We start from the raw sequence: 57671 nt of genomic DNA, 5'->3' as shown, positions 1-57671 counted from the left end.
CTGTGCGATCGGATGGACACGGAACTGCTCGACGTCCGCGGCCACGGCAAAACTATTCTCGAACGAGCAGATCGGTAGACAGACCCGATCCTCGAGCAACCGTGTGATCGCAGCCTCATAACGGCGTCGTCGTTGCTCACGCTTTCGCGTGTGGCGCGCCGACGCGAGTCGCTCCATGACTGCGTCTTCGCGATAAAAGGTCCCGTTCGTCAGGCCGGCCATGTTTTCGTGGAACGTCGGATAGAGGTGCGAATCCGGATCGGGCGTGCCGCTGACCTCGCCGACGAACACCGAGTAATCGCGTTCGGAGCCGGAGACGTACGTCTCGAGGAAGGCGGATTCGGGCTTCGAGATGACGAGCGCGCCGCGACCGGCGTCCCGCAGGCCGCCGGCCAGCGCCTCGCCGAGCTCTTTGTGTTTCGGGTCCATCGACGTCAAGATGCGAAGCTGCTCTGGTACCACGGCTGTCTCGCTGAACAGCTGGGTGGCCCGGTCGGTGTCTTTCGGATTCGCGAGTGCTTTCCACTCGTCGGTCGGCATGTTCCAGTCGCGAGCGACCTGCGGCGGCAGCGGGCCGTACTGGCGCTGTCCCATCGGCTCGACGAACTCGGCGACGGCTTGCTCGAGGTCGATGCAGTAGCTGATCGCCTCTCGCACCCGCCGGTCGGTCGTGGGCCCCTGGTTCAGATTGAACCCGAAGTAAAACCAGGTGTAGCCCTGCCGGCGTTTCACCGACGCGTTCGTCACCTCCTCGACGTGGTCGACGGTCAGCGGCGACACCGGTTCGATCGCCTGGTTGTGATTCGTCCGGAGGCTCGTCAGTTGTGTTATCGGGAACTCGACGTACGCCAGCGTGAGCCGATCGATCGCGGGTGTCGGCTCGCCCCAGTAGTCGTCCCAGCGGCGCAGCGTCGTCTTCTTTTCCTCGCTGAACGACGCCACCTCGAACGGGCCAGCGCCGACCGGGTCGGTGGCGAACGCTTCTCGGTCGGCTTCTCGCTCCTGCCAGGGGACGATCGGGAGGGTGAGCGCGTCCTCGAGCGCCGGATACGGGGCTGCGAGCGAGAAGCGAACCGTGCGCTCGTCGACGGCCGTGACCGACTCGAACGGGCTGACCCGCCACGCCGTCGGCGCATCCTCTTCGAGCGGCGCGGTAAACGAGTAGACCACGTCGTCGGCGACCACCGCGCGGCCGTTCTGGAATCGCGCGTTCTCCTCGAGTTCGACGACGACCGTCCGGCCGTCACCGTCGGATTCGACCTGTGGGTCGCCAGCGGCGATCGCGGGCACGATGTCGGTTCCCTCGCTGTACTCGTAGAGGCCGTCGAACACGCGTCCAATCGCCTGTTCAGAGCCGATCGAGTGCGCGGTGATCGGATCGAGCGTGATCGGCGGGCGGAGCGTTCCGATGCGGAGCGTCGACTGCGATTCCGTTTCGAACGCTGCCGAACAGCCCGCTATTGCTGCCGGGCTTGCCGCGCCGAGCGTGGCGAGCAGATCACGCCGCGTCGGCCCGGCAGCCCCGTCGCTCGTTCCATCGTCCATCCGTCTCAACACCCCGTTGTCGACTGCTGTCGTCCCATGGTCGATCCCGTCTGAAAACGCCTCGGCGAGAGCTATCGTCGCGGGCGATGTTGGGCGATCGGCCTGCACCTGATGGGCCGGGAGCGCCGACTCGTCTCTGGGATCATCACGAGTGCTGTCACAACCCGCCGGTCGAACTGCCAGACAGTCACTGTCGACTGACGAGACGGCACAGCCGACCGTCGTGTCGATCTGACTGTGCCGGGCGTACCATTAACTGCGTGTGTGTATACGTATCGTTCTCGACCAGATCGCGTCGTTCGCGATCGCACGTGTCACGAGACGGACTATGTCACGCCACAACGAGATCACGACCGACGAGGGGCTCGAAGTCACCCTCGGTATCGACCAACTCGAGACGTTTCTGACGGCGGACGATCCGGACGTTCGGGAGTACGCAGCCGGTACGCTGGCCGAGGAGGCGTCCGATCGGCCGGCGGACGTGCGATCGGCAGTGGCGTCGCTGACCGACTGTCTCGAGGACGAACCGTCGATCAGAGCCCACGCAGCCGCGGCGCTGTCGGCCGTTGCGTCAGATTATCCGGCAGCGATGCGGGACTCCGTGCCGGCGCTGCTCGAGTGGCTCGACGGTTCGCCCGCGGTTCGAACGGACATCGCCGACGCGCTCGCTTCGATCGCGGTCGACGACCCGGCGGCCATCGTCGACGCGGCGACCGAACTCGCAGTTGCCGTCACCGATGACGAGCGACGCGTCCGGGTCCATGTGACGGACGCGCTCGCCGCGCTCGCCGCGGCCGATCCCGAAGCCGTCATCCCGATCACCGACGACATCGAGGCGGCGATCGACGACGACGCCAGCCCGGTCCGGGAAAACGTAACGGCGATCCTCGCGGCCGTCGCCGAGCACGAGTCCGACGCCGTCCTCGAGGGTCGTGATAGCCTCATCGCCCGCCTCGAGGACGAGCCACCCGTCCGGGAGCACGCGACACGGGCGCTGCGTGCGATCGCGACCGAGCGGCCGACGGCGGTTGCATCGTCTGTCGACGGTCTCACAGCCGGGTTAACCGACGAGCGCGAGTCCGTCCGCGCCGATTCCGCGGCGGCGATCGCGTCTATTGCGACGGCCCGTCCCGAACCGGTCAGCGAGATCGTTGACGCACTGGCTGCGAGCCTCAACGACGAGGCCGCCGTCAGCACGGAAACCGTCGGCGCGCTTCGAGATGTCGCCGCGTACGACCCCGACGCGGTCGTGCCGGCCGTCGACGCGCTCGTCGATCGGCTCGACGATGACCTCGAGGCCGTCCGGGTCGACGCGGTCGCGACGCTGTCGACGGTCGCCACAGCCCAGCCCGACGCGGTCGCCCCTGCCGTCGAGCCCCTCGCCCGCCGCGTGACTCGCGACGACCCGCCGATTCGGGACCACGCCGTGACGACCATCGCTGCCGTGGCCGACGTGGCTCCCGCGGCCGTTGCGCCCGTCGTCGCCGACCTCGCCAGCGCCCTCGAAATCGAAGCCGACGATATCCGACTCGAGGCCGTCCGTGCGATCGCCGCCGTCGCGACGACCGACGCGGCCGCCGTCCGCCCGATCGCGCCGGCACTCGCCGAGCGCCTCGTCGATTCACACGAGCCGGTCCGCGACCGCGCGGCCGCGGCGCTGGGTGCGATCGCTCGCGAAGATGCCGGCGACGACGGCGACGTCTCGCAGCTGCTCGAGGGACTCGAGGACGACGACGAATGGATCCGCGGCTATGCTGCCAGCAGGCTGGCCGCGATCGCCACGTCGTGGACCGGCGATCTCCATCCGGCGGTTCGCTCGCTGTGTCGACGGCTCGACCACGAACGCGCGTCGGTCCGGCTCGGGGCGGCCCGCGATCTAGTCACGGTCGCCGCCGAAACACCCCAGGAGGCTCGCGTGGCCGTCGATGCGCTCGGCGAGCGATTATCGGACGACGACGCTGACGTCCGCCACACCGCGGCACTGGCACTCGAGCGGATCGCGACGATGTCTCCCGACGCGGCCCGACCGGCGCTGTCGGGGCTGTTCGACGCGCTCGACGACGACGACCAGAGCGTCCGCGAGACGGCCCGCCGGACGCTCGCGGCGGTCGCCGACGATTCGGACGAAGACTGCCGGCCGACGGTCGCACTCGCCGTCGCGGAAACCGACGCCGACGCGCAGCGGCGTCGCGTCACCGCCTGCGAGGCGCTGTCCGTCGTCGGCCTCGAGAGCGGTGTCGAGACCGAGGCCGCCATCGGTGCGGTCTGTGACCTGCTCGTCGAGCCGACGCCGGCGGTCCGTGCTGCGGCGCTGGACACGCTCGAGACACTGCTCGAAGCCGACGTCGAAACCGAACCGACGCCGCTCGAGGCGCTTACGGCGGTCCTGTCGACCGGCGACGAACGCGCGGCGGCCGTCGCGTCGGCGCTTGCAGATGTCGCCCGGATGAACCCCGAGTTGATCGCCGCGGCGACGCCGCTTTCCGAGCGGCTGCGAGCGGCGGACGGTCGCGAACGACGCGGGCTCGAGCGCGCGCTGGCGACGGCTATCGCGGAGACCGACGGACAGTCGGTCACTGCATTGCTGTGTGATGAACTCGAGGCAGCCGAGACGGACCGGCGAGCGATCGCCGGCGAAATCGCCCGGCTGGCGGCCGCCGTCCCCGACGACGCGGCAGCCGCGCGCGATCGGCTCGTCGCGTTGCTCGCGACCGACGACGACGCCGTCCGCGGATACGCAGCGCTCGCGCTCGGAATCCTCGCAGCAACGGGCCGGGACAGCGGCGCTGCGCTGGATGACGCGATCGAGCGGACCGACGACCGGGTACATGCCGCTCTCTCGCTCATCAGCGGTGCCACGACGTCGAACGACACTGACGAACTCGACACGCAGCTCTCCGAAATGGGGCGGCGACTCGACGACGAGCCATGGGCCGCCGGACTGGCCATCCTTTCGCTGTCGGTCCTCGCAGAAAGGTCAGAGCAGTTGCGCCAGACGGGAATCTCGAAGATCGCGGCCGGCCTCGACGTCGAGAGTTCGATCGTGCGTGTCACCGCCGGACGAACGCTGGCGTCGATGGCCGACGCCGATCCCGACGGGTTTGACGCGGTAACCGACGACCTGCGCGGGGCGCTGTCGGATGCCGACGCCGACGTCCGAGCCACGGTTGGGGCTACGCTGGCCGACGTCGCCGAACTCACGGCGGCGCTCGAGGACGATACCAACCGGCTCACAGCCGACTTGCGTCCTCGGCTCACCGATCCCGACGGCCGCGTTCGGACCAGCATCCTCCGAGTCCTGGCCGCCGTCGATGCCGTCGACGCGCTCCCGGCCGTTCGGCCACTCACTGCCGATCCAGTTCCTGGGGTAGCTGGCGCGGCGACGACCGCAACGGAGCGACTCGAATACGTCCGCGACAGCGAAGCCGACGCCGATCGCGACTGGCCGATGGCGGGTGCGGGGCCGGCGAGGACGAACGCCGTTGTCGCGGGCGACGAACTCGGGACCCGACCGACGGCCCAGTGGCGCGTCGAGACGGCCGGCAACATCGAGTCCCCACCGGCGCTGGTCGGCGAGACCGTTTTCGTCGCCGACGGGAGCGGCGTGGCCGCACTGGCGCTCGAAGACGGCAGCGAACGCTGGCGCGTTGAGCCGGACACCGCGACCGAAACGACGCCTGCAGTCGTCGACGACATCGTCACCGTTGCTGGTGACACCGCGGTCTCGGCGCTCGAGGCCGACACTGGCGACCGCGTCTGGCGACACGCGCTGGACGATCCGGTCCGAACGCCGCCGATCGTCGCCGACGGGACGGTCTACGTGGGCGGCGACGCACTCACCGCGATCGACGCCGAGACCGGCCAGTCGGTCTGGACGGAGAGTGTCGACGGTCGAATCGCCGGGCTCGCCGTCGCCGACGGTGTCGTCTACGTTACCTGTAATGAGCGCGTCGTCGCGTTCGCGACCGTCGATGGGGACCAGCGCTGGGAGGCAGGTATCGAACTCGAGGGGACGATCCGTGGCCCGCCGGCGGTCGCGGACGGAAGGGTCTACGTGAGCGGTGGCGACACGCTGTGTGCGCTGGCTACCGCCGACGGCGAACGGCAGTTCCGTTTCGATACTGGCGGCCCACTCTCGGCATCGCCGGCGGTCGCAGACGGGACGGCCTATATCGCCAGCGAGGACGGCAGTACCTACGCAGTCGATGCGGCAACTGGGTGCGAACGCTGGCGAGAACCGCTCGGCCAAGTGGTGACCGGACCAGTCGTTCTCGGTGAGACCGTCTGTCTGGGAACTGCCGATGGACGGCTGCACGCGCTCTCGACTGCCGATGGCTCACGATGGTGGGAAGATACGGCGGACGCAGTCGGCGAACGGTCGTCGATCGTCGCCGCGAGCGGCCGGCTCTGTCTGGGTGACGAAACCGGACTCACTGCGTTCGGTGTCGACCAGTCGTCGTGGACGGCGTCGATCACCGACCTCCTCACTGGGCTCGGGAACGGGCCAGGAGAACGATAGCGGCTTGCACCAGTTCGCGGGAAAGATGGGCTAACTCGGAACGGATCACTGCGACGGGTAACCGACAGGCGTTCAGTCGGCTGTCGGCTCGGTAGTATTGGCGTTGACAGACGAATTCGTCGTCTCGTCGCTGCTCGTCTCGAGGACGGATTCGACGTGATCGACGATCACGTCCGGCTCCGTGATGCCGAGTTTCCCCCAGTGTTTCTCACCGTCCGCGTCGGTAACGATAGTCGTCGGATAGCTGGAGTAGCCGTAGCTGGCAGCGATATCACCCATCGGGTCGTAGCCGACGGGCCAGTTGCCGCCGTGGGCGCGCCACCAGTCCCGGAGTTCGGCCGGCGGCTTGTTGTCGGGGGATTGGAAGGTAATCCCTAGAAACGTCACCTCGTCGCCATGGTCTGTGGCGAGCTGAGAGTACGCCTCTGCGATCTTTGGCATTTGGGTCTGACAGTTGCCACAGCCGGTGACGAAGAACTCGAGGACCATGACGTCGCCAGTGGGAACGGGAAGCGTGCCGGCCTCGCTGCCGCGCGCGTCGATCGTTTCGACGGTGTACGACCCATCGTCGCCGTTGCCCGGTCCGCTGTCGGCTCCGAACGAGGGAACGCCCCCGAGGAGCAGCCCACCTGCACCGGCCAGAGCGCCGACACTGCCGAGCCCAGCCACGATTTCCCTGCGTCTCATGGCGTTCTCACCACCCGGAGCGGACGCGATCGGAACCGACGGTACTTCATGTCTCTTGATAGAGGCGCGAGCAACTAAGCCGTCACTGGTTTGTGAGTCGAATCGGTCTCGAGCCAGCGCGCACGAGTGGACTGTCGACCCGGTCGCGGCGTTCGCTGCGCTTTTGACGCTGTATCTCCCACTGCCGACCGAGACGCGTGACCTCCCTCATCGTTACAGCACTGGCTGGCATCCTCTTCGGACTCGCGCTGGCAGCCCCACCGGGGCCGATGAACGCCATTATCGCCGAGGAGAGCGTCGTCCGCGGCTGGACGGCCGGCTTCCGGGCCGGCCTCGGGGCCATGCTCGCGGACGCGATTTTCTTCGTGCTCACGCTGGCCGGCGTCGTCGCCGTCATCGACCGCCTGTCGGGGCTTCGCCCCGCGCTGTACGTCGCCGGCGGCTGTCTCATGTTGTACTTCGCCGTCGGCGCGATCGACGAGGCCAGAGCCGCCACGTCGTTTACCGACGCCGCCGAAACCGCGGCCTCGGGCTTTCGCAAGACCTTCGCGCTCTCGCTGACCAACCCCTACCAGATCAGCTTCTGGCTCACCGTCGGCGTCGGCTTGCTCGAGCCCGGGACGCTCGACGTTCTTGCACACGCCCCGGCGGTCGGGAGCGCGCTCGCGGGGTCGCTGGTCGTCCAGACGGGATCGCCGGCGCTGCTGGTCGGTTTTTTCGCCGGCATTGCGTGCTGGATCGTCGCCTATCCGGCGGCGCTGGTCGCGGCGGGCCGCCGTGTCGACGCCTTCGCACCCGTCGTCGCTGCGGGCAGTGCCGTCGTTCTCGTTGGCTTCGGCCTGCTCTTTCTCGCGATGGGACTCGGGATCGTCTAACGGTGACGCTCGCGAAGCTCGCGTTCGGTACAGCGTGAGTACTCAATAGGAATCTAGCGCATGAATGCCAGAGTCCGTTGAAACGATAAGAAAGTCATCAACGAGAAAATCATATATCTCTTCCTCAGAAACCCATGTTTGAACTACATCTCCATCCGAATCCACTTTTTTGAGTTTTCGTTCGTCGACTTGGATAAATATAGAATGTTCATTTGTAGTATTTTCCTCCCCAATTATATCCAAGTCCACTTTAACGCGTGGCACCTCAGTACCGACTTCTATACTCCATATCTCGCTTCCATCATCTACTGCAAGTGCGGACACGGTAGATTGGTTCCCAAATGTCCCATTCTTACTAACATACACCCTATCACTATTATTGAAGACCTGGACTCCACCTAGCGGTTGAACCCATTGTTGCTCTCCTGTAACGGCATCCAGTGCACGAGTGTGGTTCTGATCTGTAACGAGTACCGCGCTATCTGTAGGAGCATGAATATTTGGCCAAGATAATGACTCAACACGCCAGAGTTCTTCGCCACCAGAAGCAGCAACAACCACTTCGCGGTCAAGGGTGACATATGCTGTACCGTTAGAGACTACATGGATATCACTTTCAGCATCCCCATGCTCATAGCGCCACCGCACACTTCCCTCAGCGGTATCAAGTGCGACGAGTTGATCGCCAGCAACATAAACGGTATCTGGTGTATTTGTGGCGGCCGTCTCAGGTTCAATGGATGACCCCGGAGCGTTCCATATCTCACTCCCATCGGAAGTATCAATTGCCCTTACTATTGGATCCCCTCGTGAATATCCCTCTATAAGATAGGCGGTATTATCAGTGATATATGTGAGAGATCCATCAATGCCGGACCAGCGTTCTGTCCCATTGAATTCGACAGCTGATGTCCAAGAACTGGCATCATCACTTGATTTGGTGACATAAACAGCATCAGTCACCGCTCGTGGGGCAATTCGAGACATAGAATTAGATGATCCGTATGTCCATTGATGTTCTCCTGTCTCTGTATCAAGAGAAAAAACACCACCACTAATATCTAAATCCGATAGATCTTCCTGCTGATCTGCTGACGGAGAAACCTCTTGCCCGAAGACCGTGTTATCTGATAGAATCAGGCTCTGACCAGGGACACTATGCTCCCAAATAGGTTCACCTAATATTCCATTTTCGCTATCAGAGGGTGCATCCTTATTATCAGAACTATAGTAACCATTAGAAGTAATTACTCATATTTGGTACAGAAATTCGATCAATAGCAGTGTCAATTGCTGTTGTGAGATCGTCGAGTGAGCCAAAGAAACGGTTGCTGAGTGCCGCTTGTAGTTGTCTCCAGCACTCTTCGACAGGATTTAGCTCTGGTGAGTACGCCGGCAACGTCACGAAGGCGAGGTCGTCACGGGCCGCTAGGTCCGTGACGGCCGACGCCCGAAAATATGGTGCTCCATCCAGGACAATAATTAGATCATCTTCGAACTCTTTGCATAATGCGAGAATGAAATGTTTTGCATGATCGGCGGTAACATACTCTTCAAATCGAGAGAAAAAGCGATCACCGTCCTCGGTGATCGCGCCTAGCAGACACGTCCAGTCACGTTGTCCAGATAACTCGACGGACGGCCGCGTACCGCGGGGAAACCACGCGGCACGCGGCTCGACTTGGACGGATTTCTTGGTTTGATCGATGCAGACTACTGTGGCGTCCATTTCCCGCCGCTTTTTTTGAGCTCCTCACGGAACGTTTCTTGCTCATCAGCATCAGACTCAGCGGCTGTACGGCGAGGCTTTTGATAGCTCAATCCCGCTTCTTTGAGCAACCGCCGACAGCTCGGGATTGAGTACTCGACATCGTACGTCTCGTCAAGATACTGCTGGACGAGCGCCGGCGTCCACGCCGGCGCATCAACCCCAACATTCTCTGGTGATTCGTGGACAGCTTCTTCGAATTCTTTTTGCTCTTTTTCTGAGAGCTTCCGTTTTCTCCCAGAGCGATGAGCATCAGTAACGGCTTGCTCAAGCGACTCGTCGGTGTCGAGTCGCGTGAGCCAGCTATAGATTGTCCGTCGCTGAACGTCGTACCACTCGGCTAGTTCAGTCTGCGTGACGCCGTTCTTGTATGCTATTGCTGCTAAGAGCCGTTCTGTCGGCTTTTTCCCCTCCACGTTGTCAAGGGCATCTTGCAATTCCTCGACAGAGATCTCGTCGAGATGATCCACTGTGTTTAGCAACACTGTCTGAGTAGAAAGTTCTAACGGATACTATAGCAGAACAACCGGCGATGCTAGCTGCCGCCGCACTTACCGAACAAAGAAGGGATCGCCGTCTCATATACTTTTCAAATAATTTTTACTATAAGTGTCTTCGGGAAGGTTCAGTTCGCACATGTAGTGACTGAACTGCCCGATTCAGTTTCAGGCATGATTCTGAATAACGAACTCGCGCTCCTATCTACCGTGACACCAGTCGCTGCTGTGGATGTTTCCGTCTCGAAAAACCTCGCCTCGAGTAGTCACTCTCTTCGACGGATCAGTTACTCGCCCAGCGCCGCGATCTCGTCTTGGAGCCACTCGCTGAACCACTTGACGCGTTTCAGGCGCTGATGGGCGATGCTCTCTGCGGTCTCGCTCTGGACGCGCGAAGCGGCGTCGTAGCCACGCTCTAAGACCCGTTCGACCATCTCGTCGCTGTCCATGTGCGTGCGGGCCTCGTATCCCATCCGCAACAGCATGAGGGCGGTCCCGTTCGCGCCGACCTTATCGAGGAGGTCGGCCTCGATGAGACACTGCGTCTCGAGTGTGAGGTCGGTCAGATCGCCCTGATAGGAGTGGTGTTCGATCGCGCGACACACCTGCTGGATGAACGAGTCGGGATACTCGCCGTGGGACTCGAGGTACTCGCGGGCGACGCGAGCGCCGGCCTCGGCGTGGAGTTCCTGGTCGGTCTCGAGTTTGGCGACGTCGTGAAAGAGGGCGGCGACGCGGGTGACGTCGACGTCTGCGCCTTCTTTCTGGGCGATTTCCGTCGCGAGCTCGACCACGTTGAGGATGTGGTTGTGGCGGTACTCGGCGGAGTGCCACGGGTACCAACGCATCCGTCCGCCTTCGTCTTCTTTCTCGACGCTGGCTGCGAGATATTCGAAGACGAATCCTTTCATCTCCTCGAACTCGGCGTCGGTCACCCTGGTTTCCTTTATTTCGACGCCCACGATAGATCCCTCCGCAGCAGACGAACGATAGTCATTACTGGAATGTTCGGTCGTTTCGCTCTTTAGCCTTTGGTTCGGTCCAGTTTTGGGAGACATGACAGTCAGCCCGTCAACAACCCGTCAACCCCGAATCGCGCTCGAGTCAGAATTCCGTCGCTGCACCAGCCGATGGAAACAATTTTCCGTTAAAGTCAAACAGTCGGCTCGGAAAGAGGGTGGTATGAGCAGCGAACAGGAAGCGGAGTCGATTCGGTGTCTCGTCGCCAAAGTCGGCCTCGACGGTCACGACCGCGGGGCACACGTCATTGCACGCGCGTTCCGTGACGCTGGCTTCGAAGTCATCTATTCCGGACTGCACAAATCGCCCGACCAGATCGTGCAGGCCGCCGTGCAAGAGGACGTCGACGTCCTCGGCATCTCCATTCTCTCGGGAGCCCACGACACGCTCGTCCCGAATATCATGGACGGCCTCGAAGAGTACGGTGCCAAAGACGACACGCTCGTGCTCGCCGGCGGGGTCATCCCCGACGAAGACCGCGAGGGACTCAAAGACGACGGCGTCGCGGCGATTTTCGGTCCCGGGACCTCGATCGAGGAAACCATCGAGTTCGTCCGCGAAAACGCGCCGCAGCGATGACCATGGACGAAGCCGACGAATCGTTACTCGAGGCGCTGCTGGCCGGCGAACACCGCGCGCTCGCCCGGGTCATCTCGAAGATCGAGAACCGCTCGCCGGGCTACCGAGACCTCGTCTCGGAACTCTACGCGCATACGGGCAACGCCGACGTGATCGGTATTACCGGCTCGCCGGGAGCAGGTAAGTCGACGCTCGTCGACAAGCTCGCCGAGGCCTACCGCGAGCGCGGCGAGACGGTCGGGGTCATCGCGATCGACCCCTCCTCGCCGTTTACCGGCGGGGCCGTCCTCGGGGATCGCATCCGGATGGCCTCGACCGTCGGCGACATGGATGTCTTCGTCCGGTCGATGAGCGCCCGCGGCACCCTCGGCGGGCTCTCGACGGCGACCGCTGACGCCGTCAAAGCGATGGACGCCTTCGGCAAGGACAAGATCATCATCGAGACCGTCGGTGCCGGGCAAAACGAGATCGACATCGTCCGGACTGCCGACACCGTCGCCGTGCTCGTCCCGCCGGGCTCGGGCGACGACATTCAGACGCTAAAAGCAGGGATCTTAGAGATCGCCGACGTCTTCGTCGTCAACAAAGCCGACCGTGAGGGCGCGGATCGAACCGTCCAGGAACTACGTGAGATGGTTCACCTCGGCGAGGAAAGCGGCCTCGCCGGCGGCGGTGGCCACCACGGCGTCGACGCGATGGACGGCGATGGTGCGGGCTGGGGAGATGCCGACGAGGACAGTGCCGAGGGCGAAGATAAAAGCTGGACCTCGCCGATCGTCGAGACGATCGCCACGAAGGGAACCGGCGTCGATACCTTCATCGACGAACTCGCGAACCACCGGTCCTACCTCGTCGAGTCCGGCGCCCACGCCGAGAAGGTCCGCCAGCGCTACGCCGAGGAGATCCGAACGCTGCTGCGCGAGGACGTCCACGCGCTGCTCGAGGACGAACTCGCCGACAGCGGCGGGATCGACGACCTCGCCGAAGCCGTCCGGCAGGGCGAGACCGATCCCTACACGATCGCGACCGACGTGCTCGCACCCGTCGAGGCCTGTGTCGAGAACATGGCTGCCGATGCGGACGACACGGACCAGGCGTAGTCTCACGCTCGAGCCGAGCGCCCACAGGGATTCGGCCACGCCCGGTGACGGTCAGGGCCGGACCGGATTTTGCAGCAGACTGGTCCCCGAACCCGAGGCCTAAGACCGTTGCCTTCCTACACGTCCGTATGAAAGTCCGAACAGTCCTCGGTGCAGCCCTCGGAACTATCGGTGGGGCCGTCCTCGGTAATCGCCTGCTAACACGGCGCGCCGGCGACCTCGCAAACCCGCTTGTCGGCATCGAACGCACCTATCGCTGGCGGGGGATCGAGGCGACCTACACCGTCGCCGGCGATCCGACCGATCCGGACATGCTCTTACTGCATGGGATCTACGCGGGTGCGAGCAGCCACGAATTCGAACCGATCGTCGAGCAACTGGCCGAAGACTACCACGTCTTCGCCGTCGACCTCCCCGGCTTCGGTCGCTCAGAACGGCCACCGCTGGTCTACTCGTCGTCGCTTTACGCCGAGTTCGTCCGCGACTTCGCGGCCGACGTCACCGACACACCGATCGTCGTCGCCTCGTCGCTGACCGGATCGTTCGCGGCCGACGCCGCCGCCGAGACCGACTTCGAGCGGCTGGTGTTGATCTGTCCGACCGATGAGACGGCGACCGAGCGGCCCTGGGTCCGCACCCTGCTTCGGACCCCGATCGTCGGCACGACGCTCTATAACCTCCTGGCGAGCAAACCGTCGATCCGCTACTTCTACAACCGTGACGGCTACTACGACGCTGACCGGATCGACCCCGAGGAGGTCCAGTACGCCTGGGACAGCGCCCACCAGCCCGGCGCACGCTACGCTCCTGCCTCGTTCGCTGCGGGCACTCTCGATCCCGACTTCGATCTCGCGACGGAACTGGCCGCCCTCGAGACGCCGACCACGCTCGTCTGGGGCCGCGATGCGGGCCTCGTCCCGCTTCGGGACGGTCGCGACCTCGCGGAGGCGGCCGCGCTCGAGCTGGTCGTCATCGACTACGCGACGCAGTTACCCCACGCCGAACATCCCGACAAGTTCGTCGAGTATCTGCGTGCGGAACTGCTGGCTGTCGACACCGACGAGTAGGTTACTGCGGGACGTTCGCAAGGGGTGGCAGCGACGCTGGTTCTCGTTCGTCGCCCATCCCGGTCGTGACCACGAGGCGCATGCCACGGCGAACGCTCATGTCGGTTTCGTGAACCTGTGTCTCGGGCAGTAAGACCAGTCGGCCGGCGGTCGGGTTCGGACTGTTCGGGATGAAGACGTTGTAGACGTTCCGTCCTGCCACGTCTGTGACTGCCGGGGGGCTTTCACCCGTGACGAAGCCGATCATGTAGACGCCCTCGCGAGGATATTCGACGAGAACGACGCTCTCGTAGGCCGTCCGCCGCTCGACGAGCGCATTGGCGACCTGACGGACGCTCCCGTAGATCGTACTGACCAGCGGCACCACGTTGACGAGTCGGCCGACGTTCCCAAACAGGTGCCTGCCGGCGCTCAGTTGGGCGAGAAACCCGAGGACGACGACCGTCGTGACGATGATGGTGACAGCCAGAAGCTGGGCGACGATTTCTACGTTGGCCGTATACTGGGCCAGCCCGGCCCCGTGGACGAGCGGGTTGACGAACTGTAACGTCCAGTTGACGAGGAATCGCAGCACGTACAGCGTCACCACGAGCGGCGCGATCAGGATCAGTCCCGCGACGAAGCTCTGCCTGACAGCTGCCCTGACGTTCATAGCGGCGTTGGTTTCCCGCCGGTGAAATACCCACCGGCACCCGTATCCAGCAGTCAGAAACGACGTGTTGGCTCTACACCGGCCGGAATCCGATCATGCGCTCGCCGGTCGTCTCCGAGATCGTAATCTCGAGTGCGACTTCGAGTCCAGTGTCGACGGCGGCGGGATCGACGCCGACGACCTGGCCCGTAATCCGAACGGGACCGAAGTTCGCAATTGCCGTTGCATAGGGGGCATCCTTCTCGAACGCCGGCGTCGGAACGTGCGTGATGGTGAACGTCTCGATCTCGCCGGTGTCTGGCAGGGCGACCTCCTCGAGGTCGGTCGACCCACAATCGGGACAGACCCGCCGTGGGGGCAGTGAGCCGTGGCCGTTGGCACACTCGAGACAGTAGGCGTCGCCGGTTTCGGCGGCGTCGAGCCACTCGTCAAAGCCAGCATCCGCGACATCGTCGGGATCGTTCATGCGACCACCTCCAGCGCGTGCGCTGGCGTCATCGCGATCGCTCGGCTCACGCGACCACCTCCAGGACGTGAACCAACGCACTCGCGACCGTGCCACCCGCGTTGTGGGCGACGCCGGTCGTCGCGTCCGCGACGTAGTCGCTGTTCGGATGGGTGCCGGCCAGCAGCATCGTGATCTCGGCGATCTGGGACGCCCCGGTCGCACCGACCGGGTGCCCTTTGGCTTTCAGCCCGCCCGAGAGGTTGACCGGCAACTCGCCGTCGGCGGTCGTTCGCCCGTCGCGGGCCGCCGAGATTCCCTCGCCGATCGGCTCGAGATCGAGCGCCTCGAGCGCCAGCACTTCGGCGATCGTAAAGCAGTCGTGGACTTCTGCGATGTCTACATCACTGGCATCGATGCCGGCGTCAGCGTAGGCCTCCGCGCCGGCCTCGCGGGCGGCTGGCGAGCGCGCGAGGTGCTCGCGGTCGTGCAGCGCCATTCGATCGCCGCCTTGGCCAGTGCCCGTGATCGCGACCGGTGTCTCGAGATCGTGTTCCTCGGCGTAGTCCTCGCTGGTCAGTACGAGCGCGGACGCGCCGTCGGAGATCGGACAGGCGTCGTAGAGGCCGAGCGGCTCCGAGACCGGCGGGGCCTCGAGGACGTCGCCGACCTCGATCGCGCGCTGGTACTGGGCGTTCTCGTTTGGGAGTGCGTTTTCGTGGTTCTTGACCGCGATAGCCGCGAGATCCTCGCGATCACCGCCGAACGCGTCGAAGTAGGCTTGCGCCATCAGCGCGTACGCGCCGGGGAAGGTCATCCCGGCACGCACCTCCCAGAGATCGTCCGCGGCGATCGCAAGTGCCTCCGTCGCACCCGCGGTGCCGAGATTCGTCATCCGCTCTGCGCCGCCGACGAGGAGCACATCGTTCTCGCCGGTACGGATCCGTGTGACCGCCTCACGGACCGCGGCGCCGCTCGAGGCACATGCAGACTCGAATCGCGTCGCGGGTGCCTGTACACCCGCGGCTTCGGCCATTAGCGGCCCCTGATGGCCCTGGTGTTCTGCGAGCTCACCCATGAAGTTGCCGTAGAAGACGGCTTCGACGTCGTCTCGAGGCACATCGCTGTCCTCGAAGGCCTCGATGCTCGCTTCGGCGAAGAGATCCCGTCCGGTCCGCTCGGGACTAGCTCCGAACGGCGTCACCCCTGTTCCGGCGACACGTACGTTAGCCATATCCACACATACTGGATGGACCCGTTAATAGTCCGTGGTTACGGAGATGTTGTCACAATCGCCGATCGGCTACGGTCTCGCCCAGCGAGTAGTGATGCAGCATGGCGATCCGTGTGTCGCATCGGGTGCCACGAGCGAAACGGCTGATGACACTTGCAGCGACGATACTCACGATGAACTGCTCCCCACCGATCGCCCTTGGAAGCGTGGCGCTCGTCTCGAGCGAGACAGGGGGCTGCTCGAATCCGTGGAATGATGAGAGATTCAGCGCGTCTGTGACGAACTATACTGTTTCAGGGTCCATCCCTTGTGGTGTCGAACCCTGGTTACGGCGGAGAAATTGTAGTGGACTCGCCGGGATTTGAACCCGGGGCCTCTCCCATGCCAAGGGAGTGATCTACCCCTGATCTACGAGCCCTCGTATGCAATTCACAGTTTCCGTCGGGAATAGATAAACCCCTCGAATTACTCGAGCCCCGTCACGGACTCGCATTCTCAGTGACCAACCGTATCGATCCGCGATTGACACACTACGGTGGTCTCCTCGGCAAGGTTGCGAACGCTTTTTGCGGGTTCCCCGACGAGAACCGACGATGGCCGGGGATCAGAACCGGGATGGTGAGCGAACCCGTCGACAGGATGGCGACGAAAGCGCCCGTCGCGCAGACGTACGCGACACCTACGACCGAATCGCAGCTCACTTCGCATCCACGCGGGAGTATGCGTGGCCCGAAGTCGAGACGTTCGTCGAGACGTACGCGACCGAGCGCGGAACCCCCAGCGTCGGCCTCGATCTCGGCTGTGGGAACTGCCGCCATGCCGAACTGCTCGCGGCCGATTTCGAGTCGGTCATCGGTCTCGACGTCAGCCGCGGGTTACTCGAGACGGGTCGCGAGCGCGCGCTCGAGCGCGACTTCGACGTCGCACTGGTCCAGGGAGACGCGGCCTCGCTGCCGTTGGGTGACGACATCGTCGATGTCGCGGTCTACGTCGCGACGCTGCATCACCTGCCGACCCGGCGCACTCGCCGGGACAGTCTCGACGAGCTCGCGCGGGTGCTGTCCTCCGACGGCCGTGCGCTCGTCAGTGCGTGGTCGACCGCTCACGACCGGTTCGACGAGACCGCAGGTTTCGACACGACGGTCGAGTGGACCCTGCCCGGTGGCGAGACGGTCGATCGCTTCTATCACATCTACGCGCCCGACGAGTTCGAAACGGATCTGGCCGAGAGCGACCTCTCGGTGCTCGAGTGGGAAATCTCGAGCGGGAACTGTTATGCAACGGTGGCTGGTGCGGGGTCGATGCCGTAGTCGTGTTCAGATGCCGAATAGAGACGCCGTTTTTGATCGATAGTCCGCAGACGACGGTAGCAATCGCGGGCGGGCGACGGACCGGAAAAGGAAGAGCCTTAAACGTGGAACGAAAACCGGGGAATGCGCGCGGATGGTCTAGTGGTAGGACCTGAGCCTTCCAAGCTCATGGCCCGGGTTCAAATCCCGGTCCGCGCATTTCTGTTCATTATCATCAGGAGCGTTGCTTAATCACCATACAGCGGTGCGGTCAGCATCCCTGATGATAGACCTGCGGTGTGATTCCATTATGGAGTATAATGGGGGTCCGGGTCGTCGTGCGATTGGCGGGATATCCTATGTTCAGATGAAATATAAGCTCATGTGGTACTCAACGAGTTAAAAATCCGACATGGTGTTTATTACGCGCGAATCCCCCGGTTGATATGTATGCTACCCGATGATGGCGAAACCGCTCTGGCAGAATCTAATGCGCGGCAACGACGTGCTAAAGCAGACACTGCTTGGGTTGAAGATATCCGAACTGAACTCAAGGATTATTTGGACAATATCAACGATGCTGATGATACTGATGCGGCACCTTACCCGGGTGAACAAACGCTGATTAAATCAATAGATAAAGACCTCAAAATCCTATCACACAATCTAGCTGTACGACGTGGCGACGCTGACAGGGGCTACATCGATGTGCCAGACTATCACGGGAACAACGCAGGTTCAGACTAGTCCTCCCACGACGGGGATACACCTTTGTACTAACTGACAATAATATATCATATGCCTCAATCAAAGGCAGATGCAGAACCGAAGTATCGAACTGGAACTGAACTCCAAGAACTAACAGACTGGAAAGCGGAACAGTACGCCGCACAGACTGGCGATTCGCTTCCCGAACTGAAATCAGGCGATTACGTCCGCATACAGGACGTGTCGTCAGGGTTGTATATCTTGTACTCAGATGCACGGCTTGCACAGGTTTGGGGCGTCAAAGACGGCTATGTTCACTTCGACTTGTTGGATGGTGATGGGTGCTTCATCGGTACCAGCACAGTGCGGTCATTAGATGCGATGGAGGGGGTGGTCCCCCGTGATTGCTAATGTCGCAATCAGTCGAAGCGTGGGGCTTTCGTGACCGTGACGAACTAAAACTGATTATCGGGATTGACGACACCGATGCGTGGCTGTCGTCGGACATGTGGGTTGACGCCCGTGATTTTCGATGACTGACCTTCCACAGACCGTTCTCCACCGCCTCTCAGAACTTCCTGAAGGTGTCTGGGCAGGAGAACTTGCCGACGTAGAATGCATCCACTGTGGCCACAATTCGTGGTGTGAAACCGAAGATGAGCTTGGCTATGAGACTCACTGGGCGCATCATGTGGACGCCTACGAGTGCTTGTTCTGCGGGGCAACTGGAGGTCGTGTCGTCGACGGTCGCAACGACACGCCAGTCACGTCCCGCTACGTCGGTTGTATGGAATCCACGGACGAACCAGACTGGGCAATTGACCCGGATAATCCGCCGTGGGATGATGGTGATTCCGAATGAGCGTGAACAAGAACTACTTGCGGTCGCATATAGCCGACCTCTACGGGGTTATCCCCGCACCCGGAACGGAATGGCGATTGCTGGAAACGCCGATGACGCAGGAAGAACATCAAGGACACTTGCAAGTCCTACGGGACGAAGGTGCAATCTCTATTGTGCGTCGTGACCGCATGGGAACTGTCTGGATGACAACGCCCCAGTTTGAAGAAGCGCTCCAAGAAGTTGCAGAGTCACTTGGAGAAGACCCTGAAGATGCTCTAATCAGCCTCGGACAGACGCACCTTCGCCAGTTCGCCTAAGCCCATAGGTGATTCATCCTTTCAGGTAGACTTCTTTGTAGAATTGCCTTCTATACGGCTTATTTTGAGTCTTTTATATACTAAGCCTCTATTTTCCGCCGATTTTTGTGAACCTGTATGACAATCATTAGTGAGAACCCACTTATGGGGGTTAATATTGTCAGTTAGATTGTAATGTCTGATTACCTAACAAAAGACACGTTGAATCGTGACTTCAGAAGTATCGATACGGTGGATATTATTGCCATCCTCGCCCTGTTTATGGGTTCGGCAGTAATGTCTACTGCCGCAGTAATCCAGTTCTTCGGATATGACTTCGCAACTGTCGTATACACTGCTGGACAGGCTACAGAAGTTAGTATTGCGATGATTCTCCCCGCACTGGGGCTAATTATCGGTGTTGCCACTAACGAAACATCACGTGAAGATGTGGAAAAGATGAGCGACGGAGAAAAATCGGCAATCGGTATCGTTGTCGTGGGTCTGCTTGCGTTTGCACTGTCTCCAGACATCGCCTCGCTCGTGACGGATTACACAATCGGACAGGTCATCTACATGACTGCCCACGTCGGGTCTGGCCTCATCATTGCTAGCGAATAATCTTGGTGATTACTATGAAAGGAAATACAACCAAGCTGACTTCGATTACCCTCGCGCTGGCAGTCCTAATGTCCGTATTTGCGGGTTTTGCAGGGACTGCAGCAGCGGTAGACGAATCTACCGCAGACATCGTTGTTGATGATGACGGCACAGGTGACTATACGACGATTCAGGCTGCCCTCGAGAATGCCACAGACGGGGATACAATCTACGTCAAGGAAGGTACGTACCGTGCAGTGGATGACTCATATGGAATGATGGGGCTGCTGGCAGTCGGTGTGGTTAATACGCCCAACGTGTCTGTCGTAGGTGCCCCGGGTGCGACTATTGACGGAACCCAATCCACGTCTGCAACTGCACCCGGTGACCTTGGTATCGGGATTAATGCGACTGGTGTGACTGTTGATGGATTCCAATTCGCCAATGTAGGGATGTTCGACGTGTACGTCGGAACCGGAATATCAGGCACTGCCGTGAACAATTCGTTCTCCACTGGTGTCAGCACGGACGATTCTGCGTCGTCATTGGATGCGACCAACAACTACTGGGGAACGACAAACACGACTGAAATCGAATCGATGATTAGTGGGTCTGGAACGACAACGTATGACCCATACCTGACATCTGACCCGACGGCCAATCAACCGCCCGTGGCAGATGCCGGTGCTAACCAGACTGTCGCAGTTGGTGCCAACGTGACGCTCGACGCATCAGCATCAACTGACGCTGATGGAGATAATCTCACCTATGACTGGGATTTCGGTGACGGTACGAACGTATCTGGCGAACCAACTATAACGCACAGCTACGCCAATACTGGCACGTACTCGGCCACGCTGACGGTCACTGACGAACATGGTGCATCCAGCACTGATACGGTCACCATCACGGTTACCAACGTCACTTACGATGTGACGTTCGATGTCTTCGACGGTGATACTACGGTTTCGAATGCGACCATTGAGATAACTGACGGCAACGGTACGGTCGTGGCAACCATCACGACTGACGCCAATGGTACGGCAGTCACATCACTTCCAGATGGGGACTACACGTACACAGTCACTGCCGATGGGTACAGCGAATCTGGTGATATCGTCGTCAACGGTTCGTCTGCAACTGTCACTGTAGATTCCGCAGATGATAGTGGGACTGGCGGTACGCCGCTGCCCGGGTCAAGTACCAGCGTTGCTGTCATCGTACTACTCGTTTCCATTGCAGCAGCAGTTGCTCTCGGCGGAGGTGACGAATAGATAATTGACAAGCTTAATTCCATTATTATATTATGAGATACAATAACCAAATCGTTGCCGTACTGCTTACCGGACTAATCCTAGTCTCAGGTGTCACCCCCATATCCGGGGTCGGCACAGCATCAGCATCTGCTGATAGCAACTGTGAAATTAGCCCTGTAACGGGCAAGGAAGTCTGTATGCGTGATTATGGGCAGATTGACGGTGCGACCGTTGAAGAAATCTGGCTTTCGATGCACGTGCAATCAGAATCGATGCACGACCGATACGCTCGTTATACGGTGGAAAAAGCCAGCATCGCTAACCTGACGACTGGGATGCAGACTGAAGAAGGTATTGTGAAATTCATCCAAGCGTACAATGATAACGGCGGGGACGTGGGTGCAGCGAAAGCTGAAGCGTACAACGCAGTCAACGATATGGCATCTGGTTGGCAGGCATCAGTCGCACATGAACAGACCGCGCAGGCAGAAATGACCCGAGTAATGTGGACTACTGCGAACGGGACGGACGGGATGTCTCCGTCAGACGTAATCATGACGCCTAATAATGACCTGACTTTCGCTGACCGAACGTTTACCCTATACAACGGGACAGACATCAACGTCACGCAGGTTGCATCTATTGATACGTACTATCACAATAATGAACCCAAGAACGACTACATCTACACTTACTACGATGGGGATTACTCCACTATTGAAAACTGGAGTACAGGTTCGAGTTATGATAGTCACTACACTGAGCTTAGTCAGCTAAACGTCCGGGGTCCAGAGTCTGTTAATGGTTCTACTGTGCATTCGATGGATGCTAAGCGCGTCAAGTGGACGCTAGACATCATTGACGATAATCGTCGGGTAGCTATTGACAACGTAGGGGCATTCGCTGATTCGTTCGAGCAGTACGAGCCGGGTGAAGTTTCCGCTGAAGAATTTATGTCACCCGCATACCGGATGCGGAATCACGCCACGGACTACCAGTCAACTGGCCACTATGCTTACCTCCTTCTTGCCGCACAAGACCGTGGGATGGCTGTGGACATTGACACTGGCTTTACGGTCTCGTTCACACAGGACAACGGCGTTTCTGACACCATTGACGGTGGTCTTTACGCAACCCCGGGTACGTTCGACCAGTACAACGGAACCATTGATACGGGAATTGAATACAACGTCTCCGATTTGAATGGTACCGTCTGGGTCATTGATGCCAGTACAAGTCAGCAGACAATGCTGAACAAGACTTTCGTCATAGATGCGATGCGTGACATCGACGATAACACAACCGTGAACCAGACGACACTTCAGGATACGACCTTCGCTACGCGGTCGGCAGAAGACTTCAAGCAAGACGTGCAAGATTGGGAAGATAACTATACGAAAATCACCAAGAATATCACGTATATCTACCCTGATGCAGAACCTGATGCTGGCAGCGGTTTCCCCTTCAGTGAGTCAACAACACGGCTAGCTCTCGTAGCTGTAATCCTTATCGCTGGTGTCGCTATTCTCGGGTACAAACAGGACGACCAACGTGGTCGCCAATACTGACCACCTGAGGTCCTACTTATAGGGGATATTATATTTATATGATGTATGAAGTCATTAGTAAAAGACGATTCGTCAATCGTGCTGATATTTTTGAGTACGGTTGGCTACATCCTATTTGCAGATGTAGTCCGGGAGTATTTAGGGTCGTTAGGACTCGGAGTCGGTGATAGAGTCGTACTCATTGGAATCATACTGGTAGGTCTATTCGTTGGTCTAAATCATGAAGGTGATGACACATGATTCCGCTTTTGATGGCAAAAAACATCCCTGTGAAACCCATCGTGTATGCAGCCATCATTGTTCTGCTGCTACATATTACGGGCATTTATCCAGTTGATTTGGTGATTTACGACATCCTATCTGTCATCGCCAGCATCGTCGATTATGTCGTAACGTGGATTGAAGGGGTGATTACGGACGCAGTCACGGGTGCTCTCCCGGGTGGTGGTTCATGAAGCTTGCACCCCTGTTGATAGTGTTTTTAGTGGTTACATCTGGATTTGCAGGCGTAGCCGTTGCAGATAATTCAACCGTAGATGACGACGTAGATACGTCTGATAATGCTACTACGGAGACCTCTGATGATGAAGATGAAGATGAGGAAATAGATACAAGTCAAATCGAAAGGCAGGTGTCACACGTCCAAATCCACGATATAGACTGGTCTGATGATTCTGTCGAAATCACACTGTCTGGGTCACGGTCGGACGAAGTGCAGGTGACGGAATTTAATAACGGGACATTTCACTGGGATTCTTACGACATCGGGCCCGAACCGACCACAATCACGTATACTACCCAAAATCAACGGTTAGATGAGGTAGCATTCTCTGTCGTTTCTGCGGAAACTGGTATCCTCTTAGAAAGCCCGACAGCGTCTCCGTTCACCTTCTCGCGAGGGGCAAAATGGAGCGACCACTGGGTTAGTGGTGGCACGGCGGTCGGGATGGTATTCCTCTCTGTGCTTTACCGATACAAGCGTCGCCAGTTCTTCGCAAAAACAGAACTTCGTAGCCTATTGAGTGGTCGTAAGTACCGCAAAAAAGGTGACGAAGAAGGCTGGAAGGTCCGAATCCTACGACACGTCTACAACCCACGTTCGATACTCGTGGTGTTTATCTTCGTCCTCATCATTGAGATTCTGACGGAGTCAATTGGCGTTCGTATCGCAAGCATGGCGACTGAAGCCCAGCTTGCAGTCTTAGTAGCTGCCATCGGTTTACCCGGGTACTACTACGTAGCAGGTCGCATCCTACGTCTTATTCCCATTACCAGACAGCCAAAGATGCTAACACTGGACAACCGTGAACAGGGTGAGATTGACGTTGTTACTGGGGCAAAGGAGTGGTTTGACGGTATGGCTGTGAAGGGGGCAGACCGTCTACAGAAGAAGCCCATCGCAGGGACACAGGAGCGTGCGTATCTAGCCCATCACTACGATGCAGCCACGCACACGGCGGTTGCCACGTGGCATGAAGTTCTGGATGCTGTGGAAGTTGCGAAGAACTACACTGCGGCGTTTACGAACTACCACATCCTCTCCACCGAAATTGACGAGGCACGGGAAATCAAAAGCGCCCAGCCCGCGCTACGGCAGAAATACCAACAGGAAGCCCAATCTGTGGCGATGGAGCGGATGGACGAAACGCACTTCGGCCAGTCGTCCACGAACGACTTGATGGCTGACGTGATGGACACTATTGACCATGACGATGAATCAAATACGGTAGATACAACGCCAGATGTGGGCGATGGCGACGATGACAACTCGGATGAATCTGAATCCGAGGGTGATGATGATGAGTGATTATGACAGCTTAGACATCAAGCAACTGCGGAACGCTCTGCAAAATGAAGAGCTTCCTGCGCTCCGTGACGCCGGTCTTCTGAGTGGAGGTACAATCGACTATCTGGAAACATACAGAGAGAATTATACGCCACATCAAGCCCCACACCACGAAACAGGTGAACCTGCGTACTGGTATTATAACAGCAAGCAGTACGTGACTATCGTCCGTCGCGAGGTCGGGGAAACGCTATCAAAAGCCGTTCAGGACGGCAATCTTCCAATCATTCAGCACGCACTCGGGCTGGCGGCCACGTCCGACTCAGGGATGGACTTCCTCGACTATGAGATACTCGCAGACCTCATTGAAGAGCCATCTCTGATGCTTCTATTGTTCGGAGACACAGGGAGTGGTAAGACGTACACAGCCGTTCGTCTGAGCGAATTGTGGGAGTTCCGAGTCGGAGGAACAATTCTCACCAACGTGGAGTCGCTGGCTGAGGCAAACGATGGCGTAGTCTACGTCCACGAGTATCCCGACATCATTCACTATTGTCTGGAACACCCGAATGAGCGGAAGCTGTTGATTGCTGATGAGCTGTCATCGCTGATGAGCGGCTACCCCGCTGACCGCCACTACGTGGAGACCTACATGCGCCCGCTTGTCCGCAAGATGCGGAAAGAACCGTTTAGACTGTCTATCATCGGCATCGGTCACCGCCCCGGAGACATCCACCCAACGATGAACAACCCTGAACTGGCGTATTTCGGCTTCAAAAAGGGTGATACGAAGGAACAAGCCCAGAAGCATATGGTCGTTTACGAGCGACTTACCAACGAAGAAGGAAAGAAAGAAGACAAGAAGTGCGACGTTCAGGGCATCGGTCTGCCCAATATGACGCTGGATACCAACGATAACGGGAACTGGGACTGGGGCACTGAAGAAGAGGTTCTTGACGCTGCGTACGCCTTACGTGACGCAGGATATGGCGACATGCTACGCCTGATTCGCAATCTTGAGGAAGATGATGACGGAGAAGGTGATGAGTCGGTCGGTCAGTCGGACGTGGACACGGATGAACTCGCACTTCGGATTCGTGAGGATGAGTACCTGCAAATGAATGAGAATGGCCAGTCATATTCCGACATTTCGGAAGCAACGGGGACGCCGAAAAGCACTGTCGGGGATATGATTCAGCGTGCCCGGTCACGGGTCGAATCGTCCGACTGATTTCTGGAACTCATATCTCCACGCTGTCTATCGAAAAACTGCACACTCATGCGCGCGCCCCTGCGATTGGGAGAGACTGGCGTCGGTCGGTCGGTCGGTCGGTCAAGTCGGTCGGTCAGATGTGGATAAGCAAATGTGAAGCGTATAGATGGTGTGAATTTGCGTATTGATATCGATTAAATCCGTATTTTTTGGCTTCATCCGAAATATATCCTCAATAGTGTCACCCGGTAGACTCATGTCATGTGGCCATATATGCCCAAGTGATACGTTATGCGGTTTGAAAAGATGTCGTTCAATGATGGCGAAGCGGTATTTGAACAGGAACTTAAATCTCATTTAGATGAAATAGAAGAGGTACTCAGTACCGTCGATTATCAAGTCAACTATACGTTCCAGAGTGGGCGGGAGAATGAACTTATTTTCGACCCAGTTGGCACAAATAGCGTATTAAGAGACGAGTTCACTGAACGTGGGTGGCAGAAAGAAGTCAACATAGCTAATTCGGGATATGATACTGGCAAAGATATTGACATCACAAAAGGTCCTGTAGCTGGTGAAATTCAGTTCGGGAACTTTGCGTATTTGGACGCCGACTGTAATCGTCTACAACGGCTCTACGAAGGACAAATCGAGTTAGAGACGGGTTCAGATATTGAAGCCGGTATTATCATCGTAGTGAAACAGGATATGCCCACGTCTCAGAGTGTGTCTCACTACCAGCAGGCAACACGACGCGCTGCACCATCTGCACTCAATAACACGTTCACATGTCCAAACTGTGGCGAAGAAGTGGATAACGGGATACCCACCCTGATTTACGGAATTGAACCACCAGAAGAAGGTGAAAACGTGATATTCAATGAGTACGAGGCACCAAGGTCTCGAACTCTTGAATCCCAAAAGGAAATATCATTCCGCGAAAAGTATCTGCCAGAAGAACAAAACGCTATTGCTGACTACGACGACTAATCGTCGTCGTTGTTGATATCCGTCAGTGTAGCCTGATTTTCGTCAGTCTCAGGTTCTTCAACTGGCCGTCTATGGTACCCGTAGTCAGATGAATTCTCACGCCCTGCTTCACGAAGCTGCTTGAGATTGGCGTAGTTTCCGTTCTTGTCCGGCACGCCTGCCAGACGCAGTTGAGCAATTTTCCAGTAACGATACTCTTTCTCAGCACCGAGGTACTCTCGGTCGTTATCTTGAGCAACTACTGGGACCGTCGCACTCCCTGCGTACGGGTCAAGCACAAGGTCACCTTCACGAGACGTGGTTAGGACCGCACGCTCAACAAGCTCTTCAGGGAACTGCGCTTCATGCAGCGTCTGCTCCTCATGATTCCATTTGACGTGACCGATGTCCCACACGTCGCCGGGGTTCTTTCCATCCGGGTTGGACGTGACTTCACCCTTGTTATCGCCTTGGTACGACTTTTTGTTCGGCCACTTTTGCGGGATGCGAGCAGGGTCTACGTCGAAGTAGTGGTCTTCGGTCTTAGTGAACCATAGCATCGTCTCGTGCCGACACGAGAACCGAATCCTACCATGCAGTCCGTGGCTCTTCGGCCAGATAATTCGATTCCGTGGAACAAAGCCTAGTTCCTCAAAGATGGGGAAGAACTTCACATCAAGTGGATAATGATGCCCGTCCCGTGTGGTCACAGCGGTTTGCCAGAAGATGGAACCATCATCGGTTAGAACACGGTAGCACTCTTCGATGACCTTACGGTGCTCATCTAGATATTCATCAATAGGTGATTTCGTTTCATAGCTTTTCCCGATGTTGTACGGTGGCGACGTAACAATCGTCTGCACCGATTTGTCAGGTAGCGATTTGAGCAGCTCTAGACAATCACCGTTGTAGATTTGGTTCGTGTTTATTGAACCGTCTGAGACGATTTCGTCAAGGTCTGGTCCCTCTTTTGGAAGGTCATCTGGTAGAGGGACTTCTAAGTCATCATCATCAGCCATCGTGAGTAGTTGGTCATAACGACGAAATTCGTAGTCATAGTGCTTTCTATTTTTACGACCCAGTACCATTCAGTAGGATAATGTTCATAATATCTAACTACATCTGGTTACGTATGAGTAGTGACGAAATCATCGGGTTCATCGGCAAACTCGTCACAGGAACAATTACTGCCTTGGTTTTCCTCGCAATCTTCTCCGCGCTTGTCACCTCGCCTGCCGCACTTGAACCGGACGACTCCCTCTATGAACAGCAACAGATACTTGTCGAGACCGTGGCGGTTGTCCTACCGTGGCTCGTGCCGGGGGTGATTGGTGCCGCTGCGGTCGTCATTGGAGTCCTTGGGCAGTCAAGACGGTAGTCCGAGAACCTGCTTAAGTGGTATAGATTATGATAATAGGGTATGTTAGACGTGTTACTACACGCATCGGCGGATGCGGCATCAACTGGATTACCAGATATAATCGGCTATATCATCATCGGGTTGGCTATCATCTGGTTTGTCAGTAATTGGGTATCTGTAAGATATGACCGCCATATCATCCGAACATGGTCAGGTAAAGGGTGCCCCGGAGAACATGGGCGAAGCCGCGCGGAGTGGCTGAACTACTGCCCGGAGTGTGGCGTTGAGACTGTGGAAGTCGAACGTGAATCAGTAATGAAGAAAATCCGAGCCCGACTGGGCGGTGATGACGAATGAGCGAATGTAGAATCTGCGGAGATAAGGCGAACATCCGATTGGTGACCGAAAGGTCATACAAAGTACAACAAATCAAGTCTAACGAGAATATTGGAGAGTACTGCGAAGATTTGTTCAGCGACTTCGGAAAGAGCGAATCTTATGAGTTCTATTGCGATTATGGGTGCTTAGTCAGTAATCTTGTTAGCAGAAAGAACGTCGATGAACTGCAACTAAAAGCCTGCAAACTCAGAAATGGTGAGAACGAATGAGCGTCGTTATCACCATCAGCGACGACGGCCACATCGAAGCGACCCACAACTCCGGGTGTGTTCTCTGGTCAGCCCACGTTGACCCTGAATCGCTACCCCACGACTATCCGTGCGATAAGCAGTTGGCGACCGGTGTCGAATCGTTCTTCGATTATCTCCTTCCGTTCGTGAACGAAGACGAGTTCGAATCCGAATCATCATGAGTTGGGAAGCTTGGGCAGGTATCGGTCTGCTCTACCTCGTGGTCAGTCGCATCCTAGCTCGAGTCGCCACTGGGTCGTGGCTTGGAACACCGGCTGACTACAACGACGAACACAACATCCCCCAACATTCTCACGGGATTAATGGACCAGACGACTGGTTAATACTATTTCTTCGGCGGCGGCTCTAACTGCGCGGCGCTCTTTTGATGTCCCGTATCGTTGATGCGAGTATGACCATCGTATCACACGACGAAAATCCGCGCATAGATGAGTATGACGTTACTGTCATCGATGTATATCGGGCGCACGCTCGTGATGGGCTGGAGCCCGCCGAGGTTGCTGATGAACTTGATGTTCCTCTGGCCCGTGTCCACGAAGCACTTGCATTTTATTATGACCATGTTGATTGGATGAAGCGATTAGTGAACGACCGAATCGTCGAAGAAACGCCAGACCCAGACCCTGATAACGATGATTTGTTCTTCAGTCGTGATGAATCATGACCGCTGACGACGTAGACAACCATACATATTGGGTAGGTCCCGACCGTGAAGTCACGATTAAGCACGATGATAAGCGTGTCACCGCTATTGACCGGACTACGGGACTTGCCAGTTCTGGTCGGACCCGGGAAGATGCAATAGCTAACCTACTAGAGATACTGAGCTTGTTCTACGACTGATACGCTTGGAACACACTCTGGAGACTTATTTCGGTTCATAACCGCACACCGTCTATCGGTCTACCCTTACATTTGGTGTGGGGGGTACACTAATAGGGTCTATCTGCATATATGTAAATACAATGTCAGTAACGCAACGTGACATGGCGTGGAATAACCTACGATTACACCTTGAAGACAACTGGGAAGTGACGATTAGCGACATCACAGACGATGATGTGTCGTATCATACTGCCCGACGTGTTCTACTCGCAGCAGAAGAAATGGGTAATGTCGCCCGCGAAATATTGGCAGACGGGACGCATCACTTCATTTTCTTAGATTACTGATTTTATTTGTGGAAAGACTAATGCAGCTTCTATACGTTTTCTGATATATGGGTAAGAAGTTCCTCGTGGACGAATATGATGCGATGACTATCGTGGACGTGCTTCGTGATGTCGAAGATGATGCGCGGGCTGTAGAGTACGCAAAGTTGCTGGAAGAACACGCGGAAGAACAGTCTTTCCCGCTCACTCCCGAAATCATCGAACTTATTCAGAACTCCAAAGGGTCGGCTAAGACTATGCGTGCCCTCAACGGTTGGCATGATACAGTTGATGGTGATTCACGATGATTCCGACAGCCGTAGGCGGATACGATTATGGCGCACTCTGTCCAGAGTGTGGTTACTTCACCGACCTCGGAATCCGAGGTAACCCTGAGAATTTCGTGTGTGGTGAGGACCACCATCTGGACGACGTGGGCTGTGGCCGAACGCTCCGAGTCGTCGTCAAAGTTGTAGAAGGTGATTCCCGATGACAGGGGGACAGGAACGACAACTAATGAAGCACATCCGCAACACGCGGCGGGTGCCATACTCGGTATCAATCATCCACATCGGGCACGTCGAAGACGGTGATTCCCAATGAACCTTCGAACACTCCGGTACGATTTCCAGCAACCCGAATGGTTCGGGGTTCTCGCCGCAGTTGTCCTCACCCAATTCGTGCTGGCCGAGTTGGTCGTAGCACCGTTCTCCTACGGAGTATCCATCGTTCTGACGACAATTCTGTTCACCGTGTACCGGGGGGCAGTCGGTCGTCCGTGTGAGTAGCCCGAGTTGTGGCGAGCGTCCGATAATAACATATTTTCTGACTCCGGGGGCGAACTCAAGCCCGTTTTTTCACCCTTGAACGCATTTACCCCACCCAGAGCGCCGCCGAGAGCCCACTTATAGTCCCATTTTCCGTTATCTCTGGTAGATACGACATGACCAAAGACAGCCCTCCTAGACTGACACTCCGCCCCTCAGACAAGATGACTCTCCGAGTCTATGAGACCGATTCCGGATTCGACGATTGGCTCGCTATGACTGAGGATGTTGGTTCCCCAGTTGGAAGTGGGGATACTCCGATAGAGGCCATAGAGAACTGGGTACAAGCGAATCAATCTACTGAGCCTGCCGACGAACGTGGGTACTGGAGCCGTGCGTCCGACCGGGTAATTCTACTGTTCCTCAAAGGGACGTTCGTACTTGCAGTCCTGTTCCTCATCCTCCCGATAGCAGCCATCGCTTGGGTGATAGAACTCGTGTACAAGCCGATTGACTGGCTCCTCAACGGTTTCGAAGGTGATGCCTGATGCAAATTGAACCGATGGAAAAGGCGGACGAGTTCCGCTGCTGGCTCTCCGAGTCTGAACAAGACCTCCTCAAGGGACACTACGCGGACAACCTTGAGCGGGACGTGGCCATCCGCCTGATGCTCTCTGGGCTTCGCTCCGATGAAGTCACACGTGTTGCGAAGCAGGACGTGCGGGAACTTGATTCCGATGAGGAAGCGTACAAGCTGCGTATCTGGGAGTCGAAGACTGGCTACCGAGAGTGTCCAATCAGCGAGCGGTTGAAGACACTAATATACGCACTATCATCCGCACAGGGGGCGCGCGGCGGTCGTGCAGACGAACCTGTTGTGAACGTGACGACCAAGACGCTCAGTCGGTGGGTTGACGAAGCGTGCGAAGCGATTGCCGATGATACCGGGGACGATGACTGGCGAGAGGTGAGCTGTCACGACCTCAGACGAAGCTGGGCAACTTCCACGTACTACAAACTGTTCGCCTCCCCGGTGGCACTTGACCTTGTGCGACGCTGGGGAGGATGGTCCGACGCCGAGACGTTCAGGAAGAACTACTTGGGGCGTGAACCAGACGACCTAGCCGCTGAACTGATGCACGACGCAGGACTCGCCTGAGACTACTCCTCCTCTTCACTCTCTTCTTCCAGTTCTTCTGCTAACTCAATGAGATGTTCACCAACAGTGTGCGCTTCGTCAGCGGTCAGACCGACGCCCAATGACATCTCGCCGTGACCTGACTGCGATTCGAGTGCGAGGCGGATTTGCCCCGGGTGTGTGCGGAATATTTCCAGCTTCGTCCGTGCATCAGTCCCCGTTGCCATATCTACGCACCCGCCCTCATTCTCAAAATCGATTTCCATAGTATCGGGATAGCGTCGAAGTAGGATAGATGTTAGGATAATGCAACGTAAGCTCACGATACGTACTCTCCCTCCACACCTCATTCAGACCGCTTTTGCATAGCCGAACTTGCGTACGTACATAGATACGTACACCAGTGCGTACATACAAATATCAGATGTACGATAGTTTTTTGGTACGCCACTGTGATTGGGATATCGATGCCGGATACAGACCAACTAGATTCTAGCCGGAATCGTTCGCTGTTCACGACCTGTGATTGCGGCGGCCAGATTGTGACGACCCGGATAGATATTGGTGACCAAGGAGAAATCAAGTGCAGCGAGTGTGGGCAAAAGTATGAGCTTAGCCCAGTAAACTGAGACCCCGCTTATACGGGTTATCTGTGTTGATACAATCGTGCGGTGACCCACTCTGAAAGGGAGTCGCACATAATATAGCACAGAACAGACAACCCAACATCCAAGCGATACTGCATCTGTCCGTGTGCGATTGCTGATTCAATACGCACTCGGTTTTCGTCGTCTTCGATTTCATTCTTGTTCAAGAGATTTTCCAGAGTGAGTGGTATTCAAACACAGTACCAAAGAACGACAGAGATGCATCGCTATGATGTGTTGAACGAAGACGCACGATAAACCTCGTGCGCCCCCCAACAGGGAAACCCTGCGAGGAAACCTGTTGGATACTCGGTTCTACGAACCGAGACCCTATTAATGTATTGACGTTTTGAAGTATTATCAATCGTAGGAAAATATATAGGGTAATACACTAAAATCCTTGATACGATGCTAGCCAAAAACCCTGCATCAATAGTGGTAACGTACGCTAACCTTGTCGGCATCAATGGAGGTGACACTCGTGATGCTGCATGAGTGCAGACGCAACCTCTGGAGACACACAGACTGACTTCATTCAAACGCTCAAACAGCGACAGAACTGGATTTGCTGGAAATTCGAGGAGCGTGACGGTGACACGACGAAGACGCCTATCAAACCATATAGCGACTGGAACGACCACCAGTACGCATCCAGCACTGACCCCGACACGTGGAGAGACTATGAAACTGCACGTGACTACCACAAAAACAGTGGGAACACAGACGGTATCGGGTTCGTCTTCGATGCTGATGACGTAATCGTCGGTATTGACCTTGACGACTGCCACGACCCCGAAACGGGCGAAACCGCTGCGTGGGCGCAGGACATCATCAACGACCTGAACGACATTCCATGGGAATACAGCCCATCTGGTACAGGTTTCCACGGGTACGCTATCGGCTTCCTGCCCGGTGACAAGACCCGGTCCGGGATTGACGGAGAAGAAGGTCACATTGAAATGTACGAAGAAGGTCGATTCTTCACCGTCACGTTCGACCATGTGGATGGTACGGGAATGGACGTGAAGCCTGCTAACGACCGCATCAAGCAGGTCTATAACGAACACATTGCGGAAGACGACCCAGAACCCACATCTGAATCGAAGACCACTGAGACAGATGCGCAACCCGTTGACCTTGAAGATGATGATATCATCGAGAAGGCGAAGAACGCCAAGAACGGGCAGGACTTCGACGCTCTCTGGAACGGTAACTTCAGCGGCTACGAAAGCCAGTCCGAGGCGGATATGGCACTATGCAACCACCTCGCCTTCTGGACGGGGAAGGACGCTTCCCGAATGGACGACCTGTTCCGACGGTCGGGCCTCATCCGGGACAAATGGGATGAAGACCGAGGTGACAAGACCTACGGCGAACGCACCATCTCGAACGCCATTGCCAACTGTTCCGAGGTGTACGAACCCCCAGAAGAACCTGAAGAAGGTCACCTCTACTCGCCCATCAGAGAGAAGGATGGTGGATACGGGACGTGGGAGAACGACAAAAACGGGGACCAATACTGGAACCCAATCACGACGTTCACAGTGGATGTGAACGCATACTTGGACGACCCGGACAACGATGAAATGCTAATCGACGCTACAGTTGTCCCTGCCTCTGCTGCCGAACAACCGTACGACGTGGCATTCACACCTAGTGTGTTTAACGACGTTCGAAAATTCAAGGACACAGTCTGTACAGGGCGTACGACAACGTTTGACGGTAAAACACAGGACTTGAACGCACTGAGATTACAAATTTTGCAGACAGACGCACCTGAACGTGTAGGTACTCGGAAGATTGGAATCCATGATGGCGAACTAGTCACACCGAACGGCGTATTCGGAGAAGACTGGGAACTGGATAACCCTACGCATCGCTACATCGACTCCGGTGCGCAGGTCGAAGAGAAGTGGGCTCTCAGAGATGACGGTGAGTTCGATGAAGAGGAAGTTGCCCGCATCTGCGAGTGGCTTCCACAGGTGCGGGATACTGAGCGATGGTATCCTGTCATCGGCTGGTACTACTCAACTCTCGTCACTCACTGGATTCGGGAGTGGACAGGGCAGATGCCGATGCTAGGCGTCGATGGTGATACAGGTGCAGGCAAGTCCGGGAGTCTCGAAATTCTCCACAAGATGATGGGATTAGACGGGAGCCCACACTCCCCGAAGGCAACTAAATTCGCCCAGATTAAGCTCCTGAGCAGTACGACGAATATCCCCGTCTGGTACGACGAATACAAGCCCTCTGAACTATCCCAATACAAACAGGATGCGTTCCAAGACCTGCTCCGACGGACGACCCGGGGAGCCGACGAGAGTCGGGGGAACGCCGACCAGACCGTAACCACGTACCGTATGACTGCTCCTATCCTCATCTCGGGCGAGCAGTCAATTCAGGGAGCCGCCGAAGAGCGACGGACGATTCGAACCCAGTTCCGAAAGACAACCACCAATAACCCCGCCTGTGACCGAGCGTTCGCGGAAATGGTTGGTGACTCTTACGAGGATGGTTCAGGTGTTCACTACTGCGAAGGTCTTGACCTCCAAAACCACGCTAAGGCCGTCCACCAGTATGTGATGCAGATGGATGAGGACGAAGCCAAGGGAGTCTGGAATGAGGCGAAGTCCCATATTCACAACCTGCTTAGCGATGCAGGAATCGGCGGAGTCGGGGACCTTGAACAGCAAGGTTTGCAAATGGTTAAGTTTGGGATGGTCCTGTTCCAGCACTTCGGGAACACGATGGGAGCCGACCTCAGCCACGTTACGAACGAAGACATTGACGCTGCTATCCTATACATCGCTCGGTCGATGGGAGAAGACAACCGGATGTCCCACGTGGACGAGTTTATGGGTCTTCTAGGTAACGCCATCCAAGACGGAGCGCTCGTCTGGGGGCAAGATATCGCCATCGTCCACGAGGGGGACCCAAACGAGGAACTCCGCATCAAAATGGAACGTGCCCACCACGCAGTATCAAAGTACGTCCGTGAACACGGTCTGACTGGGTATGACTTGTTGAACACCCCGAAGGACTACAAATCACGTATGGGCGACATGGCAGACGAGAACAACTCCTACGTCATCGACGTGTCAAAGAACACGACAGGGATGAATCGGTGTGTGGCCATCGATACATACGCTCTGGAAGAACAGGTTGATGGCTTTGACCGAATGATTCTCGCTCACTAACAGGATAGTCCTCTTTTTAGATTGGTAATTAACTTCCTCTTGAATAACCACCCGCTCTGAAGTAGTGAAGTACTGGTGTAAGTGTAAAGATTTCACACCTGTTTTACACCCATTTTACACTCATCACATATTTCTAAAGTGACGAGTTCACAAGGGAGAGCATCTATGATTGTAATTTAGATTTTGACTTTACACTTTTTACACTAAATCTAGGGTAGGGGTTATACGAGAGACTTCTTTCTTCTCTTCGTGATTTGTCTATACACATACTCCCCTACCTTCATTTTGGTGTAAAAAGTGTAAACAAGCCGTTCCGTCTTGCGTTTTTGAAGTGTAAACAAGCCGAAAACACACCGTAACTGTGGACACTTACTTCATTACTTCACCACCTCCCGCTGAAAACCTAATCGAAGTAACACTAATGTGGGAAACATACATAATCTGATATATGCAGCCAAAACCCTGCAATGATAAAGCCGTAGAACTCCTCTGGTTCGAAAACGCCTTAACAGACCTCTGTGGGCTTGCACCGGAGCGTACTGACGATATCGTATACCTCTCCCGAGAAGTGGACGTACTGACACCGCTGGTAGCTGAATCAGACCGTGTGTACCATGATGATGCGTCAACCCTCTCTCGGTGTCTCGTCCAGTTGGTTCTTAACAACACCCTCTCGTGGGACTCAGCCCGTCTAATCTTTGTTGGTGTGTTCAACACAGGTGATTTCTGATGTACGATGACGACATCACCTGTCCTGTCTGTGGCCGTACCACAGTATCTGTGACACCGGATGGTGACGATTGGATACATATCACCTGTGAATCTGATGCGTGTGGAAAATCCACGCAACAGTTCATCCGGGCTGCACAGATTGATTTGACAGTATAACCAACTACTCTTCTCCTTCTCCCCATCCGAATTCGATTGCTAGGTCTCCTGCAACGTAGTGGTCTCCACGTTTTTCTAACCAATCTAACTCGCACATCTCATCGAGAACTGCATCGTAGTCTGGGGATGGGACATCACCCGCTGTGATATATCCACGTCGGGCAAGGATTCGCAACATCATGTCGTAGCGGTCAGCGTTTGACATACAGATTAAGACGCAGAGACCCCTTATTGGAAGGGTCTCAGTCTAGCTCGAACAAAGCCGAAAAATAGGTTATACTGAGAAGGTATCTGACAGCTTTTCACGCCAGTTCTCAATTGTCTTGACTCGCACTTTCAGAACGTCAACAATATTTTCTAGTCGTTCGACACGGTCAACGAGGTCGTCCAGTACTTCGTCGCGCTTGTGGTCGAAGTACATATCATGGGCATCATCACTGACAGGGTGGGATTCAACTTCCGAAATACCTTCATCAGTTAGTGTTGCGACCTTCGGCGCTTTTCTTCTACCATACCCGGTGTCTGCTTTACCGACCGTGATTAGACCCATATCTTCCAATTTTTGGAATCGGTAGTCTCGGGAGTTTTTTGGGATGCCAGTCTCTTCATAGATTTCTGTCGTTGTTGCTTCCCCACCAAGGTCGTACACCGCTCGGATGAAAACCTCACTTTTTGCATCGATATTGTCTGGATAGTTCTTCATATCTATACTATTATTGACAAGTGCAAATGTCTGAGGGTGTTTAGTACATCCCTGTGGGCACAATCACTGAACAACTATGTTAAAAGGTGTGACAGATTCCTACGACCCTTCTCTATGGACCCTCCCCATGAATTAGCTCGGGCGGTCTGAATGAGGTGTGTGGGTCAATCCTCGAGTGAAACTCTGAGTGTTCCAGTGAGCCTTCAGATATTGTCGAAGTAGCCCCGTCTTTTGTCCATCTTTTCTTCTGCTGTCATTTGGTCATAGTGCTTATCCAGTACATCTGGAGATACGTTAGAACGGTCACTGACTGCTGTCACAGGTGCATCCTCGCGCAATGCATGTGTGATTGCCGACCGACGGATGTCATGTGGGGCGATAGATGATGGGCACATGTGTGCGGCGTTGCGATTGACCGTGGCATCACAATCATCCGGGTCACGCCCGTGTGGACAGTCCTGTCCGATGGCACACGGGATTGACCACATATAGATGTATTTCTGGATGGTTTGCCCGTGAACCCTTCCAAAATCTGTTGCAAGTAGCGGTTGTCGCCCATAATCATCAGTCACATCTGGTCGCTGATTATCCACCCAGTCGTCAATGACAGTAGATACTGCTTCAGAGATTGCTACAGGGCGTTCTCCTTCATATTTGTTCTTCAACGGAGTGTCTGTCTCGGGCCGGTGGCATACATCCAGATACCGGTCTTCGGATTGATAGTCAGATACGTCCAGCGACCGTGCGGCCCCACGTCGCATCCCTGTGTGCCATAGGATTTCCCAGACAACGTGCGAGAGCGTTGCATATTCGTATTTCCGTAGATAGTCAAGGATATCTTGTGCAGTCTCTGAGTCAATGTGAGTCGTCTTCTCATTCTCTCCCCGTCTCAGCGATGGAGACTGCACCTTTTCCGGAAGGTCTGGGTGTACGGCATCAATGTCCGCTGACCAACGCAAAAACACTCGAAGGGTATCCATGTAGGATTTGAGCGTGACGTTGTTGATAGACTCCGACTGCCAGATTTTGTAGCGACGAGTGTCTCTTGCGGATAAGTCGTTTAAGTCATTAATGCCGTTATCTTCACACCAAATCCGGAAGGGCTTGAGGCGACCTTTGTGTGACCGGAGCGTCTGTTTGGCTAGCTCGTTCTTGCGGTCAGTTAGATACATTTCAACTGCGGTGTCAGGTTCGATTGGTTCTAGTTGGGGTTCCATTTGTGTCGTGCGATTGGGTTTTTGTTGGTCGTGGTGTGGACTGCGCGCCATCGCACGATGTGACAGTTTGAGCCGCGGTCATGGCCCGGGCGACAGGCCGCGTAGCGGGCTGTCGGTAGGCGTCGGGTGTAACCCGACGACGTGGTTCAAATCCCGGTCCGCGCATTTCTGTCACGAGCAAGTTCGCGAGCGTAGCAATCGTCGAGCTGTTTTGAATGATATCCATGTTCTGCGAACGGAGTGAGCAGACGCTCAAGACCTGTTCAAATCCCGATCCGCGTATTCATGTTTTCACCCGGTAGTACACTTTCGTCGATTGCAGACGCAGTGGATTGTAGTAGGCTGCGTTCCAACAGAGCCTGTGGAGTACGAACTGCTCGGCTGGCCGCCCAATGGCCCCAAACTTCGACTCGATTACGAACGGTTCAGCTACGCCGGTAAGTTCGTCATGACGAACACCGGGAAGGCGGTGGCGCGAGCCGACGACGGCGAAATCGTCGCTGCGGTCTCGTTCAACGAGGATCGCACCGACGAGGGTACGCTGTGGCTACGTTACGTGACCGTCGACCGCGACCGGCGCGGCGAGGGCATCGGTCCCACCCTCTGCCGAGAGGTCCGCGATCGGGCCCTCGAGCGCGGCTACGAACGGCTCCGGATCGCCGTCAACAACCCCTTCGCCTACGAGGCGCTCTATCGGGCCGGCTTTGCCTACACCGGCGAGACGACGGGTATCGCCGAACTGATCCTCGAGTATCCGACGCCGGACGACGACACTGGGTGGACCGACCGCGAGCGCTATCAGGCCGGGCTCGAGGAGTTTCGTGACCGTGAGCTCTCCGACGACGAGACGGCATTCCTCGACGCACGGCGTGGCAAGGCGCCGCCAGACTGCGACTTACGCGACGAGTGAGAATCAGCGGTAGCCAGACGAACTCGGTGAGCAGCGGTTACCGGTATGCAGTATCGTCCGGGCGAGCGCACGGCTGCAAATCGATAGTGAGATCGTTAGCTGATGTTGCCTGAGAGAGGCAAGACTGAACCCGTTGGCAGGTGTCGAGCGCGGAGCGATCACGGTCTAGCTTTGATTCAGCCTACTGCGCCGGACGATCGCAATCGACTTCCGAGCGGCCTGAAAACCGTACTGCGAAATGAGAGACACAGGGGACGCTGCTGCCGAGTTCCAGAAGAAGACATTCACGATCCGATCGCTCCCGATTGGTATTGGTCGCTTTATTCATAACATCCCACGACTCGTTCGTGCCAAACGCGCCGACAGGGTCAGCGACCAGCTCGAAGAGAAGATCATGTTAGCGGTCACGGCCGTCAACGAGTGTCAGTACTGTACCCGATACCACACCAATCTCGCACACGAGACCGGCATGGATCAGGAGACGATCACACAGATCCTCGAGAACGACGTCGGTGCGGCTGTCGACGATGCCGAACAGCCCGCGTTGCGATTCGCCCAGCAGTATGCGGAAACGGACGAGAACCCGGGTCGAGATGCACGGAACGCGTTGCGAGAGACGTATGGTCGGGAAACGGCTGCAGACGTTCTCGCGTTCGTCCATGCGATCTACTTCGGGAACCTGCTGGGTAACACGTATGACGCGATCCGGTTTGCACTCGCACAGCGTGCACACAGAGGACGACAGTGCCTTCGGTCAGTGGCATCCCGAATCAGCCGTGTCGTCGAACGACTGCGCGAGCGGTGTCCAGTGTAGCTGTCCGATCAGCGAAGACGTTGAGAGCCGGCGGCATGCCGGTCAATTACTCGGCAAGCGATGGTGATACGCTCGTGCTCACACGAAACACGGTGATACCGCTATAGACGACGGCCCGCTGCCTCGAGGCCGATCATCAAACCACCACGTCGAGCACTGGCAGTGCGCTCGCTACTCGCCTCGCAGCAGGTCCACGACGTATCCACCGAAGACCTGCTCGAGGCCGCCGTACCCGACGTAGAGGATCATCGCCTCGAGTAAGACGACACCGACGAGGGCAACTGCTTGCGCGTTTCCGGAGAGGGATTCGATTCCAAACATTATGGGACAGGGATGCGTTCTCAGTCGTCGGCGACGGCGCTATCCGACGTGGCGGCACAGCGGTTCGGACCGAGCTCGAGTTCGGTCTCTTCGTCTTCGTCTTCGGGTTCGTACTCGCCGGCGTTGGTCGCGATGACCTGCTCGTAGTTCGGCGGCTTCGATGGCAGGTTGTCGAACATGTGTTCGACGAAGTCGTCTTCCTCCATGCGGAGGATCTCGTTGTTCTCCCAGAGGTAGCCGACGGTCGAGAACATCGGCTGGCCGGGCGTCACGTCGATGTACTCGCCGTCGTTGGTGACCGAGAAGTGCCCCGGCAGGATCTTGACATCGTTGGGCTCGGTCATGATGACGTTGTGAAGCGTCTCGTACTGGACGCGAGCGCCGTCGCGGGCGTCCTTGTCCGCGAACTGGAGTTCGGTCCGGCCGATGGATTCGACGAACAGCGTGTCACCGGTCAGCAGCGCCTCGTTGTCGACGAGGTAGGAGGTCATTCCCGTCGTGTGGCCCGGCGTGTGAACGGCCTTGATCTCGACGTCGCCGAGCTCGACGACGTCGTTGGGCTCGATGGGATCGAACTCGAACTGCGGGTCCCGGGTTTCGGCGGGTGCGCCGAGGTGGTACGGCACGCCGAGCTTGTCGGCGAGCTGTCGGCCACGCGAAATGTGGTCGGCGTGGATGTGGGTGTCGAGGACGTGAGTTACTTCGAGTCCGCGTTCGCTTGCGGCCTCGAGGAACTCGTCGGTGGCGCGGGTGACGTCGACGAGCGCGGCTTCGCCGGCGCGTTTCGAACCGACGAGGTAGCCAAGACAGCCCTTCGAACGCCGCTGCAGTTGGACGACGACGAGATCGTCGTTTTCCGTGGCGACCGGCACGACGTCGTAGACCATACTCCAGGCCTCCATGCCGTTCTCGACGGTCTTGACCTCCTCGACGTACCCCTCTTCCTCGAGATAGTTCGCGAAACAGTTCGCGGAGCGACCCGTCGCACAGATCGTTACGACGGTATCGTCCGCGTCGAGGGCGTCTTCGTCGAACTCGCCGACGAGTTCGTCGTCACTCCCGGAGTACTCGACGTTCTCGGCACCGGCAATATGCCAGTCTTCGAAACTCTCGGGCGATCTGGTATCGAAGAGGACGAAGTCCTCATCGGCGTCGATCATATCTCGCAACGCGTCAGCAGTGATTGTCTCGACCATCGTCACTGTATTGTATATAGAGCCCACGTAAAACGGTTTGAGCGGGGAGAATAATTTCCCTCAAATAACGGGGATGTATGCGAAGCGCAGAGGTACCCCACATAATTTCCGCAACTTTGCCCGAAACTCGGGGTCCACAACCGGTGCAGGCCCCAAAGCTGACACTGGAGACAAATATACCAATAGCGTCTTTACGCGCAAGCCGCTACTGATATTGTAGGGACAATGCAAACCTCAGACATCGAGGAGGCGCTGATGGATCTTCCGCCGAGCTCGAAATTCATTTATAAGACACTGTCACGGGAGGGGTCGATGACGCTCAAACAGATCACGGAGGAGACGCTTCTCTGTTCGCGGACAGCACGATATGGACTCACGCAGCTCGAGGACAATCAGCTGATCGAGGCCGCACCGGCGCTTCACGACGGGCGACAGACCTGCTACAGTATCAGCCATCGGTCGATCGGAAACGACCGCATTGGCTATCCCGAGCAGGTCCTCGTTGAGCCGGACAGTGCCCACCAACGGCTCGAGGCGTTCAAAGCGGACGATCCCGACCTCCGGCTGGTCGAGGTGTCGACCGGATACGACGAGGGCCACGTCCCGGGTGCCGTCGAACTCGACCCACGAGCCGACTTCTTCGATGCTGGCACGCGGACGATTCCCAGCGCCGATCGGCTCGAGAAGATCCTCGGCGAACGCGGTATCACGTCCGACAGCACGGTCGTCATCTACAGCGACGGCTACAACGAGTTCGCGGCGTTCGTCTACTGGACGCTCAAATACTACCGTCACCGGGACGTCCGGCTACTAAACGGGGGCAAATACTACTGGAGCGAGAACAACTACCCGATGTCGGAGACGACTCCGACCGTCACCCCCGTCGAGTACGAGACACAGCCGCCGAACGATCACATCCGCGCGTACCGTCAGGACGTCCAGAGCGCGCTTTCGGAGGACGTCTCTATCATCGACGTCCGGTCGCCCGAGGAGTACTGTGGCGAGGCGGATGCACCCGCGCGTGCAAGCGGACACATTCCTCGAACGGTGAACATCGAGTGGGAGAGCGTTGTCCGAGAATGTGGCCGATTCGAGCACCAGCAGGTCCTCGAGCGGCCGTTTGCCGATGCCGAGATCACTGAAGAAGACGAAATTCTCGTCTACTGTAACGTCGGCGAGCGCTCGGCACTGGTCTGGTTTGCGCTCTCGGAACTGCTCGGCTATCCGAACGTCGCAAACTACGATGGCTCCTGGTCCGAGTGGGGGAATCTCGTCGATGTCCCGATCGAAACCTGTGACTCGAGCGACCGGTAACCCCTGTCCTGCTCTCCATCCGTCGGCCGCCATGCTCGAGCGCCGCCACTGACGGTGGCACGCCTGAACGTATGATTGTCCTGCGACCGATCCACTGTTGTCGTCGGTACTATCGCTCGGCGCAGAGAACGGCCTTCGATTCCAGAGAGGATTGTAACTAACGGCCATGACCGCACCCTCTGCGCTTCCTAGCGGTGGCCAGACCTGGTGTCGTGGTGTTCACAGTGAGCGATTGCTGCCTCATCGTCGTGTTTCGCCCGTCTGCAAGCGTGTTGACGGCTTTCAGTCAGTTTTCGGTGCGTCATCGGCGGTGCTGACCGAAACCGAGCAATAATTACGGGTTGTTCACCGAGTGTCTCACGACGGATCGCTCGAGACGGCACGCCGATGTACGCCACGCAGTCCGGTCGTCTGAGGTCGGCCGGCGCGTGACTGGCAACACCCAGCAATTTTTTCTGCAACTTTCAGTATGAGGGAATGTTCCCAACTATTATTTCAGGAACCTCAGGATTCAGGTAGTGTACGTCTAAAGGCTAGGTGTCTATGGACCATATAGTCGTGCTTGGTGCTGGCGTCGGCGGCACGATGACCGCCAACATGCTCCGCCGTCGATTGGATCGATCCGACGCGGAGATCAGCATCGTGGACAAGAGTACAGAACACGCGTATCAGCCTTCGTTCTACCTGCTTCCGTTCGAGTATATGGAGCCCGAGGACCAGTTCCGGGACGTCCGCGGACTCCTCCAGGACGGCATCGAGTTCGTACACTCTGGGGTGACAGGCGTCGATCCCGACACGAAGACCGTCGCACTCGAGGACGGCGAGCTGTCGTACGACTACCTCGTCGTCGCGCTGGGTCACCGGCTTGCACCCGAGACGACGCCCGGCATGCTCGAGGGCTGGGAAGAGACCGATTCGGTCTACCCGTTCTATCACTTCGAGGCCGCCATGCAGTTGCGAGACGCGCTCAAGGACTTCGACGGCGGCACGTTCGTCGTCTCGGTCCCCGACACGTCGATCAAGTGCGGCGGCGCGCCGCTGAAGATGACGATGCTCGCGGAGGACTACTTCCGGCGACAGGGCATCCGCGACGACGTCGACGTCGTCATGACCAAGGGCAGCGACGCCGTCTTCGGCGTCTCGCCGTACCGCGAGAAACTCGAGGAGATCTGGGCCGACCGCGACATCGAAGCCAAACTGAACTTCACGGTCGACGAGATCGACCACGAGGCGCAGGTGATCCACTCCGAAGAGGGAGAGACCCAGGAGTACGACCTCTACGCGCCCGTCCCGCCACAGTACGGCCAGCCGGCGCTCACCGAGAACTCGCCGCTGACTGAGGCTGACACGGAAAACGACGGCGAATACGTCGCCGTCGACGAACACACTCTCCAGCACGTCGAGTACGAGGATGTCTTCGCACTCGGTGACGGCTGTAGTACACCGAACGCCAAGACGGCCGCTGCGGCGCGCAAACAGGCCCACGTCGTCCTCGACAACCTCACCGCACACATGGCGGACAAACGCCAGACCGCGAAATACAAAGGCTACGCTGCCTGTCCGCTGCTGACGAAGAAGGGCAAGGCGATGGTCGCCGAGTTCGACTACGAGAACAGCATCTCCGCCCCCGTCGAGAGTCGAATGAACTGGATCATGGACGTCAATATCCTGCCCAGTTTCTACTGGGATACCTGGCTGCGCGGCTACGACCCACTCCCATAACGATGGCGAGCAACGAAGGATCCCTCGACGCCGACGGCACGCTCAGCGACGAAACCGAACTGGCCCGCGCGATCGAGGAAAACGAAGCGGAGCTCGCGGAACTGCTCCAGTTGCTCACGGTCGCGGAGGAACTTGCCGCGGATCTGACACCGGAGCTCCGCGAGACCGTCCGCGAGAACCGCGAGCCCATCCGTGAACTCCGGATGGCTTTCGAGCGCGAGGAGACGCTGGTCCTCTTACAGAAAGTCGGCGAGGAATCGGACACGCTCATCGAACTGCTGGACATCCTCGCGGTCTCGAAAGAGCTGTCCGACGACCTCGTTCCGGAACTGCAGGTTGCGATTCGCGAGAACCGCGAGATCATCGAACGGGTCCGACTCGCCTTAGAGAGCGAGGAGACGATCATCCTCCTCGAGAAACTCGGCGACAACACCGACACGCTCGCGGAGATGCTCGACTTGCTCGATGCGACCCACGAGCTGGCGATGGATCTGACCCCGGAACTGCGGGACGTTGCCCAGGACAACCGGAACGTCATCCGCGATCTCCGGATGGCCGCGGCTGGCTTTGCGGACGCCCACGAGGACGCTGACGTCGACATGTACGAACTCGGGCGGAACGCGGGCAACATGATCGCGCTCGTCGAGACGATGGGCGATCCGCAGTTCACCAGCGTCGTCGATGCCTCGATCGAGGGCCTCACGCAGGAAGACCCCGAACCGGTCGGCCTGATCGGGCTCACCAAGGCGCTGTTCGACGCCGACGTCCGGCGCGCACTTGGACGGCTTCTTGCAGCCGCCCGCGCACTCGGGAGCACCTCGCTCAAGGAGTCGGATCGACGGGAGCGATGACGTCATAACCGACCGACCCGAGTCGGGGCATACGCACACGCCACTCACAGGCCGTGTGACGGCACAATCACGCTTTTTGTAATTCCGACCGACGACACGCCGTTTTAGCGCCGCCTGACCCTCGTTGCGATCGAACTAGCGGAAAATATGCCTCGTATGCAGTAGTATGTTTCTCGAAAAAGAAAATATAGTTGGTAGAAATCGATTTTAATACTCTTAATCCTAAGGTGCGGATGAAGAATGACCGAATCGCCCACACACACGGACGAATCGACGACTGACGTACCTGGCATTGGCGATATGTTCCCCGCGCTGACCGTCGAGACGAGCATGGGCAAGCGATCGCTGCCCGACGACTACGAGGGCCAGTGGCTCGTCCTGTTCAGCCATCCCGGTGACTTTACGCCGGTCTGTACCTCCGAGTTCGTCGCCTTCGAGCAGCGCCGCGAGGAGTTCGAGGATCTTAACGCCGAACTGCTCGGGCTGTCGGTCGATCGCGTTCACTCGCACATCAAGTGGACCGAGTGGATCGCCGAGAACCTCGACGTCGACATTCAGTTCCCGATCATCGCCGACGATCAGGGGACAGTCGCTCAGCAACTCGGCATGCTCCACCCCGGTGCGGGGACGGCAACCGTCCGCACCGTCTTCGTCATCGATCCCGAGGGGACGGTCCGACTGCGCTTGACCTATCCGATGGAGATCGGCCGTAATATCGACGAAGTCCTCCGCTCGCTGCGTGCCCTCCAGAAAAGCGACGACGACGGCGTCGCTGCTCCCGCAGACTGGCCGAACAACGAGAAGTTCGACGATCAAGTCCTCCTGTCGCCGCCGGGCACCGAAGCGGACGCCACAGCGCGCAAAGCCGAGGCCGCCGATGACGACGACCTGAACTACTACGACTGGTGGTTCGTCACCCGCGATCAGTAACGTGCGCACGGACCCACGGCCTACAGATTCACAACCACCGACTGCAACCCCCGGCGACACCCTTGCCAGGTGACCGCCACCGAACCCGACATCATCAAATTGTACTATGATCGATCCAGTCATCGCCAGCAGACTTCAGTTTGCGGTGACGACGATAGTCCACATCATCTTCCCAGTGATGAGCATGGGGCTCGCGCCCTTCCTCATCTACTTCACGTGGAAGGAGATACGGACGGGAGAACAGGTATACGAACAGCTCCGCACCTTCTGGACGAAGATCTTCGCCATTTCGTTCGTCGTCGGCACCGTCACCGGAATCGTCCTCGAGTTCGAATTTGGGACGAACTTCGCGGCGTTCTCGACGGCCGCCGGCGAACTCTTCGGCGGCCCGCTTGCCCTCGAGGGGATGATGGCGTTCATGCTCGAGGCGACGTTCCTCGGCATCTTCGTCTTCGGGCGCGACCGCGTTAGCGACCGCCTCTACATGCTCTCGAGCGTGCTCGTCGGGCTCGGGACGTGGCTCTCGGCGGTCTGGATCCTGGTCGCTAACTCCTGGATGCAGACGCCCCGTGGCTACGAGATGGCAACGAAAAACGGCCAGCCGGTCGTCACGCTTGTGGACCCGATCGCAGCCTACGCCAATCCGCGCTTCCCGTGGATGTTCGTCCACATGCAGAACGCGGCGGTTCTGTCGGTTGCGCTGTTTCTGACCGGTGTGGCCGCCTACTTCGTCTGGACGAACCGCGACACCGAATTCTGGCGCACGACGATGAAAATCGGCCTCGCCGTCTTGCTCGTCACCGCCCCGTTTCAGGCGATCCACGGCGACGCCTACGGCCGCCACGTCGCGGACACGCAACCACAGAAGTTCGCCGCGATGGAAGCACAGTACGAGACCGACTCTGGAGTTGGACTGAAGATACTGGCAGTTCCGACGAGCCTGAGCGATATTACCGATCCCCACGCTGACGACCTGTTCGTCATCGAAATTCCGTTCGTCGCATCGTTGCTTGCAAGCGGCAATGATCCCGGGGCGACCATAACCGGGTTGAGCGATATCGATTCCGAAAGTCCGCCAGTCGCCATCGTCTTCTGGGCGTTCCGGGCGATGGTCGGGCTCGGAACGTGGTTCATCCTGCTGGCGTTCTGGGGCGGCTATCGATGGTACCAGGGCACCCTGTTCGACGACGATCTGCTAGCGAAAGCGTTCATGGGATCGTCGGTACTGGGCATCTTCACCGTCGAACTGGGCTGGATCGTCACCGAGGTGGGCCGTCAGCCCTGGGTCATACAGGGCGTGATGAAGACGCATGCGGGCGTTTCGTCGTCACTGAGCGGCTCGGAAGCGCTCGCTACACTCGTCGGCTTCGTCGGGGTGTATACGGCGTTGCTCGTCCTCTACTGGTACGTCGTGGTCCGACTTATCCGGACGGAGGCGCCGACCCGCCCACCCACGCCGAAGCGTGAGACGAACATCCCCGAGGAGGTCGTTCCGAGCGATGACTGACGTATCGATCGTGGCGACGCCCGCCCTCGCTAATGGCCCACTCTTTGGCCTGCCGCTCGAGGAACTCTGGTTCGGGCTGGTGTTCGCCGTCTTCGGGACCTTCCTGTTTCTCGACGGATTCGACTTCGGCGTCGGCGCGCTGTTTGCCACGCGAACGACCGACGGCGAGCGTGAGCAGTTGCTGACCGCGATCGGCCCGTTCTGGGACGGCAACGAGGTGTGGCTGGTCGTCTTCGGGGGCATGCTGTTTGCCGTCTTCCCGTCGGTGTACGCGACGCTGTTCAGTCGCCACTACCTGCTGATGTTCGCGATCCTCGGTGCGCTCATCGTGCGCGGGCTCGCCCCCGAGATGTACGAACAGCGCCACGACGAGGACTGGCAGCGCTGGTGGGGCCGCGCGTTCATTGGCGGGAGTATCGCGTCACCGTTCTTCCTCGGTGTCTTCGTCGGCAACTGGCTGTTCGGCGTCGAGGGCGTCGCCTCAATCGCTAGCTTGCTGGCTGGTCTGGCCGTCGTCGCACTGACGATCGTCGACGGTGCTGCCTTCCTCGGACTGAAAACCCGGGGCGACGTCCGGCTCGAGACGCGGTCACTCGGCCATCTCGCGCAGGTCGTCTACCTCCTGTTGGCGGTCGCGACGCTGGTCGTTGGCAGTCGGTCGTCACCACACGTCGCGTTGCTCTCGGTACCGACGCTTGGCCTGCTTGGGCTGACGGTGCTACTCGCCGGTGTTCACGTGGTCGCCGGGTGGGCCGGTCGCTACTACCTGGCCTTCGTGGCCGTCGCGGGGCAGGTGTACGGACTCGTCGCACTCGCGGCGACGCTGCTGTTCCCGCTGATCGACCCGGCGACTGGGCTCACGGTCGCGGATGCGATCGTGTCGCCGCTGTCGCTGAATCTCACGACCATCGGCGCAGCCGTTCTGTTGCCGCTGGTCGCGTCGTACTTCGTCGTCTTGTATTCCGCGTTCAGCGGTCCTGTCGAAGACGGAGAGTCCTACGCGTAGGCCGGTCGCCTACGCTCGACGCCACTTTCGGTAGTAGCCGACACTGAACAGGACGAGAAAGAGACTGATCCCCAGATTCCGGAAAAACGCCCCGGAGTCACCGTCGGTCGACAACTGTACCACTCCGACGCTTATGAGAATCGTCACTACGACGAGCGACAATATGAGCATCCACGTTGCTTCGTCGATGGTACTGGCACGACGCATACGGTCTGCTGTCACGAGTGACCAGTGGGCCCGCAGGGCAGGTCGCGGCTGTGCCGGCACCCACTGACAGGAGTCCGTACCGACTGCGTACACCCGGTCGACGGTGCTCGGAGACGCAGCAATCGGTCACGAGCGCTCGCCTCGAGGTGCTCGACGGAAATATGTGTATCCGACATAGGAGCGAAAATGGGTTCGGTGATATCGAGGGTGATCAGTGGGCCGTCGCCTCGGGCGACAGCCCGATCCCTGCCAGCAACAGCCCGGCAGCGACGAGTAGTCCAAGCCCGAGCGCGGTGACGATATCACCGAGTCTGAACAGCCATACTGCTGCGGCGAGACTCGCGAGGACCATCGCGACGCCGGTCACGAACAGGGAACTGTTGAACGGGTTGCGATCGGAGTGCTGTGACATTGGGTGGCTCACACTCAGTACTAGAAGCTAAACGGGCTAAAACGGTGGCCTGTGGAGTATTATTGGCCGTTTCATCCGCCAAATCGTGGGTTGCAGCAATAACTGCGATGGCTGCTGTCCACGTCTCCACAGTAGCGACTGACAGTGTGTCGCTGCGTGCCGTCTCTGCTCATCGTGGAAGTGGGGATGGAAGCCAACGATTGAAATCCCAGTCGTCCCAAGTATCCTGCAATGGGAAACGCTGCACTCCGGGATATCGCCGTCATCGAGGAGATTCCCTTCGCCGACATCGAAGGCGTCGTCGCCGTCGACGCACACAACTGGCTCTACCGATATCTGACGACGACGGTCAAGTGGACCGATAGCTCGACGTACACGACCGGCGACGGAACCGAAGTCGCCAACCTCGTCGGTATCGTCCAGGGCCTGCCCAAATTCTTCGAGAACGACGTGACGCCGGTCATGGTCTTCGACGGCGGCCCCTCCGAGCTCAAAGACGACGAGATCGAATCCCGCCGCGAGCAACGCCGCAGCTACGAGGAACAACTCGAGACCGCCCGCGAAGAAGGCGACGCGGTCGCCATCGCGCAACTCGAGTCCCGGACCCAGCGGCTGACGCCGACGATCCAGGAGACGAGCCGCGAACTCCTTCGATTGCTCGACGTGCCCATCGTCGAGGCACCCGCGGAGGGAGAAGCACAGGCCGCCCACATGGTCAAACGCGGCGACGCCGATTACGTCGGCTCAGAGGATTACGACGCCCTGCTTTTCGGTGCGCCGCTGACGCTGCGCCAGCTCACGAGCAAAGGCGATCCCGAACTGATGGATCTCGAGGCCACCCTCGATCACCACGATCTCACGCTCGAGCAGTTGATCGACGCAGCGATTCTCATCGGAACGGACTTCAACGAGGGCGTCTCCGGGATCGGCCCCAAGACGGCGCTCTCCGAAATCGCCGACCACGGCGACCTCTGGAGCGTCCTCGAGGCCCGCGGCGACCACATCGAACACGGCGACCGTGTGAGACAGTTGTTCCGCGACCCCAACGTGACCGACGACTACGAGTTCGAGACGGCGCTCGAGCCGGATCTCTCGGCGGCCCGCGAGTACGTCACCGACGAGTGGGAAGTCGACGAAGACGAAGTCGCACGTGGCTTCGAGCGGATCGAGGAAAGCGTCACCCAGACGGGACTGGACCGCTGGACGTGATCGAGGGGGTAAGTGTTCTTGAAAGAAGCGGGTGACTTGAACAGCACCGTCCAAAATCGATGGCCGGGAACGGCAGGCGATTCACCGACACCGATCGCGGGCGAACCCGAAGGGTGAGCGAGCGGGCCGACGACTGACGTGGAGAACGCTACGCGTTCGGAACGGAGGGAGGAGTGCTTTTGATCAACCTTTTGCCGAGCGACCGAGCAACGCGAGGGAGCGCAGCGCAAAAGGTTGGTTAGAAGAGGTGCTGATCCTCGTCGAGCAGCTTCGCAGGACCACCGACATCCCAGATGGTCGTCGAGACGCCACAGTCGGCGACCGCTTCCTCGACTTCCTCGGCGTACTCCTCGGTGGTGTTGACGTAGACGCTGGCACCGGTGTCAGTCGAGAAGTAGACGGGGATGTCCTCTTCCTCGCGGAGTTCACGAACCGTGTTGAAGATCGCGAGGGTCGCTGGCTGCCAGTAAACCCAGCCCGAAGGACCAGTCATCGTGGTCGCCGCAAGCGACAGCGAGTCCTGTTCAGCGAGTTCGAACGTCCGTTCGAAGTCGTTGTCCCGAAGCGCATCGCGCATCTCGGCGATCTGGCCGTGGATGTGGGCGTTGCGCGCCTGGAACATGTGGCTGTCGGCGGCCTCTCGGTGCGCGTCCTCGGTCTCTTTGTGGTAGGGGACGAGCCCGACAACGATTTTGAGATTTTCGTGAAGATCGGACGGAATCCGCTCGGAGTAACAATCCTCGTCGTTGAGTCCGGTGTAGAGCTGGGAGAACGCGCCGGTGACCGCTCGAGCGGACGACGCCGAGCCGACGCGGGCGATCGTCGATATCTCCTGTCGCGAAGCATCGAGGTCGGCCGCTTCGGCCAGTGCCATCGCGGCGGCTGCAAAGCCAGACGAAGAGGAGCCCAGCCCGACGTTCGAGGGGAAGCTGTTCTCGCTCTCGAGGCGGACCGGATAGACGGTGTGAGCGGCGTCGGATTTCGAGCGAGCCTTTTCGACGACGGCCTCGACGCGTTCGTACGCGCGCCCGTCGAGTTCCTCGCCGTCGACGACGAACGTGTCCTCGTCGTAGTCCATCGAGAACTCGACAGTCGTCCGCGTGTGGCTTGGGGCCGTACAGAGGCTGATACTGTCGTGATACGGGAATCGCTTGATGTCGTCGCGCATCCCGTGATACTTGACTAACCCCTGAATGGGGTGGGCCATGGCCGTGGCTTTCATACCAAGATAGGTGGCTGAGGGCCGCTTAAAGCTCACGGCATTCGGCCACCGGTCGGCCCTGCTGTGTCGGCCGGAATCGAACCCGAACGCTGAAACGAGCCGGCTGCCACCACACCCCTATGGGCACCCCACGCGAGACACGGCAGGCACAGGCCGAGACGGTCGTCGACCGGCTCGAGGCCGAATACCCCGATTCGACGATTTCGTTGCGGTACTCGAATCGTCTCGAGTTGCTGATCGCGGTGATTCTCTCGGCACAGTGTACCGACGAGCGGGTCAACACGGAGACGAAACACCTCTTCGAGAAGTACGACGGCCCCGAAGACTACGCAAACGCGGAGCAGGACGAACTCGCCGAAGACCTGAATTCGATCACCTACTACAACAACAAGGCGAAGTACATCCGCAGCGCCTGCGAGACGATCCTCGAGGACCACGACGGCGAGGTGCCGGATACGATGGACGAGCTGACCGAGCTGTCGGGTGTCGGGCGGAAGACGGCCAACGTCGTCCTCCAGCACGGCCACGACGTCGTCGAGGGAATCGTCGTCGACACGCACGTCCAGCGACTCTCACAGCGGCTTGGACTGACCGAGGAGGAACGCCCCGAGCGGATCGAGGAGGTGCTGATGGGAATCGTTCCCGAGGGGTACTGGCAGCAGTTCACCCATCTCTGTATCGATCACGGGCGAGCGGTCTGTACGGCACGGAACCCCGACTGTGGCGACTGCGTGCTGGCAGACATCTGCCCGTCCGAGAAAGGCGACAGCGAGATCGACCTCGCGTCCGGCGAGCCGTGGTAATCAGCTGATCGGCGACGTGGTGGGCCACCATCGATCGCGCACCGACCTTGGCAAGCCCAATGCCTTTTCATAAACCGCCGGTATCCACGTCCGGGATCACGATGTCCGACAACACCGACGAGCGTGAGAACATCGGCAAAGAAGAACACGGACGGGATGTCCAGCTCGAGCACGAGAAGACCGACCCCAAAGAGGCGCGCGCCGAAGACGAACTGACAGAGGAAGAACAGGAAGCGCGCGAGCGACAGGACGAGACACAGCGACAGCAGGACATCGAACACAAGTCAGACGATCGGGAAGACGACGCCCTCGAGCAGGAGAATCCAGACGCTCACCGAGACGAGGAGCCCTATAATAGCTAAGCCGTCCGCCGCCGCGCGCTCGTGTGATCCGCGTCGAGTCACGCCTCCGGCACGACCAGCGTCGGAAGCGTGTCGGTGACGGAGACGGTGACTCGAGCGTCCATCGACACCATACCGACCAATCGGTCGTCGGCGACGAGACAGACGTCGTTTTCGTTTCGCTCGACAGTAAACGCGAGGTCGTCGTCGGGAAGGACCCACTGGCGGGTCTGGGTGACGAACGGTCCGATCGGAGCGACTGCGATCGCGTCGATCGCCGCCGAAACCTGTGGAGCGTCGACGGTGCTGGCGTAGCCGTGGCTGCCGGCGGGCGTCGCCGCGACGACGCCGTCGGCGCGAAACGTCGCGATGGGCTGGCCGCGGCTGTGGACGCCGTATTCGGAGATCCGCGCCGGCTCGTCCGTGACGAGTGTCACGTCGAACAGCGCGCGGTCGCGGACGACACCGTCATTCGACTCGAGGGCGACGCTCAGGACCGGCCGTGGGCGACGGACGGCGTCTCCATCGAGGGTGGCTTCGAGGGCGTCGGGGAGGCGATTCAGATCGACCGACTCGATGCCAGACACGGAACCGACCGGAAGCACGGGTGCGTCGACGTCAGCCCGCGCGAGCGCTGTCAGCGGTGCTTCGCCGGCCGCGACCAGCACCGACGGCTCCGCCGCGAGAACGGTCTCGAGGCCGTCGCTGACGATCGTCACGTCGGCGGCGGCCGACTCGAGGCGAGTATCGATTTCGATGGCGTCAGTGTCGGCCGCTGAGCCATCGACGACGCCGACGACGGGCTCTTCGCCGGCGCTCCACGCGGCATCCATGGTCGTCAGTTCACACGGCCCAATGAAAAGGGTACGGTTGTCGGTCGCCGACCGCGTGCCGGCGGTCGATCCGCCCGGTATGTTCGAGGATGGCGACGTGTTACAGCGGTAGCAGCGCGAACGCCCACGACTTCACTCGTCGTAGGGCCAGTCGCCAGTCACCTTCATTCCTTCGGCGAGGTCCTGTGCTTCGAGGTCGGCTGCGATGGCGTTGGGCTCGCGGTGAGCGACGGTCACGTCCTCGCGAGCGAGCGCGACGACGTACGCGGTCAGGAGGATCGCTTGTTCGCGCAGGTTTCGTGGCTCGAGTTTCTCGATCGTATCGGCGAACGTGTGTCCCCAACCCCGGCCCGAGCCCTCGGAAACCGATCTGACGTAACAGCCAGGGATACCCGCCACGACGAACGGCCAGTGATCGCTGTGGGGGCCAAGCGTTGGCACCGTCCCGATCGGATGATCGTATCGCTCGGCGATCTCGTCTGCGGTGTCCGCGAGCGCGTCGAAGCCGTGCGTGACGAGTTCGAGCGTTCGGTCGTTGACGACGCCGTCGTTGTTGACCACCGTCTTGATCGTGTCGGCGTCGGCGTCCTCGACGTACCGGCTCGAGCCGACCAGACCGACCTCTTCGGCGCCGAAGGCGACGAACTCGACGCGGGTCTCGAGGTCGTCCTCGCGGGCGGCCAGCGCGTTCGCGAGTTCGACGACCATCGCGGTGCCGGCGCCGTTGTCCATCGCACCCTCGGCGATGTCGTGGGCGTCGACGTGGCTCGTCACGAGGACGCGCTCGTCGGTGTCGGGGCCGAGCTCAGCATGGACGTTCTGGCTTTCTGTGGGGTGAATATCTGCCTCGACGGCGAGCGTGATCGATTCGCCGTCGAACCGGCGTGCCAGTCGTGCGCCGACCTCGCTCGAGACGCCGACGGCCGGAATCTCGCCGATCGGGTCCGCGTCGGTTCCCACGCTGCCGGTCGGCGGCAGACAGCCCTCGACGTGGTTGCGGTAGACGAAACCGACAGCACCGTTCTCGACGGCGTGATAGTACTTTTCGCGGCGGTGGAGGTACCGGTCGTAGTAGTCTGGCACGTCGCTGCGGACCATGACGATCGCGCCCTCGATATCGGTCGCCTCGAAATCCGCGGGAAGGCCGTAGCCGAGGTCGACCAGCGGCCCGGTGACGCGGTCGTCGGGACTGCGCGGCAGCGCGATACAGTCCTGTGTCGTGTCGCCAGCCGTGATCGCGCTGTCGCCACGGGTCCAGCCCTGTATCTCGAAGGGCTCGAGGCGGGCGTCCCGCGCGCCGGCGTCGGCTAGCGCGTCCCGGGTCAGTTCGGCAGCCTCGCGTTCGCCCTCGCTGCCGGCCATGCGATTGCCGACGTCGACGAGGGACTCGAGGTGGTTCCAACCGATGTCACTCTCGAAGATCGAGCCGATCCAGGCGGTCATGCCCGTATCGTGGACCGAGGGCCGGGTAACTGTACCGTTCGCCCTCGCCACGCTCGCAGGCCGATAGTAAACGCCGGCGCGGAAAGAACAGCCCACCAGTTGTTCTCTATTACTAACAGGTCTAACTACGAACCTTTTTTACGCCGCTCCTGCTCGAAACTCGTATGCGGGAGACGCTTGCCGACTGGCGGCCGGCTATCGACGAGGCGATCGCCGACCTGATCCCACGCGAGATCGACGCGGACTATCTCGAGACGTTCTTCGGCCCACCGACCTACGAGTACGATCCCACCAGCATCGAGTGTGCGCTGGCGACGCCGCTGTGGGATCTCCTCGATCGCGGTGGGAAACGGTGGCGTGCGATCCTCTTTCTGGTCTTCATCGAGGGATTCGGTGAGGATCCGGCCGAGTACCTCCCCTATGCCTGTATTCCCGAACTCCTGCACAACGGGACGATCATCGTCGACGACGTCGAGGACGAGGCGACGATGCGGCGTGGTGAACCAGCACTGCATCACGTCTACGGACACGACATCGCGCTCAACGTCGGCAATGCGATGTACTTCCTCCCGCTGAAAGTCATCGCACGGAACCCGGCCGACCTACCGGGTGACCGGCGGCTGGCCGCCTACGAGATGCTGGTGGCCGAACTCAACCGGACCCATCTCGGGCAAGGGATGGACATCTGCTGGCACAACGAACGCGAGGTCCAGGTCAGCACCGACGAGTACCTCGAGATGTGTGCGTGCAAGACCGGCTGTCTCGCGCGGATCGTCGCCCGGCTGGCCGCAATCATCACCGACCAACCCGACGAGGTTGAGGAAGCCGTCGCCACGTACGCGGAACTGACTGCCGTCGCCTTCCAGATCGGCGACGACATCTTGGACGTCGAACACTCGCTGGGTCGGTCTGGCGAGTTCGGCAAGGAGTTCGGCAACGACATCCGCGAGGGCAAACAGACGCTGCTTGTCATCCACGCGCTGGCGGAAAGCGAGCCGGAGCGCGCCCAGCGGCTCCAGACGATTCTCGAGGCCGACGACAACACCGACGACGAAATCAACGAGGCCCTCGCGATCCTCGAGGAGACGGGGAGCATCGAGTACGCCCGCGAGTGTGCCCTCGAGCGGGCCGCCGAGGCGCGGGCGGCGATCGACGAGGTGGACTTCGACGCCGAGACGACGCGAAAGCTCGAGGAGTTCACGGAGTTCGTCATCGAGCGCGACGCGTAGCGACGGTCACTCGTCTCGCTGCCCTCACTGCTTCCACCGCCCGGGCTTTTCCCCGTGGACTTCCCCTTTCGCTTTCCGCTGACGTGGCCAGAGCGTGAATACGGTCACCGTGAGGAAGAACGCAGCCACGGCGGCCGCGACGACTGCTCCCGGAACGCCGGAGACAGAGGCAGTCTGGCTCCACGACTCCTTCGGCGTGTACAGCGTAATGCGAAAGAGCCACGCGACCCCCAGAAGCAGGTAGAGGTGGTAGTAGATCCGGCGCAACCGACGCGAGATCGCCTCCCAGTAGGACACCTTGAACGTCGGGGTTCGCAGATCCTCGCCGAGTTCGGCCCGCCACGCCTCGAGCGGGACGTCACTCGGATCGAGGGCATTAGCAAACAGGTTCTCCTCGAGGAGGCGGACTCGGGCGCGGCTGGCGTCGTAGATTCGGTACCGCCGGACGTCGAACAAGAGGAACAGCGAGACGCCGACGATACCGATCAACAGTAGATACGCCGAGACGTCGCCACTGCTCTGGAAGGCTAGCGCGAGCACCGCCGTCACGACGACGATGGCCCAGTCGGTCGTGAGGTCGAGCCGCGAGAGGAGGTTCCCCGACTGCGACATCTCGCCGCGATAGTAGTGGGGCAGCAGCGAGAGGAACTCCTCACGGTCGGTCGCTGCGGCGGTGGCGACGTTGCGCTCGTTGGGGGCGGTCGAATCGAAGTCGTCCGGGTTCGGTTTCGTCATCGAACACCTCCGTTGCTCGAGAGCGATGACGGCGGTCTCCGCGCGGTGACGCCGGCGAACGGTCCGCTCCCGGAGGGAGTGACGGGGACGACGGACGGCTGTGTACGTAATCGCATTGACAGAAACACTCTCGGTGCGGCTATGACCCTTCTGCTGGTGACGGCCAGGCGTTGGAGCACGTATCTCGTTTGGCTTGCTGCCCGCTACGGCCGATGCCAGTGCGGACGATCGAGCGGTTTACACGGCCGGAGCCTACCCGGTGATCGACGGTTAGAGACGGCGGTGTTCGCGTCCGGCCGTGATGCGGTCATTGGCCCAGTCGATATTGACGGGATTGGATGATTCGTTCGTCATGCCATCGCGGCTGGCGACCTCGAGAGTTCGATTCCGCGTGTCTGGCGTGAACGGCGACGCCGCCATCACCTGCGCGA

The 57671-nt window shown here is 58.6% G+C and carries 57 protein-coding genes and 2 tRNA genes (2 of these 59 only partly in view); 37 read left to right on the top strand and 22 right to left on the bottom strand.

From position 1 onward, the window contains the following. Nucleotides 1-1545 carry the 5' portion of an ABC transporter substrate-binding protein gene (locus tag E2L06_RS04260; protein WP_138778915.1) on the bottom strand. It extends 57 nt beyond the left edge of the window, so only the first 1545 of its 1602 coding nucleotides appear in the window; its start codon is at nt 1543-1545; its stop codon lies beyond the left edge, outside the window. A gap of 328 nt (nt 1546-1873) precedes the next feature. Between E2L06_RS04260 and E2L06_RS04255 the strand changes: the two genes are divergently transcribed. Further along, nucleotides 1874-6064, top strand: coding sequence for a PQQ-binding-like beta-propeller repeat protein (locus E2L06_RS04255; protein ID WP_138778914.1), 4191 nt, complete (start codon nt 1874-1876; stop codon nt 6062-6064). Between the two features lie 72 nt (nt 6065-6136). Here E2L06_RS04255 and E2L06_RS04250 read toward each other — a convergent pair whose 3' ends face one another. Next, nucleotides 6137-6751 (bottom strand): TlpA disulfide reductase family protein, encoded by a 615-nt coding sequence (locus tag E2L06_RS04250; RefSeq protein ID WP_138778912.1) that lies wholly within the window; start codon nt 6749-6751, stop codon nt 6137-6139. Between the two features lie 197 nt (nt 6752-6948). On the opposite strand from E2L06_RS04250, the gene E2L06_RS04245 reads away from it, so the two are divergent. After that, nucleotides 6949-7626: a LysE family translocator gene (locus tag E2L06_RS04245; RefSeq protein WP_138778910.1), complete on the top strand. Its 678-nt coding sequence runs from the start codon at nt 6949-6951 to the stop codon at nt 7624-7626. Nucleotides 7627-7668: 42 nt separating this feature from the next. Here E2L06_RS04245 and E2L06_RS04240 read toward each other — a convergent pair whose 3' ends face one another. From E2L06_RS04240 to E2L06_RS04230, 3 genes are all read right to left on the bottom strand, one after another. Then, on the bottom strand, nt 7669-8589 hold the full coding sequence (locus tag E2L06_RS04240) for a PQQ-binding-like beta-propeller repeat protein (RefSeq protein ID WP_171052307.1): 921 nt from the start codon (nt 8587-8589) through the stop codon (nt 7669-7671). A 274-nt stretch (nt 8590-8863) separates the two neighbouring features. Further along, nucleotides 8864-9864, bottom strand: a protein-coding gene (locus tag E2L06_RS04235; protein ID WP_138778906.1) for an IS630 family transposase whose coding sequence is annotated in 2 segments (ribosomal slippage) — nt 8864-9372 and nt 9372-9864 — 1002 coding nt in all. Because the reading frame shifts where the segments join, the coding sequence is not laid out codon by codon here. Nucleotides 9865-10178: 314 nt separating this feature from the next. Further along, nucleotides 10179-10853: an HD domain-containing protein gene (locus tag E2L06_RS04230; protein WP_138778905.1), complete on the bottom strand. Its 675-nt coding sequence runs from the start codon at nt 10851-10853 to the stop codon at nt 10179-10181. A 220-nt stretch (nt 10854-11073) separates the two neighbouring features. Here E2L06_RS04230 and E2L06_RS04225 point away from each other — a divergent pair, with 220 nt between their 5' ends. The 3 genes from E2L06_RS04225 to E2L06_RS04215 all read left to right on the top strand — a co-directional run bounded on the left by E2L06_RS04225 (nt 11074) and on the right by E2L06_RS04215 (nt 13657). After that, nucleotides 11074-11490, top strand: coding sequence for a cobalamin B12-binding domain-containing protein (locus E2L06_RS04225; RefSeq protein WP_138778903.1), 417 nt, complete (start codon nt 11074-11076; stop codon nt 11488-11490). A gap of 2 nt (nt 11491-11492) precedes the next feature. Further along, nucleotides 11493-12590 carry a methylmalonyl Co-A mutase-associated GTPase MeaB gene (meaB, locus tag E2L06_RS04220; RefSeq protein WP_138782497.1) on the top strand — a complete coding sequence of 366 codons (1098 nt, stop codon included), beginning with the start codon at nt 11493-11495 and terminating at the stop codon, nt 12588-12590. A gap of 128 nt (nt 12591-12718) precedes the next feature. After that, nucleotides 12719-13657, top strand: a complete 939-nt coding sequence (locus tag E2L06_RS04215; RefSeq protein WP_138778902.1) for an alpha/beta fold hydrolase — start codon at nt 12719-12721, stop codon at nt 13655-13657. Between the two features lies 1 nt (nt 13658). Here E2L06_RS04215 and E2L06_RS04210 read toward each other — a convergent pair whose 3' ends face one another. The 4 genes from E2L06_RS04210 to E2L06_RS04195 all read right to left on the bottom strand — a co-directional run bounded on the left by E2L06_RS04210 (nt 13659) and on the right by E2L06_RS04195 (nt 16406). Next, a complete protein-coding gene (locus E2L06_RS04210; protein ID WP_138778901.1) occupies nt 13659-14309 on the bottom strand; it encodes a DUF502 domain-containing protein in 651 nt (216 codons plus the stop codon). 73 nt (nt 14310-14382) lie between these two features. Then, the gene (locus E2L06_RS04205) at nt 14383-14775 is read right to left on the bottom strand and encodes a Zn-ribbon domain-containing OB-fold protein (RefSeq protein WP_138778899.1); all 393 of its coding nucleotides are present in this window, start codon (nt 14773-14775) and stop codon (nt 14383-14385) included. A gap of 46 nt (nt 14776-14821) precedes the next feature. Further along, entirely contained in the window at nt 14822-15988 is a 1167-nt protein-coding gene (locus tag E2L06_RS04200; RefSeq protein WP_138778897.1) for a beta-ketoacyl synthase N-terminal-like domain-containing protein, read from the bottom strand. Between the two features lie 346 nt (nt 15989-16334). Continuing rightward, nucleotides 16335-16406, bottom strand: a tRNA-Ala gene (locus E2L06_RS04195). 175 nt (nt 16407-16581) lie between these two features. Between E2L06_RS04195 and E2L06_RS04190 the strand changes: the two genes are divergently transcribed. The 12 genes from E2L06_RS04190 (at nt 16582) to E2L06_RS04135 (ending at nt 26538) form a co-directional block, all read left to right on the top strand. After that, entirely contained in the window at nt 16582-17298 is a 717-nt protein-coding gene (locus E2L06_RS04190; protein ID WP_138778896.1) for a class I SAM-dependent methyltransferase, read from the top strand. Between the two features lie 127 nt (nt 17299-17425). Then, nucleotides 17426-17496: transfer RNA gene (locus E2L06_RS04185), tRNA-Gly, on the top strand. A 231-nt stretch (nt 17497-17727) separates the two neighbouring features. Continuing rightward, nucleotides 17728-18024, top strand: coding sequence for a hypothetical protein (locus E2L06_RS04180; RefSeq protein WP_138778894.1), 297 nt, complete (start codon nt 17728-17730; stop codon nt 18022-18024). Nucleotides 18025-18517: 493 nt separating this feature from the next. Next, a complete protein-coding gene (locus E2L06_RS04175; protein WP_138778892.1) occupies nt 18518-18847 on the top strand; it encodes a hypothetical protein in 330 nt (109 codons plus the stop codon). Beyond that, on the top strand, nt 18844-19146 hold the full coding sequence (locus E2L06_RS04170; protein ID WP_138778890.1) for a hypothetical protein: 303 nt from the start codon (nt 18844-18846) through the stop codon (nt 19144-19146). The genes E2L06_RS04175 and E2L06_RS04170 overlap by 4 nt, the downstream gene beginning before the upstream one ends. A 174-nt stretch (nt 19147-19320) precedes the next feature. Next, on the top strand, nt 19321-19746 hold the full coding sequence (locus tag E2L06_RS04165) for a hypothetical protein (protein WP_138778887.1): 426 nt from the start codon (nt 19321-19323) through the stop codon (nt 19744-19746). A 14-nt stretch (nt 19747-19760) separates the two neighbouring features. Continuing rightward, nucleotides 19761-20999 (top strand): PKD domain-containing protein, encoded by a 1239-nt coding sequence (locus tag E2L06_RS04160; protein WP_138778885.1) that lies wholly within the window; start codon nt 19761-19763, stop codon nt 20997-20999. A 179-nt stretch (nt 21000-21178) separates the two neighbouring features. Beyond that, complete coding sequence (locus E2L06_RS04155) at nt 21179-22549, top strand: hypothetical protein (protein WP_138778883.1); 1371 nt, start codon at nt 21179-21181, stop codon at nt 22547-22549. A gap of 251 nt (nt 22550-22800) precedes the next feature. After that, on the top strand, nt 22801-23004 hold the full coding sequence (locus E2L06_RS04150; RefSeq protein WP_138778881.1) for a hypothetical protein: 204 nt from the start codon (nt 22801-22803) through the stop codon (nt 23002-23004). Further along, on the top strand, nt 23001-24356 hold the full coding sequence (locus E2L06_RS04145; RefSeq protein ID WP_138778879.1) for a hypothetical protein: 1356 nt from the start codon (nt 23001-23003) through the stop codon (nt 24354-24356). The genes E2L06_RS04150 and E2L06_RS04145 overlap by 4 nt, the downstream gene beginning before the upstream one ends. Further along, the gene (locus E2L06_RS04140) at nt 24349-25566 is read left to right on the top strand and encodes an ATP-binding protein (protein WP_138778877.1); all 1218 of its coding nucleotides are present in this window, start codon (nt 24349-24351) and stop codon (nt 25564-25566) included. Before E2L06_RS04145 ends, E2L06_RS04140 begins: the two co-directional genes overlap by 8 nt. Nucleotides 25567-25854: 288 nt before the next feature. Beyond that, nucleotides 25855-26538 (top strand): BglII/BstYI family type II restriction endonuclease, encoded by a 684-nt coding sequence (locus E2L06_RS04135; protein ID WP_171052306.1) that lies wholly within the window; start codon nt 25855-25857, stop codon nt 26536-26538. Here E2L06_RS04135 and E2L06_RS04130 read toward each other — a convergent pair. After that, entirely contained in the window at nt 26535-27536 is a 1002-nt protein-coding gene (locus E2L06_RS04130; RefSeq protein WP_171052305.1) for a site-specific DNA-methyltransferase, read from the bottom strand. The genes E2L06_RS04135 and E2L06_RS04130 overlap by 4 nt on opposite strands. A 113-nt stretch (nt 27537-27649) precedes the next feature. On the opposite strand from E2L06_RS04130, the gene E2L06_RS04125 reads away from it, so the two are divergent. The 6 genes from E2L06_RS04125 to E2L06_RS04100 all read left to right on the top strand — a co-directional run bounded on the left by E2L06_RS04125 (nt 27650) and on the right by E2L06_RS04100 (nt 31604). Further along, complete coding sequence (locus tag E2L06_RS04125) at nt 27650-27895, top strand: hypothetical protein (protein ID WP_138778871.1); 246 nt, start codon at nt 27650-27652, stop codon at nt 27893-27895. A 586-nt stretch (nt 27896-28481) separates the two neighbouring features. Continuing rightward, nucleotides 28482-28688 (top strand): hypothetical protein, encoded by a 207-nt coding sequence (locus E2L06_RS04120; protein ID WP_138778869.1) that lies wholly within the window; start codon nt 28482-28484, stop codon nt 28686-28688. 230 nt (nt 28689-28918) lie between these two features. Beyond that, nucleotides 28919-29191, top strand: a complete 273-nt coding sequence (locus tag E2L06_RS04115) for a DUF433 domain-containing protein (RefSeq protein WP_138778867.1) — start codon at nt 28919-28921, stop codon at nt 29189-29191. A 555-nt stretch (nt 29192-29746) separates the two neighbouring features. Further along, nucleotides 29747-29986, top strand: coding sequence for a hypothetical protein (locus E2L06_RS04110; RefSeq protein WP_138778865.1), 240 nt, complete (start codon nt 29747-29749; stop codon nt 29984-29986). Nucleotides 29987-30621: 635 nt separating this feature from the next. Continuing rightward, nucleotides 30622-30993 (top strand): hypothetical protein, encoded by a 372-nt coding sequence (locus E2L06_RS04105; RefSeq protein WP_138778863.1) that lies wholly within the window; start codon nt 30622-30624, stop codon nt 30991-30993. Beyond that, nucleotides 30993-31604 (top strand): site-specific integrase, encoded by a 612-nt coding sequence (locus E2L06_RS04100; RefSeq protein ID WP_138778861.1) that lies wholly within the window; start codon nt 30993-30995, stop codon nt 31602-31604. The genes E2L06_RS04105 and E2L06_RS04100 overlap by 1 nt, the downstream gene beginning before the upstream one ends. Before the next feature lie 2 nt (nt 31605-31606). Here E2L06_RS04100 and E2L06_RS04095 read toward each other — a convergent pair whose 3' ends face one another. Further along, the gene (locus E2L06_RS04095; RefSeq protein WP_138778859.1) at nt 31607-31849 is read right to left on the bottom strand and encodes a hypothetical protein; all 243 of its coding nucleotides are present in this window, start codon (nt 31847-31849) and stop codon (nt 31607-31609) included. An 872-nt stretch (nt 31850-32721) separates the two neighbouring features. Between E2L06_RS04095 and E2L06_RS04090 the strand changes: the two genes are divergently transcribed. Together E2L06_RS04090 and E2L06_RS04085 are read left to right on the top strand one after the other, a co-directional pair. Beyond that, on the top strand, nt 32722-35427 hold the full coding sequence (locus E2L06_RS04090; RefSeq protein WP_138778857.1) for a hypothetical protein: 2706 nt from the start codon (nt 32722-32724) through the stop codon (nt 35425-35427). 448 nt (nt 35428-35875) lie between these two features. After that, nucleotides 35876-36157: a hypothetical protein gene (locus tag E2L06_RS04085; protein WP_138778855.1), complete on the top strand. Its 282-nt coding sequence runs from the start codon at nt 35876-35878 to the stop codon at nt 36155-36157. A gap of 162 nt (nt 36158-36319) precedes the next feature. On the opposite strand, the gene E2L06_RS04080 is transcribed toward E2L06_RS04085, so the two are convergent. From E2L06_RS04080 to E2L06_RS04070, 3 genes are all read right to left on the bottom strand, one after another. Continuing rightward, entirely contained in the window at nt 36320-36520 is a 201-nt protein-coding gene (locus tag E2L06_RS04080) for a hypothetical protein (protein ID WP_138778853.1), read from the bottom strand. Nucleotides 36521-36589: 69 nt separating this feature from the next. Next, the gene (locus E2L06_RS04075; RefSeq protein WP_138778851.1) at nt 36590-37018 is read right to left on the bottom strand and encodes a helix-turn-helix domain-containing protein; all 429 of its coding nucleotides are present in this window, start codon (nt 37016-37018) and stop codon (nt 36590-36592) included. 203 nt (nt 37019-37221) lie between these two features. Then, complete coding sequence (locus E2L06_RS04070) at nt 37222-38235, bottom strand: site-specific integrase (RefSeq protein WP_138778849.1); 1014 nt, start codon at nt 38233-38235, stop codon at nt 37222-37224. 361 nt (nt 38236-38596) lie between these two features. Between E2L06_RS04070 and E2L06_RS04065 the strand changes: the two genes are divergently transcribed. Together E2L06_RS04065 and E2L06_RS04060 are read left to right on the top strand one after the other, a co-directional pair. Continuing rightward, nucleotides 38597-39145, top strand: a complete 549-nt coding sequence (locus E2L06_RS04065; RefSeq protein ID WP_138778847.1) for a GNAT family N-acetyltransferase — start codon at nt 38597-38599, stop codon at nt 39143-39145. Nucleotides 39146-39383: 238 nt separating this feature from the next. Further along, nucleotides 39384-39959 carry a carboxymuconolactone decarboxylase family protein gene (locus E2L06_RS04060; RefSeq protein WP_138778845.1) on the top strand — a complete coding sequence of 192 codons (576 nt, stop codon included), beginning with the start codon at nt 39384-39386 and terminating at the stop codon, nt 39957-39959. Between the two features lie 171 nt (nt 39960-40130). On the opposite strand, the gene E2L06_RS21715 is transcribed toward E2L06_RS04060, so the two are convergent. Together E2L06_RS21715 and E2L06_RS04055 are read right to left on the bottom strand one after the other, a co-directional pair. Beyond that, nucleotides 40131-40280, bottom strand: a complete 150-nt coding sequence (locus E2L06_RS21715; protein ID WP_171052304.1) for a hypothetical protein — start codon at nt 40278-40280, stop codon at nt 40131-40133. 20 nt (nt 40281-40300) lie between these two features. Beyond that, nucleotides 40301-41476, bottom strand: coding sequence for a rhodanese-like domain-containing protein (locus E2L06_RS04055; RefSeq protein WP_138778843.1), 1176 nt, complete (start codon nt 41474-41476; stop codon nt 40301-40303). A gap of 225 nt (nt 41477-41701) precedes the next feature. On the opposite strand from E2L06_RS04055, the gene E2L06_RS04050 reads away from it, so the two are divergent. The 6 genes from E2L06_RS04050 (at nt 41702) to cydB (ending at nt 48806) form a co-directional block, all read left to right on the top strand. After that, entirely contained in the window at nt 41702-42790 is a 1089-nt protein-coding gene (locus E2L06_RS04050) for a sulfurtransferase (protein WP_138778841.1), read from the top strand. A 543-nt stretch (nt 42791-43333) separates the two neighbouring features. Beyond that, nucleotides 43334-44512, top strand: a complete 1179-nt coding sequence (locus E2L06_RS04045; protein WP_138778840.1) for an NAD(P)/FAD-dependent oxidoreductase — start codon at nt 43334-43336, stop codon at nt 44510-44512. Nucleotides 44513-44514: 2 nt separating this feature from the next. After that, nucleotides 44515-45363: a DUF1641 domain-containing protein gene (locus tag E2L06_RS04040; protein WP_138778838.1), complete on the top strand. Its 849-nt coding sequence runs from the start codon at nt 44515-44517 to the stop codon at nt 45361-45363. Between the two features lie 240 nt (nt 45364-45603). Next, the gene (locus E2L06_RS04035; protein WP_138778836.1) at nt 45604-46293 is read left to right on the top strand and encodes a peroxiredoxin; all 690 of its coding nucleotides are present in this window, start codon (nt 45604-45606) and stop codon (nt 46291-46293) included. 106 nt (nt 46294-46399) lie between these two features. Next, the gene (locus tag E2L06_RS04030) at nt 46400-47800 is read left to right on the top strand and encodes a cytochrome ubiquinol oxidase subunit I (protein ID WP_138778834.1); all 1401 of its coding nucleotides are present in this window, start codon (nt 46400-46402) and stop codon (nt 47798-47800) included. Further along, entirely contained in the window at nt 47793-48806 is a 1014-nt protein-coding gene (cydB, locus tag E2L06_RS04025) for a cytochrome d ubiquinol oxidase subunit II (RefSeq protein WP_138778832.1), read from the top strand. The genes E2L06_RS04030 and cydB overlap by 8 nt, the downstream gene beginning before the upstream one ends. A gap of 418 nt (nt 48807-49224) precedes the next feature. Here cydB and E2L06_RS04020 read toward each other — a convergent pair whose 3' ends face one another. After that, complete coding sequence (locus E2L06_RS04020; RefSeq protein WP_249361365.1) at nt 49225-49437, bottom strand: hypothetical protein; 213 nt, start codon at nt 49435-49437, stop codon at nt 49225-49227. Nucleotides 49438-49656: 219 nt separating this feature from the next. On the opposite strand from E2L06_RS04020, the gene fen reads away from it, so the two are divergent. Next, nucleotides 49657-50634 (top strand): flap endonuclease-1, encoded by a 978-nt coding sequence (gene fen / locus E2L06_RS04015; RefSeq protein WP_138778830.1) that lies wholly within the window; start codon nt 49657-49659, stop codon nt 50632-50634. Nucleotides 50635-50872: 238 nt separating this feature from the next. Here fen and mvaD read toward each other — a convergent pair whose 3' ends face one another. Continuing rightward, the gene (gene mvaD / locus E2L06_RS04010) at nt 50873-51856 is read right to left on the bottom strand and encodes a phosphomevalonate decarboxylase MvaD (protein ID WP_138778828.1); all 984 of its coding nucleotides are present in this window, start codon (nt 51854-51856) and stop codon (nt 50873-50875) included. A gap of 119 nt (nt 51857-51975) precedes the next feature. Here mvaD and nth point away from each other — a divergent pair, with 119 nt between their 5' ends. Both nth and E2L06_RS04000 read left to right on the top strand, forming a co-directional pair. After that, the gene (nth, locus tag E2L06_RS04005; RefSeq protein WP_138778826.1) at nt 51976-52659 is read left to right on the top strand and encodes an endonuclease III; all 684 of its coding nucleotides are present in this window, start codon (nt 51976-51978) and stop codon (nt 52657-52659) included. Between the two features lie 101 nt (nt 52660-52760). Next, nucleotides 52761-53021, top strand: coding sequence for a hypothetical protein (locus tag E2L06_RS04000; protein ID WP_138778824.1), 261 nt, complete (start codon nt 52761-52763; stop codon nt 53019-53021). A 38-nt stretch (nt 53022-53059) separates the two neighbouring features. On the opposite strand, the gene E2L06_RS03995 is transcribed toward E2L06_RS04000, so the two are convergent. Next, nucleotides 53060-53833, bottom strand: a complete 774-nt coding sequence (locus E2L06_RS03995) for an NAD(+)/NADH kinase (protein WP_138778822.1) — start codon at nt 53831-53833, stop codon at nt 53060-53062. 132 nt (nt 53834-53965) lie between these two features. Continuing rightward, entirely contained in the window at nt 53966-55276 is a 1311-nt protein-coding gene (locus tag E2L06_RS03990) for a M28 family peptidase (protein WP_138778820.1), read from the bottom strand. Nucleotides 55277-55440: 164 nt separating this feature from the next. Between E2L06_RS03990 and E2L06_RS03985 the strand changes: the two genes are divergently transcribed. Next, on the top strand, nt 55441-56505 hold the full coding sequence (locus tag E2L06_RS03985; protein WP_138778818.1) for a polyprenyl synthetase family protein: 1065 nt from the start codon (nt 55441-55443) through the stop codon (nt 56503-56505). Nucleotides 56506-56529: 24 nt separating this feature from the next. Here the strand turns inward: E2L06_RS03985 and E2L06_RS03980 are convergent, their stop codons facing one another. Beyond that, the gene (locus E2L06_RS03980; RefSeq protein WP_138778816.1) at nt 56530-57240 is read right to left on the bottom strand and encodes a DUF2270 domain-containing protein; all 711 of its coding nucleotides are present in this window, start codon (nt 57238-57240) and stop codon (nt 56530-56532) included. 270 nt (nt 57241-57510) lie between these two features. After that, a protein-coding gene (locus tag E2L06_RS03975; RefSeq protein WP_138778814.1) for an NAD(P)-binding oxidoreductase crosses the window boundary here: on the bottom strand, nt 57511-57671 show its end. 580 nt of this gene lie beyond the right edge of the window; 161 of the gene's 741 nt are visible here — the last part of the coding sequence; its start codon lies beyond the right edge, outside the window; the stop codon is at nt 57511-57513.

This window comes from Haloterrigena sp. H1, assembly GCF_005938085.1.
Lineage (GTDB): Archaea > Halobacteriota > Halobacteria > Halobacteriales > Natrialbaceae > Natrinema.
The sequence above is the reverse complement of the archived record's forward strand: the minus strand, read 5'-3'. Positions and strand labels throughout refer to the sequence as shown.

Coding starts and splice junctions, on each gene's coding strand:
- E2L06_RS04255 (WP_138778914.1), top strand. CDS start 1,874: ATGTCACGCCACAACGAGATCACGACCGACGAGGGGCTCGAAGTCACC.
- E2L06_RS04250 (WP_138778912.1), bottom strand. CDS start 6,751: ATGAGACGCAGGGAAATCGTGGCTGGGCTCGGCAGTGTCGGCGCTCTG.
- E2L06_RS04225 (WP_138778903.1), top strand. CDS start 11,074: ATGAGCAGCGAACAGGAAGCGGAGTCGATTCGGTGTCTCGTCGCCAAA.
- meaB (WP_138782497.1), top strand. CDS start 11,493: ATGGACGAAGCCGACGAATCGTTACTCGAGGCGCTGCTGGCCGGCGAA.
- E2L06_RS04215 (WP_138778902.1), top strand. CDS start 12,719: ATGAAAGTCCGAACAGTCCTCGGTGCAGCCCTCGGAACTATCGGTGGG.
- E2L06_RS04210 (WP_138778901.1), bottom strand. CDS start 14,309: ATGAACGTCAGGGCAGCTGTCAGGCAGAGCTTCGTCGCGGGACTGATC.
- E2L06_RS04205 (WP_138778899.1), bottom strand. CDS start 14,775: ATGAACGATCCCGACGATGTCGCGGATGCTGGCTTTGACGAGTGGCTC.
- E2L06_RS04200 (WP_138778897.1), bottom strand. CDS start 15,988: ATGGCTAACGTACGTGTCGCCGGAACAGGGGTGACGCCGTTCGGAGCT.
- E2L06_RS04190 (WP_138778896.1), top strand. CDS start 16,582: ATGGCCGGGGATCAGAACCGGGATGGTGAGCGAACCCGTCGACAGGAT.
- E2L06_RS04180 (WP_138778894.1), top strand. CDS start 17,728: ATGCTACCCGATGATGGCGAAACCGCTCTGGCAGAATCTAATGCGCGG.
- E2L06_RS04175 (WP_138778892.1), top strand. CDS start 18,518: ATGACTGACCTTCCACAGACCGTTCTCCACCGCCTCTCAGAACTTCCT.
- E2L06_RS04170 (WP_138778890.1), top strand. CDS start 18,844: ATGAGCGTGAACAAGAACTACTTGCGGTCGCATATAGCCGACCTCTAC.
- E2L06_RS04165 (WP_138778887.1), top strand. CDS start 19,321: ATGTCTGATTACCTAACAAAAGACACGTTGAATCGTGACTTCAGAAGT.
- E2L06_RS04160 (WP_138778885.1), top strand. CDS start 19,761: ATGAAAGGAAATACAACCAAGCTGACTTCGATTACCCTCGCGCTGGCA.
- E2L06_RS04155 (WP_138778883.1), top strand. CDS start 21,179: ATGCGTGATTATGGGCAGATTGACGGTGCGACCGTTGAAGAAATCTGG.
- E2L06_RS04150 (WP_138778881.1), top strand. CDS start 22,801: ATGGCAAAAAACATCCCTGTGAAACCCATCGTGTATGCAGCCATCATT.
- E2L06_RS04145 (WP_138778879.1), top strand. CDS start 23,001: ATGAAGCTTGCACCCCTGTTGATAGTGTTTTTAGTGGTTACATCTGGA.
- E2L06_RS04140 (WP_138778877.1), top strand. CDS start 24,349: ATGAGTGATTATGACAGCTTAGACATCAAGCAACTGCGGAACGCTCTG.
- E2L06_RS04135 (WP_171052306.1), top strand. CDS start 25,855: ATGTCGTTCAATGATGGCGAAGCGGTATTTGAACAGGAACTTAAATCT.
- E2L06_RS04130 (WP_171052305.1), bottom strand. CDS start 27,536: ATGGCTGATGATGATGACTTAGAAGTCCCTCTACCAGATGACCTTCCA.
- E2L06_RS04125 (WP_138778871.1), top strand. CDS start 27,650: ATGAGTAGTGACGAAATCATCGGGTTCATCGGCAAACTCGTCACAGGA.
- E2L06_RS04120 (WP_138778869.1), top strand. CDS start 28,482: ATGAGCGTCGTTATCACCATCAGCGACGACGGCCACATCGAAGCGACC.
- E2L06_RS04115 (WP_138778867.1), top strand. CDS start 28,919: ATGACCATCGTATCACACGACGAAAATCCGCGCATAGATGAGTATGAC.
- E2L06_RS04110 (WP_138778865.1), top strand. CDS start 29,747: ATGGGTAAGAAGTTCCTCGTGGACGAATATGATGCGATGACTATCGTG.
- E2L06_RS04105 (WP_138778863.1), top strand. CDS start 30,622: ATGACCAAAGACAGCCCTCCTAGACTGACACTCCGCCCCTCAGACAAG.
- E2L06_RS04100 (WP_138778861.1), top strand. CDS start 30,993: ATGCAAATTGAACCGATGGAAAAGGCGGACGAGTTCCGCTGCTGGCTC.
- E2L06_RS04095 (WP_138778859.1), bottom strand. CDS start 31,849: ATGGAAATCGATTTTGAGAATGAGGGCGGGTGCGTAGATATGGCAACG.
- E2L06_RS04090 (WP_138778857.1), top strand. CDS start 32,722: ATGAGTGCAGACGCAACCTCTGGAGACACACAGACTGACTTCATTCAA.
- E2L06_RS04085 (WP_138778855.1), top strand. CDS start 35,876: ATGCAGCCAAAACCCTGCAATGATAAAGCCGTAGAACTCCTCTGGTTC.
- E2L06_RS04080 (WP_138778853.1), bottom strand. CDS start 36,520: ATGTCAAACGCTGACCGCTACGACATGATGTTGCGAATCCTTGCCCGA.
- E2L06_RS04075 (WP_138778851.1), bottom strand. CDS start 37,018: ATGAAGAACTATCCAGACAATATCGATGCAAAAAGTGAGGTTTTCATC.
- E2L06_RS04070 (WP_138778849.1), bottom strand. CDS start 38,235: ATGGAACCCCAACTAGAACCAATCGAACCTGACACCGCAGTTGAAATG.
- E2L06_RS04060 (WP_138778845.1), top strand. CDS start 39,384: ATGAGAGACACAGGGGACGCTGCTGCCGAGTTCCAGAAGAAGACATTC.
- E2L06_RS21715 (WP_171052304.1), bottom strand. CDS start 40,280: ATGTTTGGAATCGAATCCCTCTCCGGAAACGCGCAAGCAGTTGCCCTC.
- E2L06_RS04055 (WP_138778843.1), bottom strand. CDS start 41,476: ATGGTCGAGACAATCACTGCTGACGCGTTGCGAGATATGATCGACGCC.
- E2L06_RS04050 (WP_138778841.1), top strand. CDS start 41,702: ATGCAAACCTCAGACATCGAGGAGGCGCTGATGGATCTTCCGCCGAGC.
- E2L06_RS04045 (WP_138778840.1), top strand. CDS start 43,334: ATGGACCATATAGTCGTGCTTGGTGCTGGCGTCGGCGGCACGATGACC.
- E2L06_RS04040 (WP_138778838.1), top strand. CDS start 44,515: ATGGCGAGCAACGAAGGATCCCTCGACGCCGACGGCACGCTCAGCGAC.
- E2L06_RS04035 (WP_138778836.1), top strand. CDS start 45,604: ATGACCGAATCGCCCACACACACGGACGAATCGACGACTGACGTACCT.
- E2L06_RS04030 (WP_138778834.1), top strand. CDS start 46,400: ATGATCGATCCAGTCATCGCCAGCAGACTTCAGTTTGCGGTGACGACG.
- cydB (WP_138778832.1), top strand. CDS start 47,793: ATGACTGACGTATCGATCGTGGCGACGCCCGCCCTCGCTAATGGCCCA.
- fen (WP_138778830.1), top strand. CDS start 49,657: ATGGGAAACGCTGCACTCCGGGATATCGCCGTCATCGAGGAGATTCCC.
- mvaD (WP_138778828.1), bottom strand. CDS start 51,856: ATGAAAGCCACGGCCATGGCCCACCCCATTCAGGGGTTAGTCAAGTAT.
- nth (WP_138778826.1), top strand. CDS start 51,976: ATGGGCACCCCACGCGAGACACGGCAGGCACAGGCCGAGACGGTCGTC.
- E2L06_RS04000 (WP_138778824.1), top strand. CDS start 52,761: ATGTCCGACAACACCGACGAGCGTGAGAACATCGGCAAAGAAGAACAC.
- E2L06_RS03995 (WP_138778822.1), bottom strand. CDS start 53,833: ATGGATGCCGCGTGGAGCGCCGGCGAAGAGCCCGTCGTCGGCGTCGTC.
- E2L06_RS03990 (WP_138778820.1), bottom strand. CDS start 55,276: ATGACCGCCTGGATCGGCTCGATCTTCGAGAGTGACATCGGTTGGAAC.
- E2L06_RS03985 (WP_138778818.1), top strand. CDS start 55,441: ATGCGGGAGACGCTTGCCGACTGGCGGCCGGCTATCGACGAGGCGATC.
- E2L06_RS03980 (WP_138778816.1), bottom strand. CDS start 57,240: ATGACGAAACCGAACCCGGACGACTTCGATTCGACCGCCCCCAACGAG.